General features: G+C 64.7%; 45 protein-coding genes and 1 pseudogene (1 of these 46 only partly in view). 18 read left to right on the top strand and 28 right to left on the bottom strand.

Going from position 1 to position 57,671, the window contains the following annotated elements; translation table 11 throughout:
* Window position 1: 1 nt before the first annotated feature.
* Window positions 2-391, top strand: coding sequence for a c-type cytochrome (locus BGI01S_RS11295; protein ID WP_232624479.1), 390 nt, complete (start codon window positions 2-4; stop codon window positions 389-391).
* A gap of 69 nt (window positions 392-460) precedes the next feature.
* On the opposite strand, the gene BGI01S_RS11290 is transcribed toward BGI01S_RS11295, so the two are convergent.
* A complete protein-coding gene (locus BGI01S_RS11290; RefSeq protein ID WP_042325298.1) occupies window positions 461-1,726 on the bottom strand; it encodes an MFS transporter in 1,266 nt (421 codons plus the stop codon).
* A gap of 217 nt (window positions 1,727-1,943) precedes the next feature.
* Here BGI01S_RS11290 and BGI01S_RS11285 point away from each other — a divergent pair, with 217 nt between their 5' ends.
* The 3 genes from BGI01S_RS11285 (at window position 1,944) to BGI01S_RS11275 (ending at window position 5,927) form a co-directional block, all read left to right on the top strand.
* Window positions 1,944-3,818 (top strand): alkaline phosphatase family protein, encoded by a 1,875-nt coding sequence (locus BGI01S_RS11285; RefSeq protein WP_052400452.1) that lies wholly within the window; start codon window positions 1,944-1,946, stop codon window positions 3,816-3,818.
* 154 nt (window positions 3,819-3,972) lie between these two features.
* A complete protein-coding gene (locus BGI01S_RS11280; protein ID WP_084585337.1) occupies window positions 3,973-5,097 on the top strand; it encodes a cytochrome-c peroxidase in 1,125 nt (374 codons plus the stop codon).
* Between the two features lie 530 nt (window positions 5,098-5,627).
* Complete coding sequence (locus BGI01S_RS11275; protein ID WP_322786962.1) at window positions 5,628-5,927, top strand: hypothetical protein; 300 nt, start codon at window positions 5,628-5,630, stop codon at window positions 5,925-5,927.
* 106 nt (window positions 5,928-6,033) lie between these two features.
* Here the strand turns inward: BGI01S_RS11275 and BGI01S_RS11270 are convergent, their stop codons facing one another.
* The 4 genes from BGI01S_RS11270 to BGI01S_RS11255 form a co-directional block, all read right to left on the bottom strand.
* Complete coding sequence (locus BGI01S_RS11270; RefSeq protein WP_232624404.1) at window positions 6,034-6,414, bottom strand: SRPBCC family protein; 381 nt, start codon at window positions 6,412-6,414, stop codon at window positions 6,034-6,036.
* Window positions 6,415-6,478: 64 nt separating this feature from the next.
* Window positions 6,479-7,462, bottom strand: a complete 984-nt coding sequence (locus BGI01S_RS11265) for a 2-dehydropantoate 2-reductase (protein ID WP_042325950.1) — start codon at window positions 7,460-7,462, stop codon at window positions 6,479-6,481.
* 50 nt (window positions 7,463-7,512) lie between these two features.
* A complete protein-coding gene (locus BGI01S_RS11260; protein ID WP_042325293.1) occupies window positions 7,513-8,304 on the bottom strand; it encodes a class II aldolase/adducin family protein in 792 nt (263 codons plus the stop codon).
* Between the two features lie 58 nt (window positions 8,305-8,362).
* Window positions 8,363-9,562 (bottom strand): amino acid aminotransferase, encoded by a 1,200-nt coding sequence (locus BGI01S_RS11255; RefSeq protein WP_042325290.1) that lies wholly within the window; start codon window positions 9,560-9,562, stop codon window positions 8,363-8,365.
* Between the two features lie 200 nt (window positions 9,563-9,762).
* On the opposite strand from BGI01S_RS11255, the gene BGI01S_RS11250 reads away from it, so the two are divergent.
* Window positions 9,763-10,704, top strand: a complete 942-nt coding sequence (locus tag BGI01S_RS11250) for a LysR family transcriptional regulator (protein ID WP_042325288.1) — start codon at window positions 9,763-9,765, stop codon at window positions 10,702-10,704.
* A gap of 123 nt (window positions 10,705-10,827) precedes the next feature.
* Here BGI01S_RS11250 and BGI01S_RS11245 read toward each other — a convergent pair whose 3' ends face one another.
* The 5 genes from BGI01S_RS11245 to BGI01S_RS11225 form a co-directional block, all read right to left on the bottom strand.
* Complete coding sequence (locus BGI01S_RS11245) at window positions 10,828-11,646, bottom strand: helix-turn-helix transcriptional regulator (RefSeq protein WP_042325286.1); 819 nt, start codon at window positions 11,644-11,646, stop codon at window positions 10,828-10,830.
* A gap of 96 nt (window positions 11,647-11,742) precedes the next feature.
* A complete protein-coding gene (locus tag BGI01S_RS11240; RefSeq protein ID WP_042325285.1) occupies window positions 11,743-12,870 on the bottom strand; it encodes a hybrid sensor histidine kinase/response regulator in 1,128 nt (375 codons plus the stop codon).
* Between the two features lie 9 nt (window positions 12,871-12,879).
* Window positions 12,880-13,506, bottom strand: coding sequence for a chemotaxis protein CheB (locus BGI01S_RS11235; protein ID WP_042325282.1), 627 nt, complete (start codon window positions 13,504-13,506; stop codon window positions 12,880-12,882).
* Window positions 13,507-13,516: 10 nt separating this feature from the next.
* Window positions 13,517-14,362 (bottom strand): CheR family methyltransferase, encoded by an 846-nt coding sequence (locus BGI01S_RS11230; protein WP_042325280.1) that lies wholly within the window; start codon window positions 14,360-14,362, stop codon window positions 13,517-13,519.
* A gap of 29 nt (window positions 14,363-14,391) precedes the next feature.
* A complete protein-coding gene (locus BGI01S_RS11225; protein WP_042325948.1) occupies window positions 14,392-17,994 on the bottom strand; it encodes a response regulator in 3,603 nt (1,200 codons plus the stop codon).
* Window positions 17,995-18,254: 260 nt separating this feature from the next.
* On the opposite strand from BGI01S_RS11225, the gene treF reads away from it, so the two are divergent.
* Window positions 18,255-20,072, top strand: a complete 1,818-nt coding sequence (treF, locus tag BGI01S_RS11220; RefSeq protein ID WP_042325278.1) for an alpha,alpha-trehalase TreF — start codon at window positions 18,255-18,257, stop codon at window positions 20,070-20,072.
* 139 nt (window positions 20,073-20,211) lie between these two features.
* Here treF and katE read toward each other — a convergent pair whose 3' ends face one another.
* The 4 genes from katE to BGI01S_RS11200 form a co-directional block, all read right to left on the bottom strand.
* Window positions 20,212-22,386: a catalase HPII gene (katE, locus tag BGI01S_RS11215; protein ID WP_084585336.1), complete on the bottom strand. Its 2,175-nt coding sequence runs from the start codon at window positions 22,384-22,386 to the stop codon at window positions 20,212-20,214.
* 120 nt (window positions 22,387-22,506) lie between these two features.
* Window positions 22,507-23,403, bottom strand: a complete 897-nt coding sequence (locus BGI01S_RS11210; protein ID WP_042325273.1) for a MipA/OmpV family protein — start codon at window positions 23,401-23,403, stop codon at window positions 22,507-22,509.
* Between the two features lie 375 nt (window positions 23,404-23,778).
* Window positions 23,779-24,540, bottom strand: coding sequence for a peptide-methionine (S)-S-oxide reductase MsrA (gene msrA, locus BGI01S_RS11205; protein WP_042325271.1), 762 nt, complete (start codon window positions 24,538-24,540; stop codon window positions 23,779-23,781).
* Window positions 24,541-24,648: 108 nt separating this feature from the next.
* Window positions 24,649-25,176, bottom strand: a complete 528-nt coding sequence (locus BGI01S_RS11200; RefSeq protein ID WP_042325269.1) for an Lrp/AsnC family transcriptional regulator — start codon at window positions 25,174-25,176, stop codon at window positions 24,649-24,651.
* Window positions 25,177-25,338: 162 nt separating this feature from the next.
* Between BGI01S_RS11200 and BGI01S_RS11195 the strand changes: the two genes are divergently transcribed.
* Window positions 25,339-26,355 carry a 1-aminocyclopropane-1-carboxylate deaminase gene (locus BGI01S_RS11195; RefSeq protein ID WP_042325267.1) on the top strand — a complete coding sequence of 339 codons (1,017 nt, stop codon included), beginning with the start codon at window positions 25,339-25,341 and terminating at the stop codon, window positions 26,353-26,355.
* 220 nt (window positions 26,356-26,575) lie between these two features.
* Here the strand turns inward: BGI01S_RS11195 and BGI01S_RS11190 are convergent, their stop codons facing one another.
* Window positions 26,576-27,466, bottom strand: a complete 891-nt coding sequence (locus BGI01S_RS11190; RefSeq protein WP_042325265.1) for a LysR family transcriptional regulator — start codon at window positions 27,464-27,466, stop codon at window positions 26,576-26,578.
* Between the two features lie 133 nt (window positions 27,467-27,599).
* Between BGI01S_RS11190 and BGI01S_RS11185 the strand changes: the two genes are divergently transcribed.
* On the top strand, window positions 27,600-28,325 hold the full coding sequence (locus BGI01S_RS11185) for a pirin family protein (protein ID WP_042325263.1): 726 nt from the start codon (window positions 27,600-27,602) through the stop codon (window positions 28,323-28,325).
* A gap of 87 nt (window positions 28,326-28,412) precedes the next feature.
* Entirely contained in the window at window positions 28,413-28,826 is a 414-nt protein-coding gene (locus BGI01S_RS11180) for a DoxX family protein (protein WP_042325261.1), read from the top strand.
* Between the two features lie 272 nt (window positions 28,827-29,098).
* Here the strand turns inward: BGI01S_RS11180 and ahpF are convergent, their stop codons facing one another.
* From ahpF to prpR, 3 genes are all read right to left on the bottom strand, one after another.
* On the bottom strand, window positions 29,099-30,691 hold the full coding sequence (gene ahpF / locus BGI01S_RS11175) for an alkyl hydroperoxide reductase subunit F (RefSeq protein WP_042325260.1): 1,593 nt from the start codon (window positions 30,689-30,691) through the stop codon (window positions 29,099-29,101).
* Between the two features lie 170 nt (window positions 30,692-30,861).
* Window positions 30,862-31,425 carry an alkyl hydroperoxide reductase subunit C gene (gene ahpC, locus BGI01S_RS11170; protein WP_020067922.1) on the bottom strand — a complete coding sequence of 188 codons (564 nt, stop codon included), beginning with the start codon at window positions 31,423-31,425 and terminating at the stop codon, window positions 30,862-30,864.
* A 132-nt stretch (window positions 31,426-31,557) separates the two neighbouring features.
* Window positions 31,558-33,603 carry a propionate catabolism operon regulatory protein PrpR gene (prpR, locus tag BGI01S_RS11165; protein WP_042325258.1) on the bottom strand — a complete coding sequence of 682 codons (2,046 nt, stop codon included), beginning with the start codon at window positions 33,601-33,603 and terminating at the stop codon, window positions 31,558-31,560.
* 349 nt (window positions 33,604-33,952) lie between these two features.
* Here prpR and BGI01S_RS11160 point away from each other — a divergent pair, with 349 nt between their 5' ends.
* From BGI01S_RS11160 to BGI01S_RS11145, 4 genes are all read left to right on the top strand, one after another.
* Window positions 33,953-34,834 carry an isocitrate lyase/PEP mutase family protein gene (locus BGI01S_RS11160; protein WP_042325256.1) on the top strand — a complete coding sequence of 294 codons (882 nt, stop codon included), beginning with the start codon at window positions 33,953-33,955 and terminating at the stop codon, window positions 34,832-34,834.
* A gap of 356 nt (window positions 34,835-35,190) precedes the next feature.
* Window positions 35,191-36,630, top strand: a complete 1,440-nt coding sequence (locus BGI01S_RS11155; RefSeq protein ID WP_042325254.1) for an MFS transporter — start codon at window positions 35,191-35,193, stop codon at window positions 36,628-36,630.
* A 163-nt stretch (window positions 36,631-36,793) separates the two neighbouring features.
* On the top strand, window positions 36,794-37,231 hold the full coding sequence (locus BGI01S_RS11150; RefSeq protein ID WP_042325252.1) for a GNAT family N-acetyltransferase: 438 nt from the start codon (window positions 36,794-36,796) through the stop codon (window positions 37,229-37,231).
* Between the two features lie 302 nt (window positions 37,232-37,533).
* The gene (locus tag BGI01S_RS11145) at window positions 37,534-38,223 is read left to right on the top strand and encodes a cation diffusion facilitator family transporter (RefSeq protein ID WP_042325250.1); all 690 of its coding nucleotides are present in this window, start codon (window positions 37,534-37,536) and stop codon (window positions 38,221-38,223) included.
* Window positions 38,224-38,242: 19 nt separating this feature from the next.
* On the opposite strand, the pseudogene BGI01S_RS11140 reads toward BGI01S_RS11145, so the two are convergent.
* Window positions 38,243-39,121: pseudogene (locus BGI01S_RS11140) on the bottom strand (2OG-Fe(II) oxygenase).
* A 91-nt stretch (window positions 39,122-39,212) separates the two neighbouring features.
* On the bottom strand, window positions 39,213-39,692 hold the full coding sequence (locus BGI01S_RS11135) for a nuclear transport factor 2 family protein (protein ID WP_042325249.1): 480 nt from the start codon (window positions 39,690-39,692) through the stop codon (window positions 39,213-39,215).
* A 343-nt stretch (window positions 39,693-40,035) separates the two neighbouring features.
* On the opposite strand from BGI01S_RS11135, the gene BGI01S_RS11130 reads away from it, so the two are divergent.
* Both BGI01S_RS11130 and BGI01S_RS11125 read left to right on the top strand, forming a co-directional pair.
* Window positions 40,036-40,548: a hypothetical protein gene (locus BGI01S_RS11130; RefSeq protein WP_232624405.1), complete on the top strand. Its 513-nt coding sequence runs from the start codon at window positions 40,036-40,038 to the stop codon at window positions 40,546-40,548.
* A 230-nt stretch (window positions 40,549-40,778) separates the two neighbouring features.
* A complete protein-coding gene (locus tag BGI01S_RS11125) occupies window positions 40,779-42,134 on the top strand; it encodes a DUF2325 domain-containing protein (protein ID WP_042325245.1) in 1,356 nt (451 codons plus the stop codon).
* 29 nt (window positions 42,135-42,163) lie between these two features.
* On the opposite strand, the gene BGI01S_RS11120 is transcribed toward BGI01S_RS11125, so the two are convergent.
* The 6 genes from BGI01S_RS11120 to BGI01S_RS11090 all read right to left on the bottom strand — a co-directional run bounded on the left by BGI01S_RS11120 (window position 42,164) and on the right by BGI01S_RS11090 (window position 47,547).
* Window positions 42,164-42,583, bottom strand: coding sequence for a winged helix-turn-helix domain-containing protein (locus tag BGI01S_RS11120; RefSeq protein WP_232624406.1), 420 nt, complete (start codon window positions 42,581-42,583; stop codon window positions 42,164-42,166).
* 51 nt (window positions 42,584-42,634) lie between these two features.
* Window positions 42,635-43,171 (bottom strand): nitrogen fixation protein NifQ, encoded by a 537-nt coding sequence (locus BGI01S_RS11115; RefSeq protein WP_042325240.1) that lies wholly within the window; start codon window positions 43,169-43,171, stop codon window positions 42,635-42,637.
* A 212-nt stretch (window positions 43,172-43,383) separates the two neighbouring features.
* Window positions 43,384-43,863, bottom strand: coding sequence for a molybdopterin-dependent oxidoreductase (locus BGI01S_RS11110; RefSeq protein ID WP_084585335.1), 480 nt, complete (start codon window positions 43,861-43,863; stop codon window positions 43,384-43,386).
* Window positions 43,864-44,364: 501 nt separating this feature from the next.
* Complete coding sequence (locus BGI01S_RS11100) at window positions 44,365-45,807, bottom strand: nicotinate phosphoribosyltransferase (protein ID WP_042325235.1); 1,443 nt, start codon at window positions 45,805-45,807, stop codon at window positions 44,365-44,367.
* A gap of 113 nt (window positions 45,808-45,920) precedes the next feature.
* Window positions 45,921-47,123, bottom strand: coding sequence for an AAA family ATPase (locus BGI01S_RS11095; protein WP_042325234.1), 1,203 nt, complete (start codon window positions 47,121-47,123; stop codon window positions 45,921-45,923).
* A 130-nt stretch (window positions 47,124-47,253) separates the two neighbouring features.
* Window positions 47,254-47,547 carry a hypothetical protein gene (locus BGI01S_RS11090; RefSeq protein WP_052400451.1) on the bottom strand — a complete coding sequence of 98 codons (294 nt, stop codon included), beginning with the start codon at window positions 47,545-47,547 and terminating at the stop codon, window positions 47,254-47,256.
* A gap of 1,333 nt (window positions 47,548-48,880) precedes the next feature.
* Here BGI01S_RS11090 and BGI01S_RS11085 point away from each other — a divergent pair.
* The 3 genes from BGI01S_RS11085 (at window position 48,881) to BGI01S_RS11075 (ending at window position 53,972) form a co-directional block, all read left to right on the top strand.
* Window positions 48,881-50,317: a sigma-54-dependent transcriptional regulator gene (locus tag BGI01S_RS11085; protein ID WP_042325232.1), complete on the top strand. Its 1,437-nt coding sequence runs from the start codon at window positions 48,881-48,883 to the stop codon at window positions 50,315-50,317.
* A gap of 165 nt (window positions 50,318-50,482) precedes the next feature.
* Complete coding sequence (locus BGI01S_RS11080) at window positions 50,483-50,827, top strand: NIPSNAP family protein (RefSeq protein ID WP_042325230.1); 345 nt, start codon at window positions 50,483-50,485, stop codon at window positions 50,825-50,827.
* A gap of 448 nt (window positions 50,828-51,275) precedes the next feature.
* A complete protein-coding gene (locus BGI01S_RS11075) occupies window positions 51,276-53,972 on the top strand; it encodes a mechanosensitive ion channel family protein (RefSeq protein ID WP_042325228.1) in 2,697 nt (898 codons plus the stop codon).
* 86 nt (window positions 53,973-54,058) lie between these two features.
* Here BGI01S_RS11075 and BGI01S_RS11070 read toward each other — a convergent pair whose 3' ends face one another.
* The gene (locus BGI01S_RS11070) at window positions 54,059-56,335 is read right to left on the bottom strand and encodes an ATP-dependent DNA helicase (protein ID WP_042325227.1); all 2,277 of its coding nucleotides are present in this window, start codon (window positions 56,333-56,335) and stop codon (window positions 54,059-54,061) included.
* Window positions 56,332-57,671 carry the 3' portion of a VRR-NUC domain-containing protein gene (locus tag BGI01S_RS11065; RefSeq protein WP_042325223.1) on the bottom strand. It continues 436 nt past the right edge of the window, so 1,340 of the gene's 1,776 nt are visible here — the last part of the coding sequence; the start codon falls outside the window, past its right edge; the stop codon is at window positions 56,332-56,334. Before BGI01S_RS11065 ends, BGI01S_RS11070 begins: the two co-directional genes overlap by 4 nt.

The following is a 57,671-nucleotide window of genomic DNA, read 5'->3' as shown; positions in this document are numbered from 1 at the left end:
GATGCTGCTCGCCTTGCTGATCGGAGCCGCGACCGTATCGGCTCAGGCCGTGGCACAGGACGTACCGCACGCCTTCACGATTTCGCCGGGCTACCGCTTCACCGAACAAAGCGGCGAGGCGCTTTACAACGCGACCTGCGCGGGATGCCATATGCCGGATGGAAAAGGCGCCCAGGGCGCGGGTCACTACCCGGCGCTCGCCGACAACCCGGCAGTCGAAGCGGCACCCTACGTCATCGTCAACGTACTGCACGGCCGAAAGGCGATGCCGGCGTTCGGCGACGCGATGAATGACGATCAGGTCGCGGCCGTCGTCAACTACACGAGAACCCATTTCGGCAATCGCTTTGCCGGAAGTGTCACGCCGAGCCAGGTGAGAAGTCTGCGCTGAGTTCGCGTGGCATCGCTATCGATGCGTGGCGTGGCCACGCGAGCTTCAGTTTCAACGCTGAAATTCCGATTAAGCGTCCTGGCATCCGGTCTCCGGCATCAGGCACGCGAACACGATCAACGCGACCGCGGCGATCGACGCGAGGATCAGATACGCCGTGACAAAGCCGAAGCGATCGACGACGAGGCCGCCTACCACATTGCTCAGCGCCGCCCCGATGCCGACGCACAGCGCCATCAGTCCTTGCGCGAGATTGAAGCGCCCGGTGCCGCGCATCAGGTCCGACGTGATCACCACCGCAACCACCCCGAAGATGCCGGCAGCAACGCCATCGAGCAGTTGGATAGCGACAATGGCATAGGGATTGGCCGTCAGACAGTACAGCAGCCCGCGCACCGGCAAAATCGTGAGCGCGACGAGGAAAATCGTCTTTCTGCCGACGGCGGCTTTCAACGCGCGTCCAACCATGGCTGCGACCGCGATCATCACGAGTTGCGCGGCAATCACGCACGCGCCGAGCGCGATCACGTCCATACCCGGATGCACTTTCGCTATCCGTTGGCCTGCGAGCGGCAGCATCGCCGCATTGCCGAAGTGAAACAGCACGACCGTCAACAGAAAAATGCGCAGCCGCCGGTCGCGCCAGAGATCGATGAATGGCGCCGGGCGATGCGCGTCGCCTTGGGCGCGCGTCGTTTCACCGCCGCGCGCCAACTCGTGATCGATGTCGCGCGGATCGATCAGCAGCACGACGAGGGCGCTTGCTACCGCGAAACCGCACACCAGATAAAAAAGCCAGTACACGCCTGCAAACTGGCCGAGTGCGCCCGCCAGCGTAGCCGCCGTGAAGTTCCCCGCGTGATTGAAGCTCTCGTTGCGCGCGACCCGCGCCGGCAGCAACCTGTGTCCGACGATGCCGAGACTGAGCGCGGCAATGCACGGTGGAATGATTGCTGCCGCAGCGCCAAGGACGATCTGCGCGCCGAGCACGACGGGCAGACGCGGAAACGCCGCGATCGACAGGCACGCGGCAGCGACCAGGAGACCGGATAGCGCGATCAGCAGGCGCTTCGCCCGGAGCGAATCGACCAGCATGCCCGATGGAATCTGGCAAACCGCCGCAGAAAGGCTGCTCGCCGCCATCACGATGCCGATGTTGCCCGAGCTCCAGTGCTGACTGCCCATCAGAAATACGGACAGAAACGGCCCCAGCCCGTCCCGTACATCCGCCATCAGAAAGTTCAGGCCGTCGAGACCGCGCAGACTGCCGCGATGGACAGGCGTCCGGTCCGGACTGGCCGCTTTATCGGCGGTGGCTGCGGGCCCTGAACTCATGCGCATGCACTCCGTCGGTTTGCCTCAGGTTGCGGGGAGCAACTGCGATGCCCGCACTCCCAACCCATTACCCGGATGTAACGGTACTTTCATATAACTGACTTAAGCTCCTGCGCCGATGCAATAAATCCACCAATCGGGCGAAGTGGCGCAAAGACGCTGCTTGCCCGGCATACGACGGGAACCCCACGTGACTTTATCGAAGAGCAAGAACTTGATGTGGCGAAAGGGTGCCTTTGCCCTGCTGGCCAGCATCGGCGTCGCAGCCGGTTTGACCGCCTGTGGCGGGAACGTCGACGGTACGACCGAGGACTCGACGCCGAAGGTTTCCGGTCAGGTACTCGGCAGCTACATCCAGAATGCCAGGGTCTGTCTCGACCTGAACGACAACGGCAAGTGCGACAGCGACGAACCGACTACGTCGAGTGACGCCAAGGGCAAATTCTCGATTGGCGACAAGAGCAACGGCAGCTGGAAGAACGTGGTCGCCGATCTGACCAACGCCCAGGAAAACGATGCCAATGGTAAAGACATGGGCACCCGGTTCGGCTCCGGCGCGTTCTTCCGCGCGCCCAAGGGCGCGACCGGCACCGTGAGCGCCATCACCACGCAACTGGCTCAGCTCGTTGCAGGCGGCGCCGTACTGGGCGACGCGAAGAGCACGCTGGCGACCCGATACAGCGGCGTGTCCGCCGACAAGCTGCTGGGCGACTTCAACACCGACACCAGCCTTGCCAGCGTGAAGGCCGCCAGCGACGACTACATCAAGACGGTCGTTGGTTCAAAGGCTGTTCGTCACGTCTTCGTGATCACGTTGGAAAACAAGAACTACGACGAATCGTTTGGTACGGGTTCGGCCACCAGCGGCCAGGACCCGTATCTCAAGTCGCTCGCTCCGCAAGGCGCGCTGCTGACCAACTACTACGGCACCGGCCACGTCAGCCTGGACAACTACATCTCGTTGATGAGCGGCCAGCCTTCGACCGTCGATACCGAGACCGACTGCTTCAGCATATGGTCCGACATCGTCGATGCCGGCAACGACAGCGCCAATCCGAAAGTCCTCAAGGCCGGTACGGATGCGAACGGTCACGCCGGTGGCGGATGCGTCTATCCGGCCCGCGTCAAGACGCTCGGCAACCAGCTCGATAACGCCAAGTTCACCTGGAAGGGTTACATGGGCGATATGGGCAACGATCTGAACCGTGACGGCACGAAGTCGTGCAGCTTCCCGACCCGCACCGCGAAGCTGGCCGGCTCGGATCCGGCGAAGGCCGTCGACGGTACCCAGTCCGCTCAGGCAGGTTCCGCATCCGGCGACGTCAAGGCCGACGCCTACGCGACCCGTCACAATCCGTTCGTGTACTTCCACGCGATCATCGACGACATCAACTATTGCGACCAGCACGTCGTGAATCTGGACGACAACCTGGAGAACGATCTGAAGTCCGTCGACACTACGCCGAACTTCGTGTTCATCACGCCGAACCTGTGCGATGACGGCCACGACGGCGACGGCACGGGTGCGGCAGGCAAGGGTTGCAAGAGCGGAGCGCCTGGCGGCCTGACCTCGATCGACGCGTTCCTGAAGAAGTGGGTTCCGATTATTCAGGCTTCGGCGGCTTACAAGCAGGACGGTCTGATCATCATCAACTTCGACGAGTCCAACGCGGCCAGCTCGCCGATGACCACGTCGTTCAACTCCAGCTACTCGCAGATGAATCTCACGATCAATCTGCCGGGCGCTTCGTGCTGCACGCAGCAGGCTGGTCCGAACGTCAAGCGTCCCGAAGACCAGGTCATGTCCACGCTGCCGATTGCCTACGCATCGACGCTGGGCATCAACACCGCACTGCTTCCGTCGACTGTCCAGTTGATCCAGATCGGCATGCACTATGACGGCGTTGGCGGTGACCGCACGGGCGCAGTGCTGCTGTCGCCGTTCATCAAGGCGGGCACCACTACCGATACCGGCTACAACCACTACTCGCTGCTCAAGAGCCTGGAAAACCGTTTCGGTATCCCCGAATATCTGGGCTATGCGGACGATCCGAACCTCGCGACTTTCGGTTCCGACATCTTCAACCAGTAAAAGATAGATGCTCTTTCCCAGTACTAAAGGGACCGTCCGGGGGGCGGCCCTTTTTTTAATTTCCTGTCTCTTCCTGACGGCATGCGGCCGCGAGGAAGAAGCCATTGGTGCCCCCGCCGCCACTACCGTTTCCGCTGCGCCTTCGAACAAGGACATGGCCGAGATCGGCAAACTGGCCTTTTTCGATCCGTCGCTGTCGGCGTCAGGCAAACAGTCGTGCGCGAGCTGTCACAGCCCGGCGCATGCCTACGGTCCGCCCAACGGCCTCGCCGTGCAACTCGGCGGCCCGGACATGAAGCATCCCGGCGCACGAGCCACGCCTTCGTTGCGTTATCTGCGCCGCGTGCCGATCTGGACGCACACCTATGCGAGCAGCTTCAAGGAACGCCTTGAGGACGGCGATAACATGCCGTCCGGAGGCTACACCTGGGACGGGCGCTTCGACCGCCCCGCCGATCAGGCCGCCTTCCCCCTGCTGAACCCCGACGAGATGGCCAATGCGGATGCTGCCGACGTAACGGCCAAATTGAGCAGGAGTGCTTATGCCGCGCGTTTTATCCAGGTGTTCGGCCGGGACATTTTCTCGCGCCCTGCCGACGCGCTCGCGGCGCTGGGTAAAGCGCTCGAACGGTTTCAGTTCGACGATCCCAGTTTCCAGCCTTTCGACAGCAAGTTCGATCAGGTACTGAACGGCAAGGCGCAGTTCAGCACGCAGGAAGCCCGTGGCCTCGCCCTATTCAACGATCCGGATCGCGGCAACTGCGCATCGTGCCACCTGGTCGAAAAAGGCGCTGCCGGCGCACACCCGACGTTCACCGACTACAACTTCCAGACGCTAGGCGTGCCGCGCAATCCGGAGATCCCGGCTAACGCGGACCCGAAGTACTACGACATGGGACTGTGCGGCCCATTCCGGACCGACAAGGCCAACACCGACTGGTACTGCGGTATGTTCAGGACGCCTACGCTACGCAACGTCGCCACGCGCGGCGCGTTCTTCCACAACGGCCGCTTCCACACGCTGGAAGACTCGTTGCGCTTCTACGTGCAACGGGACACCAACCCGGAGAAGTGGTATCCGCATCCTGGCGGCAAGCAACGGTTCGACGACCTGCCGGTGAAGTACCAGAGGAACGTCGACCATATCAATGCGCCGATGACGAATCACAAGGGCGGCAAGCCGGTCTGGTCGGAGGGCGATATCCGCGATGTGATCGCGTTTCTCAAGACCTTGAACGATAGCGATGCGCAGATGGTGGGAAGCACCGCAACGCATTGAGGTTTGAAGCCGCTCAATCGGGTCTGCGCGCGATGCACGACACGTAATACATCGCGCGTGGATTTCGCCTTCTGAACTACACACGGTCCAGTCGCCGATGACTGCCTGACTGATCAGAACCCGAAGGATGATGTCCAGAATGGCTGTGTTCGTCGCAGTCATCTTTCACGACGCTGCATTCCTCCGCGTGGCCGGAAAGCCGCGAAACACCGGAGAACGGCCGACGCACATGATCCGGCAGATCGTCCCCTGTCCATCGCGAACCAGCACTACAGGGTCGTCGAGCGCGACGATGAGCGTGGACACGGCGACCGAATCGGGCAACCTGCTCACATCGATCCGACGCCCCAGCGGCGGTCGAAGCGATAGATATATCGGCCGCATCCCTCGCCAACGAAGACGCGCCGTCCATCGTCGGTCACGCAGATGCCTTCAACTCACGGTTTTCAGATTTGTGACAGTCAACGATTTTTCTTTTTTAACAAAGCTTTATATTGCATTGCAGCAAAATGCGTATAGACTGAAAACCAATGACTACCGCCGTAAGTTTCGATATGACGGGGAGCGCCATGCCGACTTTCCTGGCTTCACACCGCCCAACCGTCCCTGAATTGCACGTTTTCCAGCAAGATGGAAGCTGGCATTGGGGTATCACCGTCCCGCGAGTGGCGGGAAGCGGATTCAAACTCATCGCTTTCAGTGAAAGCCGCTTTTCGCTGGAAGAGGCCGCGCGCGCCGACGGGAGCGCGGCGCTGGCGCTTCTTGCAGATAAGGCCCACGCAACCGACTCGCCGCCGTTGTCGCTTGTGACGGATTTCCAACGGGAATAAGCGGGCGGTGGAGAATTACGTCCGGGTCCGGCGGGGGACCGTCGCGCGGATATTCAGTTTGAACATTGTGTGTTGTCGTGCGCGGCTTAATGCCAGGGCATGACGATTATCCGGCTTCCAGCAGTTCTTTAAGTTTGTTCAAGTCACGCAAGACCCATTCCGAATCGGCGGCGAATTTTTCGTCGCTCATGCCTGGCACACGGAACAACGTGAACTGAACTTCGGTGCCCGTGCCATTCGCGATCACGCGCATCGGCACGTAAATCTCACTGCCATCGGACAACTCGACGTAGTGATCGAGCACGCCGTATCTATTCGGTTCGGTGAAGCGGATCTTGACGGGACCCGTCTCGCCCTCGAATCGCCAAACGGTTCCTTCGTTGCCGAGAGGCTTGCCGAGACCCGATGCCCAACGCGAGAACGACGCAGGCCGCGCCATGAAGTCATACACGTCCGGCTGGGTCCGCTGGATCGATATGCTGATCATTTTCGATTCGGCCATTGTCACGGTGACGCGATCCTCAAGCTGGATATGAGGGCAACCCGCAATCTCACTGCCGCGGATACAAGCCCAACGTGCTCGCATGCAAACGCGCGAGCCCGAGCAGCGCATCCGTATACGGCGTCGCGACCCGCGTCAGTTGCCCCAACTCGCGCACCGCGCCCACCAGCGCGTCGAGTTCGACCGCCTTGCCCGCCTGCACGTCCTGCAGCATCGACGTTTTCATCGCGCCCAGTTTCAACGTGACCTCGTGACGGTCCGCCGGCGCCTGGTCGATCGGAATGCCGAAACGCGCGCCGATCTCCTTCGCCTCCAGCATGATGCTCGTGACGAAACCGCGCACCAGTTCGTCGCCGAGAATCCGGTCGGTCGTCGCACCTGTGATCGCGCTGACCGGATTCATCGTCATGTTGCCCCACAGCTTGTACCAGACGTCGCGCTGAATCTGCGCCGACATCGTCGCGTTGAAGCCTGCCGCCACGAGCGTTTGCGTCAGCGCCGCCACACGCTCGCTCGCCTCGCCGGTCGCCTCGCCGACGATCAGCCCATTGCCCTGATGATGCCGGATCACGCCCGGCGCTTCGACGAGGCAGCTCGCATGCACCACGCAGCCCACGGTCTGCGCGCTGGGAATCGCCGCGGCGATCGCGCCGTTCGGATCGATCGACTTCAAGCGCCGGCCGGCGAAATCGCGGCCGAGTCCGTCGCAGAACCACCACGGCACGCCGTTCATAGCGGTCAGCACGATCGTTTGCGGGCCGAGCAGCGGCGCGATCTGCGCGGCCACCGATGCCATCGCCGGCCCCTTGACCGCGACCACCACGAGATCCTGCACGCCGAAGTCGGCGGGCTTGTCGCTCGCCTTCACCTGCACGGTCTGCGTGAGCCCGCCTTCGATCAGCCGCAAGCCGTGCTCGTGCAATGCCTCGAGCGTCGCGCCACGCGCCACCACGCCGACTTCGTGGCCGGCCTGCGCGAGCTTGACGCCCGTCCAGCCGCCGATCGCGCCCGCGCCGTAGATAACAACTTTCATCGCTTCGATCCTGGTTGATTCGTGCATGAGTTCATGGGTTAATTCGCGCTTCAATCCTTGTAGCTCGCGTCGATGCGATCCACTCGCCGCACCAGCGCGTCGTATACGTCCTGCCCCGCGCCGTGCTTCGGATCGAACTGCAACGCGTCGCGTGAGCAGCGGATCGCCACCGCTTCCGGCACCGGCCGCGCGCGGCCCATCGCGAACGTGGCCATCTGGATTTCGCAGGCGCGATTGAGCGTCCACAGGATCGCGAAAGTTTGCGGCAACGTGCGGCCCCATGCAAGCAAGCCGTGATTGCGCAGAATCACCGCCTGTTTGTCGCCGATATGTTCCAGCAAACGCGGGCCCTCCTCCGCGTGCACCGTGATGCCCTCGAAGTCGTGATACGCGATGCGGTCGTGCAATTGCGCGCTATAGAAATTGGTCTGCTGCAAGCCGTCTTCCAGACACGCGACCGCGACGCCCGCCGTGGTGTGCGTGTGCATCACGCAGTGCGCGTCGGGCAAGCCCTCGTGAATCGCGGCATGCACGACGAACCCGGCCGGATTCACCGGATACGGCGAGCGGTCGAGCACACGTCCTTGCGAATCGATCTTCACGAGATTGCTCGCCGTCACTTCGCTGTAGTGCAGCCCGAATGGATTGATCAGGAACTGCCGCTCGCCGTCGCTCACACTCGCGGGCACCCGCAACGTGATGTGGTTGTAGATCATCTCGGTCCAGCCGAGCAGGTCGAAGATCCGATAGCACGCAGCGAGCTGGACGCGAGCATGCCATTCGTCGGGGTGCATGGCGGGGGTCTTCGGCAAAGTGGCCAGCTGCTTTTCAAGGGTCGTCATCGAGGTCTCCATGTTTATCGTTCTTCCTGTGCGGGCAGTTGCCGCTATGCGGTTGCCGTTACGCGCTCGCCACCACCGCCGCGATCGACGACGCCACATACCCGGCGTTGCGTTCGTTAAGTCCCGCGACGCACATGCGACCCGAGCGCAGCACATAGACCGCGTATTCGCTGCGCAGCCGTTCGACCTGGCTTTCGCTCAGGCCCGTATAGGTGAACATGCCGCGCTGCGCGACGTAACGCGCGCGCATCACTTCATCGACGCGGCCCGCGAGTCCCGCGTGGATCGTGCCGCGCATCGCGAGAATGCGCTCGCGCATGGTGGCAAGCTCGGCTTCCCACGACGCGCGCAACGACGCATCGGCGAGCACGTTGGCCACCAGACGCGCGCCGTGCGTGGGCGGGTTGCTGTAGTTCGCGCGCACCGCCGACATCAGTTGACCGAGCACGCGAGCCGCCTCTTGCGCGCTTTGGCACACCACGCTCAACGCGCCGCAACGCTCGCCATACAGCGAGAAGTTCTTCGAGAACGAATTCGCGACGATCAACGGCACGCCCGCGTCGGCCAGCAGACGCACGCATTCGGCGTCCTCTTCGAGGCCCGCGCCGAAACCCTGGTAGGCCATGTCGACGAACGCGATCAGCTTGCGGCGCTGCAAAACCGGCACCAGTTCCGCCCATTGCGCCGCGCTCAGATCGACGCCGGTCGGATTGTGGCAACACGCATGCAGCAGCACGACGCTGCGCTCGGGCAGGCGGCCTAGCGTGTCGATCATGTCGGCGAAGCGTAAGCCGCCTGTTTGCTCGTCGTAGTACGGATAGGTGTTGACGCTCAGCCCCGCGCCTTCGAACACCACGCGATGGTTTTCCCAGCTCGGGTCGCTGATCCAGATTGACGAACCGGGGAAGTAGCGCTTCAGAAAATCAGCGCCGACCTTCAGTGCGCCCGAACCGCCGAGGGTCTGCAACGTCGCGACGCGGCCCGCGGCGCGCGACTCGCTCTGCGCGCCGAACACCAGCGCCTGCGCCATCTCGCGATACAGCGGCAGACCCGCCATCGGCAGATAGGAACGCGGGCCGATCGAGTCGAGCAGCGCGGTTTCCGCGCGACGCACGGCGTCGATCACCGGCAGCTTGCCGGCGTCGTCGAAATAGATGCCGATGCTCAGGTTGACCTTGTTCGTTCGGGGGTCCGTTTGAAAATCTTCGTTCAGGCTGAGAATCGGATCGCCTGGATAGGCGGGAATGTGGTCGAACATGGCAAGTCCTTGAAGGCGGCCTCGAACGGGCCTCGCTAAGGCCTGGTTCCAGGCGGATGATGCGTCGGGTGACACAGGGTCAATCGGAAGTCTAAGCGGGTTTGCGCTGAGGCGTCGATCGGGCGAGTGTCGGCCACGAGGCCGCCGCGCACAATCAACCGATTTTTCACCATTCGTAAGTTTTTCTTTAGAATCGCCGAATGCCTCTCACACGCGTCACCATTCGACAGTTCGAAGCTTTTCTCGCCATCGTCGATCTGCATAGCATCGGCGCGGCGGCGCAACGGCTCGGGCTCACTTCGTCGGCGGTCAGCCAGTTGCTGGCCGAATTGGAAACGGAACTCGGCTTCCGGCTGTTCGACCGGACCACGCGGCGCGTCGATCTGTCGAGCGCGGGGCAGGATTTTCTGGCGTCCGCGGAATCGGTGCTGCGCCACGTGCGCGCCGCCGCGCAATCCGCCGACGACATCCGCAACCGCGCCGCCGGCATCGTGCGCGTCGGCGCGCCGCTGGTGCTGGCGGCCACCGCGTTGCCCGCGGCCATCGCCGACTACGCACGCGACAAGCCGAAGGTGGTCGTGCGCATTTGCGACGTCGTCGTCGAGCAACTGGTGGAGCGCGTCGAGAGCGGCGACGTGGATCTCGCGATCGGGCCGGACCGGCAAAGCGGCACGCGCGTGCGTTGCGAGGCGGCGTTCGCGAGCCCGTGGGTGATGTGGTGCGCGCCGAGCCATCCGTTGGGCACGCGGCGCCGCGTGCAGTGGCAGCATCTGCGCGACGTGCCGATCGTCGCCACCGGCCGCGACCACGAGCGGGCCGTCGACCAGATGCTCGCCAACCTGCCGGTCGAAGCCCGCATCATTCCCGTCGACGTGGTAGACAACGTCACCACTGCGTTCGGGCTCGCAGCCCAGGGGCTGGCCGTGACGCTCGCGCCGGCCTACGTCGCGCCGCTCGCGCGCACGTTCGGGCTGGTGATGAAGCGCATCGTCGATCCGGAAACGATCCGCGAGGTCTGCGTGTACCGCTCGACAGAGCGCGCGCTGTCGCCGCCCGCGGACGGTTTCGCGGATTTCATCGTGCCGTGGCTGAAACGCTGGGACCGCGAGACCCAAACCGAGGCGCGCGCAAAGCGCGCGTAGCGGCTGGAAGCCATGGTCGAAGCGGTGGTCGAAGCGATAACTGAAGCGGTGGCGGAGTGACCGCTGAACCGCGCATCGATGCGCGCCCGCGCAATACGAACCGCCGCGCTTTTCGCAAACGGCTCAGCCGCGCTCCCGCTGCATGCACAGCGCGAACAACTGCCGCTGACTGGAAATGCCGAGCCGCGCATACGCGCGCTTCTGATACGTGACGACGCTCGCGGGCTTGACGCCCATCTGCGCGGCGATCTCGGCGGCGCTCGCACCTTCGAGCGTGCCGCGCAGCACGTCGAGTTCGCGCGGCGTGAGTTGCGGGCACGCGCGCCGAACACGCGCGAGCATCGCGGCGGCCGGTCCCTGCTGATGCTGTCCGTTAAGTGCGTAGTGGCTTTTCGCGGCGTGCGCGAACAGATGCGCGACACGCTCGATGTGCTCCAGCTCGCCCGCCGCGAAACTGCCGTACGCGCTGTCGCGATACAGATTGATCGACAGCCAGACGCGCTCCATCGGTTGCACCAGCAGCGACAGCCGGTCGGACACGTTGGGCTGCGCATAGCAGGCCGCGCGGTACGCTTCGTTTTCGATCTCGTCGCTCTGCTGCTGGTGCAGCACCAGCGCGTCGCGAGCCTTTGCATCCGCAGTGCGGCCGACGATCGCGCGATTGCCGTCGAGCGCGTAAAAATGCGTGGCGTAGCGGTCGGCGATGTCGCGCAGAAAGCGCCCGCCGCGATGATCCGCGGCCGACACCGTGCGCGGCCGCGCATCGAACTCGTACGCGAAGATCGTGCACTGCGAAACCGGCAGCGAATCGCCGACGGTCTTCAGGATGCTGGCGGCGAGCGCGTCGGCGTCGGGGTGCGAGATCGCCATGACGAGGTCGGTCGCGCGCGCGGTGCTGATCTGCCCGCTTCGTTGCGGTGGAGCGATGCGCCAGGAACGCATGATGGGATTCGGGTCGCGTTGCGGGAATGGGGTTCCGGCAAGCGTAGCACAGCGTGAGCGGCGCCCGGCGGTTCGCGCGGCGCCGCGGCGACGCGCTTAAGTGCGCGTGAACGACCCGCGCTGCAATGTCACCATTCTCGGCAATTCAATCGTAAATACGGTCCCCGCCGCTTCGTTCGATTCGACGCTGACGCTGCCGCCATGCATCCGCGCGATCTCCTGCACGATATGCAGCCCGAGCCCCAGGCCCTCACGCGAACGCGCGCCGCTGCTGTTCGGCCCGAAGGCCTTGAACAGATGTGGAAACACCTCGGCCGGAATCGTGCCGCGATTGGAGACCTTCAGGCGCACCGACTCGACCGCGTCGCCATCCACCTCGACGCGGATGTCCCCCGCCGGCGCGCCATGATGCAGCGCGTTGCTGACCAGATTCGACACCGCCTGCCAGACCAGATCCGTATCCCACGCGCCCGCCGTGTTGCCGTGGCTGTCGAACACGATCCGCTTGCCGCTCTTCTGCGACGCGAATTCATCGATCACCGAACGGCACAGCGTCGCCAATTCGATCGAGCGCGGCTGCAACGGCAGGCGGCCGCCTTGCAAACGCGCGAGGTTCAGCAGCTGATCGACCATCCGCGCCATACGCAGCGAACTGTTCTTCACACGCGTGGCCACGGTGACCGACTGCTCGTCCGCGGCCGTGCGCATCAGGTATTCCGCCGATGCCAGCACCGCGCCGAGCGGCGTGCGCAGGTCGTGACTCAGCACCGCCATCAGCATCTCGTTGGCCTCCAGCATCTGGCGCGTGGTCACGAGTTGCGCGGCGAGCTGGCGCTTCTGCTGTTCGAGCTGAACGAACACGTCAACCTTCGATTGCAGGATGCGCGGGTCGAAAGGCTTGTACAGGAAGTCGACCGCGCCCGCTTCATAGCCGCGGAACGTGCGCGACGCGTCCTGCGCGGTCGCCGTCAGGAAGATGATCGGCACATGCGAGGTGCGCGGGCTGCCACGCATCAGCGCGGCGAGTTCGAAGCCGTTCATGCCCGGCATGTTGACGTCGAGAATCGCCAGCGCGACCTCGTGCTTGAGCAGCAGATCGAGCGCAGCGGTACCCGAATCGGCGACCAGCACCGCGATATCCGGCCGCGCGAGCAGCGCTTCGAGCGCGGTAATGTTGTGGACGATGTCGTCGACGATCAGGATGTTCACAGGTGAGTTCGTCATGGCATCGGATCAGAGAGAGGCCGGCAATGCGGCAAGCCGCCGGGCCATGGTTTCGGGATTGTAGATGGAGTCGGCCGCGCCGCGTGTGATCGCGGCGCGCGGCATTTCGGGTGAACTCGCCGTGTCGGGCGCCTGCACCCACGCGGTGCCGCCGAGCGCGCGCACCTGCGCGAGCCCTTGCGCGCCGTCGTCGTTGGCGCCGGACAGCAGGATCGCCAGCAGGCGCTCGCGATACACCGCGGCCGCCGACTCGAACAGCACGTCGATCGAAGGCCGCGAGAAGCGCACCGCGGCATCGGTCGACAACGCGACGGTGCGGTCCACTTCCACCAGCATGTGATAGCCCGGCGGCGCGACATGCACGCGGCCCGGCATGATCGGCTCGCCGGCGTCCGGTTCGAGCACCGGCAACGCGCAGCGATGCGCGAACGCATGCACGAGGTAGCTCGGCGAATCGGGCGGCAGATGCGTGACGATCATCACGGCCGGCGCAAAGCCCGCGGGCAGCGCGCCGAGCAGGATGTTCAGCACTTCGATGCCGCCCGCCGAACCGCCGATCACGACGAGATCGTAGCCGCGCGCCGCGGCGGCATCGGCTGGGGCATCGACGGCTGGCTGGACAGTTGAGCGTGGCATGGCGAGCGTGCTAGCGCTTCTGATAAATGCGTTCGGCCGGACGGAACTCGTCGAACGCTTCGTAATGACGGGAAAAACGCAGGCTCTCCTTGCTGCCCAGACCGAGGAAGCCGCGCCGCACCAGCGCGTTTTCGAACAGACCCAGCGCGCGATCCTGCAAGCCGCGATCGAAATAGATCAGCACGTTGCGGCACGACACGAGATGCGCTTCGAGAAAGACTTCGTCGGTGGACAGGCTGTGGTCGGCGAACACCACGCGCTCCTTCAGCGAACCGGCGAAACGCGCGCCGCCATACGCAGCATGATAGTAGTCCGACAGCGAACGCTTGCCGCCCGCCGCCAGATAGTTCTGCGTGAAGCCCTGGATCCGGTCGAGCGCGTAAATGCCGGACTCGGCGCGCGCGAGCGCATCCGGGTTGATGTCGGTCGCGTAGAACAGCGTGCGCTCGGTGAGCCCTTCCTCGTCGAACAGAATCTTCAGCGACCACAGTTCTTCGCCGGTGCTGCAACCGGCCACCCACACCTTGATCGACGGATAGGTGCGCAAACGCGGCAGCACATGTTCGCGCAACGCGAGGAAATAGGCAGGATCGCGAAACATCTCGCTCACCTGCACCGTCAGGTACTGGAACAGGCGCGAGAACTCGTCGCCGCTGCGCATGATGCGGTCCTGCAACTGCGACAGCGTCTTCAGGCCGAACTCCTCCAGCGCCTGTGAGAGGCGGCGCCGCAGCGACGACATCGCGTAGTGCCGGAAGTCGTGCTGATACTTCAGATAAATCGCCTCCAGCAGCAGCTTCAACTCGATGTCGAAGTCGCTGATGCGGTGCGGCGTGTCGAAGTCGGACTGGCTCATCGTGATTCCGTCTGGCACTGCGTTTCCCATTACCGTTGCCGCAGCCAGACGCGGCACAGCGCGACCAGCTTGTCGACGTCGATCGGCTTGGACACGTAGTCGTCGGCGCCGGCTTCGAGGCAACGCGTGCGATCGTTGGCCATTGCCTTCGCGGTCAGCGCGATGATCGGCAGATGCGCGAAACGCGGATTGCGGCGAATCTCGCCCATCGCGGTCAAGCCGTCCATCTCGGGCATCATGACATCCATCAGGATCAGATGTACTTCGGGCCCGCTTTCGAGCGCGTCGAGCGCCTCGCGGCCGTTGCGCGCGATCTGCAGCTTCGCGCCGAGCGGCTCCAGCACGTGCGAGAGCGCGAAGATATTGCGCACGTCGTCTTCGGCCAGCAGGATCGTTCGGCCTTCGAATGCGTTATCGCGCTGACGCACGGTGCGCAGCATGCGTTGCTGCTCGGGCGCGAGCGACGACTCCACGCTATGCAGGAACAGCGTGACTTCGTCGAGCAGACGCTCGGGCGACTTCGCGCCCTTGATGATGATCGACTTCGAATAGCGGCGCAGACGGTGCTCTTCGTCGTCGGACAGCATGCGGCCCGTGTAGACGATCACCGGCAGCGTCGCGTGCGCGGTGTTCGCGGCGAGCCGTTCGAGCAGATCGTAGCCGGTGCCGTCGGGCAGCGCGAGGTCGGTCACGACGCAGTCGAACGTGAACTTCGTCAGATGGTCGAGCGCTTCCGCGAGCGTCGCGACCGCGACGATCTCCGTGTTCTCGCTTTGCAGCAATGCGCGGATGCTTTCGCGCATCGGCGCGTCGTCCTCGATCACCAGCACGCGTTTCAGGCGCTGCTGCAGACGCGCTTCGAGACGGCGGATCGCGGCTTCCATCGTGCTGCGCGCGGTCGGCTTCAGCGTGTAGCCGATTGCGCCGAGGTGCAGCGCCTTGTCGGCGTGATCGGTGGCCGACACGATGTGAATCGGAATATGGCGCGTGAGCGGATCGTTCTTCAGCCACTCCAGCACGGTCAGGCCGGAACGGTCCGGCAGACCGACGTCGAGCAGCACCGCCGCCGGCCGCATGTCGCGCACCAGCGCGAGGCCGCTCGCCGCATCGCTCGCGTGGACGAAATCGAAGTCGAGATCGTGCGTGAGGTCGCGCAGGATTTCGGCGAACGCGAGATCGTCTTCGACGGCGACGATCAGACGGCCGGCGCGCGTGCGATTGTCGCGGTCGTCGGCGATCGAGCCGGCCGTGCTCTCCGGCGCGTTGCCGGCCGAGAGTCCGTTGGCCGGCGAGATCACCGCGGTTTGTACGCTGCTCGACGGCGTGCGGATCAGCAATGGCTCGGCGGCGGCAGATGCCGTCGCGGAGACTGCCGCCGGCGTGCTTGCGTGAGCCGGCGCTTGGGCGTGTGCCTGCGCATGCGCTGATGCGAACACCGAGGGCGGCGTCGCCGCCCCCACGCCCAGGTTGCCTGCCAACACGGCCTCGGCATCGAGCGGCAGCCACAGCGTGAACACACTACCCTTGCCCACTTCGCTCGCGACCGTGATCCGTCCGCCCAGCAAGTGCGCAAACTCGCGCGAGATCGACAGACCCAGGCCGCTGCCGCCGTATTGCCGGCTGGTGGAACCATCGGCCTGCTGGAACGCTTCGAAAATCATGTCCAGCTTGTCGGCCGCAATGCCGATGCCGGAATCGCGCACGTCGATGCGCAACTGGCCGCCTTCTGCCGGCGCCACCGACAGCGCTACGTCGCCGCGCTCGGTGAACTTCACCGCGTTCGACAGCAGGTTGCGCAGGATCTGCGTGACGCGCTGGCCGTCGGTGACGAACGTCTCCGGCGTGCCCGGCTGGCGGTCGAATACCAGGTGCAAATGTTTCGCGCCGGCCAGCGGCTTGAACATCTCTTCGAGTGCCTGCAGCGTCGCGTCGATCGACACCGTTTCGAGCTCGACCGTCACCTGGCCTGCTTCGACTTTCGACAGATCGAGAATGTCGTTGATCAGCACCAGCAGATCGCTGTTGGACGCGTGAATCGTTTCGGCGTAACGCACCTGCTCTTCAGTCAGGTTGCCGGTGCGGTTCTGCTGCAGCAGCTTCGCGAGGATCAGCGAACTGTTCAGCGGCGTGCGCAGTTCGTGCGACATGTTGGCGAGGAACTCGGACTTGTAACGGCTCGACTGTTCGAGGCGCTCCGCGTTGGCCGCGAGGTCGTCCTGCGCGCGCAGCAGATCCGACTTCTGCCGCTCCAGACGCTGCGCGTATTCCTCGAGTTGCACGTTGGTCTGTTCGAGTTCGGCCTGCTGCACTTCGAGGCGCGTTTGCGATTCCATCAACGCGCGCCCGCGCTCTTCGAGTCCTTCGTTGGAGACGCGCAGCTCTTCCTGCTGAACCTGCAGCTCTTCGTTCAACTGCTGCGTTTCGACCAGCGCGTCCTGCAGCCGTTCGCGATACAACGCCGCTTCGATGAAGTCGCCGATGCTGTTCGCGATCAGTTCCATGAAGGTTTGATCGCGTTCGGCCAATTCGCGGATAAAGCCCAGTTCGATCACGCCGTTGACCTGGCCGTCGTTGACGACCGGCATGATCAGCAGATTCTTCGGCGCGCTCTTGCCGGTGGCGGACACCACCTGCACGTAATCGGCGGGGACGTCGCGCAGAACCAGCGTACGGCGCGCGAGCGATGCCTGCCCCACCAGCGTTTCACCTTCCTCGAAATTGCGCGCGGCGGCCTGCTCGCTTTCGCGGCTGAAACCGTACGCGGCGATGCGGCGCAGCGTGCCGTGCTGTTTGTCGCGCACATAGAGCGCGCCGACCGCGGCGTCCAGATACTGCGCGAGGAAGTCGAGCATCGCGCGGCCGACGAGCGGCGGGCTCGTCTGGCCGACCACCTTTTCCGCCAGCAGACGCTGGCCGGAGCGCAGCCACACCTGCTCCTGCAACGCTTCGGTCTGTTCGGCCTGCTGACGCAACGCGCCGTCGTACGTGGCGGACAAACTCATCAGTTCGCGCCGCCCCATCCACGCAAGCAACGCGCTCACGCTCAGGCTGAACACGAGGAACACGCTGACCAGCGTGGTCGTGACGCGGCGCGTCGCTTCGGCGCGCTCCTGGCGCAGACGCAATTCGACATCGAGAAAATCGCCGAACTCGCGGCGCGTTTCGTCGAATTCGATCTTGCCGCGTCCGCTCGCCACCGCTGCTTCGTAATCCTGATTGCGCCGGCGCGCGTCGATCATTTCTTCGGCGAAACGGCTCCAGCGCTGCTGGATCGCCTGAATCTGCTTGAGTCGTTCGACTTGCGGAGGATTGTCGACGACCAGTTCCTGCAACGCTTCGATCTGCGTCTTGAACTTCGGGCCGCCGGTTTCGTACGGCGTGAGAAAGCTCTCGTCGCCGGTGATCAGAAAGCCGCGCATCGACGATTCGCGGTCGACCGCGAGACGCAGCATTTCATTGGCCTGGCCGATCACCCGCTCCGAGTGCTCGACCCAGTTCATCGTCGAGACCAGATAGGCAATCAGCCCGACGAAAACGGCCATCGTGATGAGGCCGACACCGAGAGGCAGCGCGAGGTTGCGACGGATGATCTGGCGAAAACGGTTCTGGTCGACGGCCTGCGATGCGGTCATTTTTTCTGTATTCGGCATAACGGATCGGGTCGATCCGGAATATTTTTCGGGTTTTCGCGTGGTTCTTTTTGGCGCGATACAACGGCAGCCATCATACAGGATGACGGCTATTTTTGAGATGTTCGCGGGCACTGTCAGGCTTACTGGGCGGGGCTCCCGACGATGCACGCAACTTTGCCGGACGCACTCGGGTCAATCATGCGATGAATGAAAATCCACCTTCGACGGTTCAGGCCCGCCCCTCTTTCCTCCGCTTGCCGATGCCCTACCGACACCTCGCCGAACTCTCGCGCGCGTCGCTGCGCAGCGTGCTCGTTGCTTCGCTCGCCGCGTCGCTCCTCGCGCATGCGTCGCTCACCGCGTCAACGCCGCTCGCCGCTGCGCCGCCGGCCGGCATCGCCAAGGTCGCCGTGCATGTCGAGCCACCGACGCAGGCGTCGCCGGTCGTGCCGGTGCCGCCGTCCGAGCAGTACCCGGCGTTGTATCGCGACGTGCAACTCGCGCATCTCTATCCCGACAGCAAGACCTTCGCGGACATGGTGCCGCTCGTGCCGCCCGCGCAAATCGCCGCGGCCTACGATGCCGCGAAGCAGCCGAATTTCAGCCTTGCCGATTTCGTGAAGCGCAACTTCACGCTGCCCACCCGCGCCGCGAAGGCCTATGTGTCCGATCCGAATCAGGACGTGGTCGGCCACACCGACACGCTGTGGACTGTGCTGCGCCGCGAACCGGACGCGACCGCGAGCCCGTGGTCGTCGCTGCTGCCGTTGCCGCACGCGTATATCGTGCCGGGCGACCGCTTCGACGAGATCTATTACTGGGACTCGTACTTCATCATGCTCGGGCTCGAACAGAGCGGCCAGCACGCGCTGGTGGTCGACGAGCTGAAGAACTTCGCGACGCTGATCGATCGCTACGGACATATTCCGAACGGCAATCGCACGTACTATCTGAGCCGCTCGCAGCCGCCGTTCTTCGCGCAGATGGTGCGGCTCGTCGCGGATCGCGACGGCGACGGCGTCTATGCGCAGTACCTGCCCGAGTTGCAGCGCGAATACGCGTACTGGATGAACGGCAGCGAAGGCCTGCCCGTGGGCCATGCGAGCCGTCACGTAGTGCGTCTCGCGGACGGCACGCTGTTCAACCGCTATTGGGACGAACGCGCCGTGCCGCGCGACGAGTCGTATCGCGAGGACGTGCTCACCGCGCAGCAGACGCCGCAGCGCGATGCCGCGGAACTGTGGCGCAATCTGCGCGCGGGCGGCGAGACCGGTTGGGATTTCAGTTCGCGCTGGTTCGCGGACGGCAAGACGCTCGCCAGCGTCGATGTGACGTCGCTCGTGCCGGTCGATCTGAACTGCCTGCTTGTAGACCTGGAGCGTACGCTCGCGAAGGCGTATCGTCTGCGCGGCGACGTCACGCATGCCGAGAACATGGAGCAGCGCGCCGCGGCGCGCGCCGACGCGATTCGTCGCGTGCTGTGGGACCCGCAGTTGCAGGCGTTCGGCGATTACGACTTCGTGCAGCGCGCGTTGACGCATCGCCTCACCGCCGCGACGGTGTATCCGTTATATACAGGCGTAGCGAGCCGGCAGCAGGCGAAGACGGTCGCCGCGACCGTGCAGCGCGAACTGCTGCGGCCCGGCGGTCTCGCGACCACCCAGGTGAATAGCGGCCAGCAATGGGACGCGCCGAACGGCTGGGCGCCGTTGCAGTATCTGGCGGTCATCGGCTTGCGGCGCTATAGCGAGCCCGCGCTCGCGCAAACCATCGCCACACGCTGGATCAGAACCAATGTCGCGTACTACCAACATAGCGGCAAACTGGTCGAAAAATACGATGTCGATGCGCCGACGCCGGGCGTGGCCGCGGGCGGCGGAGAGTATCCGTTGCAGGATGGTTTCGGCTGGACCAACGGCGTGTTGCGCGCGTTGCTCGCGCTCTATCCGCACGCCGTGCAGGCGTCGCGGCCGAGCGATATTGCCGAGGGTCCGGCAGGGGTGTCGGCGGCCGCTGCGTCGGCGGCGGCCGCGCCGAAAAATACGCATCGGCTGCACGGCGGGCGGGTGAGTCCGTAGGCGGCATCTGCCGACTCAGTTTCCGGCTCGTTGCTGCATGCGCAAAAAAAAACTGGCCGGTGTGACCCGGCCAGTTTTGCTTTCTGCTTCACTGCACTGTCGCGCGTGAGCATGCACGCTTGCGCGCCGGGGCCGGTCGCTACGCCGGCACCGTCTCCGCCTGCGCCGCGCGCGCCCACACGCGATGCTGCCCCGCCGCCGCGACGAACGCATTCAGCACGTCCTTAACCTGCTTATCGTCGCCAGTCGCGACGCCGTCCGCATTGTCCGGCAGATGCGCGGCGGCCAGTACGTCGCGCCCCGCGCCGAGCGCGGCAATCGCTTTCAGATGCTTGAACGCTTCGAGCACGAAGTGCCGCGCATCGCCCGATTGCGCGAGCGCCTTCGCGCCCGCTTCGCCGCCCACGACGATCACCGCGTCGAACATGATCGACGGCAGTCCGGCGATCGTCGCGTCCGGCGCGAGACCGTCGATCGCGGCAAGCGTCGGCGCGATCAGCATCGGCGTCGCGCCCTCGGCCTGGAGCGCCTGCTGCAGCTTGCGAATCGCGGCGCCGTCGGAACCCGGCGCGGCCAGCAACGCGATCTTGCGCGTCTTGATGCCGGGCTTCACGCGATTGAGCAAACTCAACGCGGGCGACTCCTTCGGCCCGGCAAGTTTCGCCGTGCCCTTCTTCGGCGCCGGCAAACCCAGACCTTCGGCGACTTGCGCAGCCAGTCCCACATCGAAATTGGCGAGAATCTCGTTGACCACGCGGGCGCGAATCTCCGGCTTGCTCACCTTGCCGAGTTCGAACTGATACGCGGCGGCGATGTGATCTTTCTCGGGCTGCGACATGCTGTTGTAAAACATGGCGGCCTGCGAGAAGTGATCGGCGAACGATTCGCTGCGCACGCGGATCTTGGTGCCGTCCACGCGCTCCTGATAGCTTTCGAAGCCGCCGTCCGACGCCGCCGGATCGGTTTCCTTCGGCCAGCCGCCGTTCAGCGAATTCGGCTCGTACGACGCCTGGCCGACATGGATCGCCTGACGATGCATCGCATCGCGCTGATTGTTGACGAACGGGCAGACCGGCCGGTTGATCGGAATCTCGTGGAAGTTCGGACCGCCCAGGCGGCTGATCTGCGTATCCGTGTACGAGAACAGACGGCCTTGCAGCAGCGGATCGTTCGAGAAGTCGATGCCCGGCACGACATGGCCCGGATGAAACGCGACCTGTTCGGTCTCGGCGAAGAAGTTGTCCGGATTGCGATTGAGCGTCATCTTGCCGACGATCTTCACCGGCACCAGTTCCTCCGGAATCAGCTTGGTCGGATCGAGCAGATCGAAGTCGAACTTGTGCTCGTCCTCTTCCTCGACGATCTGCACGCCGAGTTCGAACTCGGGAAAGTCGCCCCGCTCGATCGATTCCCACAGATCGCGCCGATGAAAATCCGGGTCTTTACCCGCGAGCTTCTGCGCTTCGTCCCACAGCAGCGAGTACGAGCCCAGCACCGGACGCCAGTGGAATTTGACGAAACGTCCCTTGCCTTGCGCGTTGACGAAACGGAACGTGTGAATGCCGAAGCCTTCCATCGTGCGCAGGCTGCGTGGAATCGCGCGATCCGACATGGTCCACAGCACCATGTGCGCGGACTCGGGCACGAGCGATACGAAGTCCCAGAAGGTGTCGTGCGCGGAGCCGCCGGTCGGCATCTCGTTCGGCGCTTCCGGTTTCACCGCGTGCACGAAGTCCGGAAACTTGATGGCGTCCTGAATGAAGAACACCGGCATGTTGTTGCCGACCAGATCGTAATTACCTTCCTGGGTGTAGAACTTCACCGCGAAGCCGCGCACGTCGCGCACGGTGTCGGCCGAACCGCGCGGCCCCTGCACCGTCGAAAAACGCACGTAGACCGGCGTCTGCACCGACGGGTCCTGCAGGAACGCGGCCTTGGTGTACTCGCTCAGCGACTCGTACACCTGAAACACGCCATGCGCGGCCGAGCCGCGCGCATGCACGATGCGCTCGGGGATGCGCTCGTGATCGAAGTGCGTGATCTTCTCACGCATGATGAAGTCTTCGAGCAACGACGGACCGCGCGGGCCGGCTCGCAGCGTGTTCTGATTGTCGGAGATCTTGACGCCCTGATTGGTTCTCAGCGCCTGGCCTTCAGGACTCACTCGAAACTGTTCGAGGTCTTTCGATTTCGGGTCGTTCGCTTGAGCGGGTGCTGCCGCGGGCGTCCGCGTGCTCGTTTTACCTGCCATGGGGGGAGCTCCTTGTTCGGTATGTGTTCGGGCGCGGCGGTGGAAGTCCGTCTCACGCGCAATAACCGGGGAGCAAACGATGTACCCGCCAACGACCGACGCCGCTCGCGGCGATTGGAACGGCGACGGCGAACCGCCGCCGTCCCGTTTGTGGGTAGGGAGGCCCTGCTGTGAAGCCTCGCGTCAGAAGCGATAGTTGATCGAAACGTCGGCCACGCCATTGGCCCGGCTGCGCGTGACCGGACTATTGCCGGCACTGCCGACCAGTTGCTGGAATGCGCCGTCCGCCGTCGCGAACCAATGCTTGTTGAACAGCCACACCGCGCTCACGCCGAAGCCCACCGACTTGAAGCCCGCGCTCGCGTGGTATTGCGACAAGTGCGAGTTCGCGGCCTGCTGCTGGTTGACGCCGAACCAGCTGTTCATGTACGTGGAATCCGCGAGCGACACGTTCGGACCGGCGAACCAGAAGAACGTTTTCGAACTGCCCGGCAGCGGCATATAGGCGCCCAGGTCGCCGATCCAGCCATTCGAGCCGCCGAAGTAACGCCGGATATCCGCGCGCAGCACCAGCGGGAAGTCCTTCGACACCACATATTCGCCCGCCAGTTTGAGACCCGGCGCCGCGTTGATGTTGCCGAGCCCGTTCAGCTCCTGAGGATCGTCCTGGCCGCGACGCCCAAGGTCGTAGACGGCGGCGAGACTCATGCGCCAGTTCTCGCCCTGCGCGAAGTTGACGCCGAAGCCTTCGCCGCTCGACAGGAAGAACAGGTCCTTGTAGCGCACGTCGATGCTCGGTCCGGCGACCACGTGATAGCGCTGGGAGCCCTCAAAGCGCGGCTGGAACGACGCCGCCGCGCCGAGGCGCACCTGCCAGTCGGGAATGTTCGGTTGATACATCTTCTGCAACGGAATACCAACCGAGTATTGCCATTCGCCCAATGGCGAGGGCGTCTGCGCGGACGCCAAGCCTGGCAGGCAGGCAATGCCGCCGAGGGTCACGGCCACCAGAGACGTCGCCGCGATGCCTGTTTGTTTATTGCGGAGCTTGCCGCTCCGCTTTCTACGGCTGTTCAACACCAGAAGCCTCCGATCTCGCGTATCGCGAAGGGGGTTATGTTCTCGCCCGAAGTCCGCAACGGCAAAGCAAGCCCTCGGGCGACCACGCGCTATTACTTACGGCATGTAATTTTTTCAGGGAACGACACGCACTGCTCGGCAAACACGCTGTTCAAACGGCCCGCCACGCGGTCCCGGGCGGACTTGTGTATGAACAGGTTCATGAGAAAAATATGCCGACCGACGCATATGTGCAAAATACGCGCCACATTGGTAGGGAGACGGTTCGAATCGAAGGCGAGCGCGGGGACGGGAGCGCATGCGGACATGCGGTCAGAGGTTGGTCTGCTCAACGCAATGCGGCGTTGCAGAGCCTGCTGGCGACGGCCGGCTCCGTTATTGGGCGGCTTCGACCAGCACGGGTTTGTCGCGATACAGGTTGGGGAATAGGCGCTTCAGATTGGCGACCTTCGGCAGATCGTTGAACGCGATATACGCGGAGTTTGGATGCAGCGTCAGATAGTTCTGGTGATACGCCTCAGCCGGATAAAAGCCCTTGAACGGCTCGGTGCGCGTCACGATCGGCGCCGGAAACGAGCGCGCTTTCTCGAGTTGCGCGATATAGCTCTGCGCGACGCGGCGCTGCATGTCGTTCAACGGAAACAGCGCGGAGCGGTATTGCGTGCCGCTGTCCGGCCCCTGCCGGTTCAACTGCGTTGGGTCCTGGATCACCGAAAAGTAGACCTGCAATAGCTGGCCGTACGTGACCTTGGTCGGGTCGAACGTGACCTGCACGGATTCCGCGTGACCGGTCTCGCCGCCGCTGACGATCTCGTAGTCCGCGGTATCGCGCGCACCGCCGGAATAGCCGGACACCGCCTTCATGACGCCGCGCACGTGCTGGAACACGCCCTGCACGCCCCAGAAGCAGCCGCCCGCGAACACCGCGGTTTCTTCGTGGACCGTGCTCGCGGAGATCGGCTCGTCGAGCGCGGGCGGTGCGATCACCACCGCGGTCTCCGCCGCGAATGCCTGGCGCGCCAGCGTCCCCAGTAACAGCGCCACCGTCAGCGCCAGCGCGCCGATGCCGGGCGAAACCGGAAACGCCGCCACGCGCGAGCGCACCGCCCTGCCGTCAATGCGTTTTCCGAAGTCCATGATGTTCGTCCTGGTTCGATCCGATCATCCCGCCTGTCGCTCGCACGTCGATGCAATCGGCGCGCCCCCCTATCGCAGCATGCACGCCTTTTCGCGTGACGGCGCGGCTCACAACGGAAATTTCGTGGTCGACAGAATTTCCTTGAGCACCATGAACGAGCGGATCTGCCGCACGCCCGGCAGATAAAGCAATTGCTCGGCGTGCAGGCGATTGAAGCTGTCGCTGTCGCGCGTACGGATGGTCATGAAATAGTCGAACTCACCGGTCACGACGTGGCACTCCATGCAGCCCGGCACCTTCTGCGCGGCTTTCTCGAACTCGGCGAACGACTCAGGCGTGGATCGGTCCAGCACCACGCCGATGATCACCAGCATCCCCGCACCGGCCGCTTTCGGATCGATCAACGCGACTACACCGCGAATCAAACCCGCCTCTTTCAACCGCTCGACGCGCCGCAAACAGGCCGGCGCACTCAGCTTGACTTTTGCCGCCAGCGCGACGTTCGAGATGGATGCGTCGGTTTGCAACTGCCGCAGGATCGCGCGGTCGATGCGGTCGAGCGCCTGCAACGGGTCTGCCTGAGCGCTGGACGCCGCGGCCGCTTTCGCCGTCGTACGGATTTTTGTTGCGTTCATGTTTGTCTCGACGATGTTTTATTAACTGTAATACAAGATGGCATTTGCAAAAGTAGGCCGACAGGAATTTTTTCGCAAGCTCATTTCAGATGCTTTTCCCTACCATTGATTCACCGCGACGCCTTGCCGTTCGCGTCGAAACTCACTGACCACGGAGCTGCCATGAACCTGCAACGATTCCCCCGCTACCCGCTCACCTTTGGACCGACGCCGATCCAGCCGCTCAAGCGCCTGAGCGACCACCTCGGCGGCAAGGTGCATCTGTATGCGAAGCGCGAGGACTGCAACAGCGGGTTTGCGTTCGGCGGCAACAAGACGCGCAAGCTCGAATATCTGATCCCCGAAGCGCTCGCACAGGGTTGCGACACGCTGGTGTCGATCGGCGGCATCCAGTCGAACCAGACGCGCCAGGTGGCGGCGGTCGCCGCGCATCTGGGCATGAAGTGCGTGCTCGTGCAGGAGAACTGGGTCAACTATTCGGATGCCGTGTACGACCGCGTCGGCAACATCCAGATGTCGCGCATTCTCGGCGCCGACGTGCGGCTGGTGAGCGATGGCTTCGACATCGGCTTTCGCAAGAGCTGGGAGGACGCGCTGGAAAGTGTGCGCGCCGCCGGCGGTAAGCCGTACGCGATTCCGGGCGGCTGCTCCGATCATCCGCTGGGCGGCCTCGGCTTCGTCGGCTTCGCGGACGAAGTACGTCAGCAGGAGGCCGAGTTGGGCTTCAGGTTCGACTACATCGTCGTGTGCTCGGTGACGGGCAGCACGCAGGCGGGCATGGTGGTGGGCTTTGCCGCCGACGGCCGCGCCGAGCGCGTGATCGGCATCGATGCATCGGCTAAACCCGCGCAGACCCGCGAGCAGATCACGCGCATCGCGAAGCAGACCGCGGAGCGTGTCGACCTGGGCCGCGACATCACGGCGAAGGACGTCGTGCTGGACGAGCGTTTCGGCGGCCCGGAATACGGTCTGCCGAACGACGGCACGCTGGAGGCGATCCGCTTGTGCGCGCGACTCGAAGGCGTGCTGACCGACCCGGTGTATGAGGGCAAGTCGATGCACGGGATGATCGGGATGGTGCGCAATGGGGAATTCCCGGAAGGCTCGCGTGTGTTGTACGCGCACCTGGGCGGCGTGCCGGCGTTGAACGGGTACAGCTTTATTTTCCGCAATGGATGAGGCGGTAACGTGGCTGAAGCGCACCGCGTAATGCGTTAGGCACGGGTGGCAAGCGGCGGCGCAGGCGGGGCTTGCGCCGCCGCTTGCGTATGAACCCTGTGGACCACAGAGGCTGTGTAAGCCCTCGCTGGCTGGCAGGCGTTACCGGCAGCTGGTTGAAATTCGCGGACAAGTCACCGGTCGCTGACCCGCCGCGCACACAAGCACCCACTCCCGCGCATCACACCGCCAGCGTCTTCTTCAAGTGCTTGCGCAGGAATTCCACAAAAGCCCGAATCGTCACCGAGCTTTGCCGATGCTGCGGATACACCGCGTAGACGCTCGTCGCGTCCGGCATGAACGCTTCGAGAACCGGCACCAGTTGGCCGCTCCTGATCGCGTCGGCGACAATAAAGTCAGGAAGCCGAACGATCCCCAATCCGGCCACGGCCGCGTCGCGAATCAGATCGCCATTGTTGGCCCGCAACGGCCCCTGCACTTCGACACCCTTCACTACGCCGTCCACCACGAAGTCCCAACTGACCGCGCCGCCATGTCCGTACAACAGGCATGAATGACGTTGCAGATCCGCCGGCGTCGCAGGCTTGCCCCGGCGCCTCGCGTATCCCGGACTGCAACACGCGACCATCCTCACATCGACGAGCTTCTGCGCGATCAGCGTGGAATCGGCCAGCGTGCCGATGCGGATCGCCATGTCGAAGCCTTCGCCGATCACGTCGACGGTGCGGTCGCTCAGTTCCATGTCGAAGCGCACGTCGCTGTGTTCACGCAGGAACAGCGCCACCAGCGGCGACAGATGCAGCATGCCGAACGACATCGGCGCGCTCACACGCAGCAGTCCGCGCGGACCGGCGCGGCGCAGCGACATCGCCTGCTCGGCATCCTCCACTTCGCCGAGGATGCGTTTGGCGCGCTCGTAAAACTCCTGCCCGAGGTCGGTCACGGCGAGCTTGCGCGTATTGCGGACCAGCAATTGCACGCCGAGCGCCTCTTCCAGTGCCATCACCCGGCGGCTGACGAACTGCTTCGACAGCGAGAGACGGTTGGCCGCCGCGGTGAAGTTATGCGCGTCGACGGTGGCGACGAAAATCCGCATGTCTTCGAGTTGCATCGAATTGTCCACTCCATGGTGACAGTGTTTCCGCTTTAACTGAGATTATAGCCATCCGGATTGACCTACACTGTCATTCATGGATCGCGGACACACCTCTGGCCCGGATCGCACAACTCAAAGGAGAAGAAAGATGCTCGAAATCAGACAAGCCAAGCAACGCGGTCGTGCGGAACACGGCTGGCTCAGCTCGCGTCACACGTTTTCGTTCGCCAACTATCATGATCCGAAGCAGAACGGCTTCTCCGACCTGCTCGTGATCAACGACGACCGTGTTGCGCCGGCGCAAGGCTTCGGCAAGCACCCGCACCGCGACATGGAGATCTTCTCGTACGTGCTGGAAGGCGCGCTCGAACATAAGGACACGATGGGCACCGGTTCGGTGATCGTGCCCGGCGACATCCAGTTGATGAGCGCGGGAACCGGCGTGGCGCACAGCGAATACAACCATTCGAAGAGCGAGCCGGTGCACTTCCTGCAAATCTGGATCGCGCCGGCCGACAAGGGCACGGCGCCGCGTTATCAGCAGCGGCACTTCGGTGCGGACGAGAAGCGCGGCGTGCTGCGCCTCGTGTTGTCACCGGACGGCGCGAACGGTTCGCTGGCGCTCCAGCAGGATGCGCGCGTGTATGCCGGTCTGTTCGACGGCGCGGAAACGGCACGGCTCGAACTGGCCAACGACCGTTACGCGTACGTCCACGTGGCGCGCGGCAGCGTCACCGTGAACGGCGTCGAACTCGGCGAAGGTGACGGCGCACGCGTGCGCGGCGAAGAGGCGCTGACTTTCACGCAAGGCCATGACGCGGAAGTGTTGGTGTTCGATCTTCGCAACATCGAGACGTCGGCGTTGTGGGCTTGACTGGCTCGATCGCGTCCCTCTGAACGCGGCTCGCCGGACGACGAGGTCCGGCGAGCCGCACCTTCCTCATACCCCTGAAAAAAAAGCATGCGCTATACGCTATTTGACAACCAGAAAGACGGGATCATTCTCGTCGCCCGTATCTTGCTGATGGTGCTGTTCGTGATGTTCGGCTGGTCGAAACTGACCGGATTTTCCGGCACCGTCGCTTATATGACTTCGAGCGGCGCGCCCGTGCCGCAAGTGTCGGCGATCATCGCGGTGGTGATGGAACTGGGCGTGGGCGTCGCGTTGCTGCTGGGATTCTTCACGCGGCCGCTGGCTCTGTTGCTCGCGGTTTATACGCTGGGCACCGCGATCATCGGCCACCACTACTGGAACATGACCGGCGCAATGCAGTACGACAACATGATCCACTTCTACAAGAACATCGCCCTTATGGGCGGCCTGTTGTTGTTATGCGTGACCGGTGCCGGCAAGTATTCAATCGACCGCCGTTAGCGCCACGTCCTGCACCTGACAGAAAGCCGCCCGACATCGCGTCGGGCGGCTTTTCTTTGCGACATGCTTCGGCTAGCTCGCAAATCGCCGAGCAAAATATTTGATTGCGCGCGGAAACAGAGCGGCGGCACGTACGCGAGCGTCAACGTCTTCGCGCTCACCGCCGCTCGCGCGCAAAACGCGAAAAGCAGCCCGCTTTCGCGGGGGCTTGTCTGACGCGCAAACAAAAACGGCGGCCCGCAGGCCGCCGCTCACAACACACACCGACTACATCAAACCGTTGCTTCGGCTTCGGCCTCGCTGACGGCTTCGACTCCTTCGCTGTTGCGGATCAGGTGATCGAATGCGGACAGCGATGCCTTCGCGCCCTCGCCCACCGCGATCACGATCTGCTTGAACGGCACCGTGGTCACGTCGCCCGCGGCGAACACACCCGGCACCGACGTCGCGCCGCGTGCATCGACGACGATCTCGCCATGCTTCGACAACTCGACCGTGCCCTTGAGCCATTCGGTGTTCGGCACGAGGCCGATCTGCACGAACACGCCTTCCAGTTCGACCTTCTTCACTTCACCAGAGGTCAGGTCCTTGTAGACCAGACCGTTGACCTTCTTGCCGTCGCCGGTGATTTCCGTGGTCTGTGCCTGCGTGACGATGGTCACGTTCCCGAGGCTGCGCAGCTTGCGTTGCAGGACTTCGTCGGCACGCAGCGTTGCGCCGAATTCGAACAGCGTCACCTCACGCGCGATACCCGCGAGGTCGATGGCCGCTTCGACGCCCGAATTGCCGCCACCGATCACCGCCACGCGCTTGCCCTTGAACAGCGGGCCGTCGCAATGCGGGCAATACGCGACGCCATGATTGCGATACTCCCGCTCGCCCGGCACGTTGATTTCGCGCCAGCGCGCACCGGTCGCCAGAATGATGGTCTTCGCCTTGAGCACCGCGCCATTGGCCAGACGCACTTCGTTGATGCGCCCCGGAATCAGCGCTTCGGCGCGCTGCACGTCCATGATGTCGACCTCATAGGTCTTCACGTGCTGTTCGAGCGCCGTCGCGAACTTCGGCCCTTCGGTTTCCGTCACCGAGACGAAGTTTTCGATGGCGAGCGTGTCCAGCACCTGGCCGCCGAAGCGTTCCGCCACCACGCCCGTCGCAATGCCCTTGCGCGCCGAGTAGATCGCAGCCGCCGCGCCTGCGGGGCCGCCGCCGACGATCAGCGTGTCGAACACCGGCTTCTTTTCCAGTTCCTTCGCGGCACGCGCGCCGGCATTCGTGTCGAGCTTCGCGAGGATTTCCTTCACGCCGCTGCGGCCCTGGCCGAACACTTCGCCGTTCATGAACATCGTCGGTACCGCCATGATCTGGCGCGCTTCGACTTCGTTCTGGAACAGCGCGCCGTCGATCGCCACGTGGCGGATGCGCGGGTTGATCAGCGCCATCACGTTCAGCGCCTGGACGACTTCCGGGCAGTTCTGGCATGACAGCGAGAAATACGTTTCGAATTGATAGTCGCCGTCGAGATTGCGGATCTGTTCGATCACCGCGTCGTCGAGTTTGACCGGATGGCCGCCGACCTGCAGCAACGCGAGGACGAGCGACGTGAATTCATGCCCCATCGGAATGCCGGCGAAACGGATGCCCGTATCCTTGCCCGGCTCGCTGATCGAAAACGACGGCTTGCGTTCGCTGTCGCCGCGGCGTTCGACCACGGTTACGCGATTCGACAACGTCGCGATATCGTTCAGCAATGCCAGCAGCTCCTGCGATTTCGCGCTGTCGTCGAGCGATGCGACGATTTCGATAGGGTTACTAACCTTCTCGAGGTACGTTTTCAACTGAGTCTTGAGATTGGCGTCAAGCATGGCGATTCGATTCCGTGACGTGGGGTGTTGTTTTCCCGGCGCCGCACGCAGTCCGGATAGAACAGGTGCGGCCCTGGGACGCGCGAGCCGCTGTATGAAGCGGCCCGCACGGTACTGCTCGGATGATGCCTGGGCGCCGCGAGGCGCCGACTGCGAAAGGTCCGAAAACCTTAGATCTTGCCGATCAGGTCCAGCGACGGGGTCAGCGTTTCAGCGCCCGGCGTCCACTTGGCGGGGCAAACTTCACCCGGGTGAGCCGCGATGTATTGCGCAGCCTGCACCTTGCGCAGCAGTTCGCCTGCGTCACGGCCGATGCCGTTGTCGTGCACTTCGCACAGCTTGATCTCGCCTTCCGGGTTGATCACGAACGTGCCGCGCAGCGCCAGGCCTTCTTCTTCGATCAGCACGTCGAAGTTGCGCGAGATGGCCAGCGTCGGGTCAGCGATCATCGGATACTTGATCTTCTGGATCGTGTCCGACGTGTCGTGCCATGCCTTGTGAGTGAAGTGCGTATCGGTCGACACGCTGTAGATTTCGACGCCGAGCTTCTGGAAATCGGCGTAGCGATCGGCCAGGTCACCCAGTTCGGTCGGGCAAACAAACGTGAAGTCGGCCGGATAGAAAACGAAAACCGACCACTTGCCCTTCAGGCTTTCTTCAGTGACGGTCACGAAATCGCCGTTGTGATAAGCCTGTGCCTTGAACGGTTTGACTTGACTGTTGATGATCGGCATTTGCTGAGTCCTCTTTCTGAGTGGTTGGAAAGTGGAGCCAGTATCTCAGACGACGCTTAATAGGTAAAGCGGATTGTTTTAATGATAGTGATAGTCTGTCGCTATTTATTTTGCTACCGCCGCCTATCGGGTTCAATTCTTCAGTAGTCGCCACAGCGTGGTTCGGCCGATCCCCAGCGCCCGGCTGGCCGCGGCGCGGTTGCCGCCGTGCTGGTCGATGGCGCGCTGGACGTCTTCGCGCGTCGGCGTGACGCGGCTGGAAGTGTTGCCGATTGTAGCGGCTCGAACGGCCGTCCCGCCGGCGCCGTTCGACGCCGCGGAATCTGCTTTGAGCACGGCCGCCTGCGTCATCCGCCCAAATTCAGGGAATACCGCCTGCCAATCCTGCGACGCTTCCGCCGCTGCGTCGCCGGAATAAATCGCCGCTCGCGCCAGCAGGTTTTCCAGCTCCCGAACATTGCCTGGCCACGCGTAATGTTCGAAGAGCGGTGTGAGGAACGTCAGCACCCGCTCCTGCGCCGCCTCCGGCAGACCGTACTGGAGCGCGCTGCGGTTCAGCAGATGCCGCGCCAGGAGGGTGAGATCGCCGCGCCGTTCGCGCAGCGGCGGCAATTCTATCTGAAGCAGGTTCAGTCGAAAATACAAATCCGCGCGAAACGCGCCCTGCTCGACCAGCGCATGCAGATCGCGGTGCGTTGCGGCAATGACCCGCACGTCGACCGGCGTGGCGCGGCCGGCGCCGAGTTTCATCACCTCGCGCTCCTGCAGCACGCGCAGCAGCCGGCTTTGCAACGCGGCGGGCATCTCACCGATTTCGTCGAGGAAGATCGTGCCGGTATGCGCGATCTCGAACAGGCCGGGCTTGCCGCCGCGACGCGCGCCGGTGAACGCGCCCTCCTCGTGGCCGAACAGTTCGCTCTCGATCAGCCCCTCCGGCAACGCCGCGCAATTGAACGCGACAAACGGATTGCCGCGCCGTCGGCTGGCGTTGTGGATGCCTTGGGCGACTAACTCCTTGCCGGTGCCGCTTTCGCCGGTGAGGAGCACGGTCGCGTCGTGCGCCGCGCCGGCGCGCGCGAGTCGGCGCACGCGCTGCAGCGCGGGCGAATCGCCGATCAGATCGTCCAGTTGATGGCGCGCGACCAGATGCTTCGGCCGCTGGCTGGTGCGCAGCGAGCGGTCGATCCGCTGCGCGACCAGCGCGTCCTGCAATGTCACCACGGAGCCGGTGCGCACGCCGTGCTCGACGATCGGCACGCAGTTGACGATCAGCGCGCGGCCGCCGATCTGCTCGACCCGCTCGTCGATCGGCTGGTCGTGCGCGAGCGTTTCACGCAGCAGCGGCGCGACGGCGAGCGCCACCTGCGCGGGGATGTCGTGGTCGGGGTTAGCCGCGCGGGTGTCTTTCGGGGCGCTTCCCAGGCGGGCATCCGTCGGCGCGCCGAGGCCGAGCAGTTCGAGCATCGCCGGGTTGACGGCTTCGAGCTGGCCCGCTTCGTCGAACGCGGCGACGCCGTCGCGCAGATGCGCGACGATCGTGTTCAGGCGCACGCGCTTCGACTCCTTCTGACGACTCACGCGCGCCAGTTCGACAGAGCGCTCGAACGCCTCTTCGACCGCGCCCAGCGAGTACAGGAACACGCTCTCCATGCCGGCCTGCTGCGCGAAGTCGCAGGCCATGCCGGGACCGATGATCACGCTGCAGCCTTCGGCGGCGAGGGTATCGACGGCAAGCCGCACTTCGTCGATCGAGCGATACGCGCGCTGTTTCAGGCCGACGTTCAGCCACGGGGTGAGATCGGCGAGTTCGTGCGAAATCGTTTCATGCAGCACGAGCCCGATCCGTGCGCCGGGCCACGTGGTGGTGGCGCGGGTGATCGCGCTGAGCACGTCGAAGCCGTTCACCTTGACCATGACGACCGGCACGCTCAGGTGGTCGCGCAAATACGCGCCGTTCGAGCCGGCGGCCAGCACCACGTCGACCGAGCCCGCGTCCACATAGGCTTGCAATGCGGCGACGGCCGCATCGTAGCCTTCGCGGACCGGGAAGAACCTCGCGTGGTCGGCATAGCGCGGCGCGACGGTGTCGCAAAGCGACTGCAACCGGCTGATACTGACGAGTGCGACGCCGGGCCGGCTGGGAGTGGTGGTCGCGAGGGGCGGCGGGAAGATGGGCATGGGATTCCTGCGCAGTTAGGGGTGTCGGGCTTTTGGGCTTTTGGGCTTTTGGGCTTTTGGGCTTTTGGGCTTTTGGGCTTTTGGGCTTTTGGGCTTTTGGGCTTTTGGGCTTTTGGCTCGAACTCAAACTCTGAACACCCGCCTCCGGCCCCGCGGCTCCACCGCACCATGAAACGTTCCACGAACCGTTCCGCGAAACAGCCACCTATTCTGCCACGAAACACATCACTCCAGCCCGTCGGACGCAACCCCTTGATTCCTAAAGAAAAACCCGCAACCGCCCTCTAATGGCACACTTCCTGCGCAATAGCCCGCGTCCACCCCCGACTTTCTACTCTGGAGACACCCCATGACCACTTCCGCCACCCGCCGCGCCGCCTTCCGCGCCAAAGTCAACGAGCGCCAGGGCCTGCTCGTCCCCGGCGCCTTCAACGCGATGAGCGCGCGCGTGATCGAAGACGCTGGCTTCGAAGCGATCTACATCACGGGCGCGGGCGTCACCAACATGTCGCTCGGACTGCCCGATCTCGGCTTCATCGGACTTGCCGAAGTCGCCGAACACACCGCGCGGATTCGCGATGCGGTCGCGCTGCCGCTGATCGTCGACGCCGACACCGGCTTCGGCAACGCGCTCAACGTGCGCCAGACCGTGCGCGTGCTCGAGCGCAGCGGCGCCGACGTGATCCAGTTCGAAGACCAGGTGATGCCAAAAAAATGTGGCCACTTTTCCGGCAAGGAAGTGGTCGCGACGAGCGAGATGGTCGGCAAGATCCGCGCGGCCGTCGATGCCCGCGAAGACGGCAATCTGCAGATCATGGCGCGCACGGACTCGGCGGCGGTCCACGGCATCGAGGATGCGATCGAGCGCGGCCACCGCTTCATCGAAGCCGGCGCCGACATCCTGTTCATCGAGGCGACCGAATCGCTCGCCGACATCGAGCGTCTGCCGGCGCTGTTCGACAAACCGCAGCTGATCAACATCGTGATCGGCGGAAAGACGCCGGTGCAATCGCGCGAGGCGCTCGCGAAACTCGGCTACGGGATCGTGCTGTACGCGAACGCGGCGCTGCAGGGCGCGGTGCTGGGCATGCAGCGCGCGCTCGGCAGCCTGAAGAGCAACGGCCGCCTCGACGAAGACGCGACGCTCGTCGCGCCGTTCAGCGAGCGCCAGCGACTCGTCAACAAACCGCTGTACGACAAGCTCGACCGCGAGTACGCGGCGAAAGACTGAGCGGCGCACGTAACCCGGCGACAGCGGCGGCGCCCGGCGCCCGCCAATCGACACCCCCACCGCGCCCAAGGCCGTCTCGACCGCCTCCGCCGCGCCGCCGCCCGCGCTCCGCCACGGTATGGCGCCATTTATTGCGTTAGGATTCAGGGCTGGCGACCCGCGCGCATCATCCCAGTTTCGCGCGCACATCGCCGCCCCCAATCATCCCTGTCGCCCGTCCGCCTCGCGCGGACGCCCGGTGCCGGAACACGCAATCGAAAGGTAGTCGCAACAGCCATGAAGTCCACACCATCGCGCGCAATGCGCCGGGCCGCCCGCCTCGACGTCCCTCCACGCCCGGCCGCGAGGAGCGCGCGATGACCAGCGCCGGCGCCCGCAACGCGCATGTCGGCTGGCTGCCGTATCTCGTCGCCGCCACCTTCTTCATGGAGTACCTCGACACCACGGTGATCGCCACCGCGCTGCCGCAGATGGCGCACTCGTTCGGCGTCGGTCCGAACAGCCTCAGTCTCGGCATGACCGCGTACATGCTGGCACTGGCGATCTTCATCCCGGCGAGCGGCTGGGTCGCCGACCGCTGCGGCGCGCGCACGGTGTTCTTCAGCGCGATCGGCGTGTTCACGGTGGCGTCGGTGTTGTGCGGGCTGTCGCAGAACGTCGTCGAGTTCACCGCGGCGCGCGTGCTGCAAGGCATGGGCGGCGCGATGATGGTGCCGGTGGGCCGCCTGATCGTCGTCCGCAGCACCGAGAAGAGCCGCATGATGCAGGCCATCTCGACCATCACGTGGCCGGCGATCGCCGCGCCGGTGGTCGGGCCGCCGGTCGGCGGCTTCATCACGACCTATGCGTCGTGGCGCTGGATCTTCCTGCTGAACGTACCGTTCGGCCTTGCGGCAATGGCCGTCGCGCTCGCGCTGGTACCGAATCTGCGCGGCACCGAACGCAAGCCGCTCGACGTGGTCGGCCTGTTGCTGAGCGGCCTCACGCTGACGGCGATTCTGTACGGCGCGGAACTCGCGAGCCAGCCCGGCACCAATCCGTGGCTCGCCGGCGCGGTGGTGCTCGGCGGCTTGCTGATGGGCGTCGTGGCGTACCAGCATGCAAAGCGCCACCCCTATCCGCTGATCGACGTATCGACGCTGAAAATTCCGACCTTCTCCGTGACGGTGGTGACGGGCTCGTTCACGCGCATCGGCATCGGCGCGGTGCCGTATCTGATGCCGCTGCTGTTCCAGGTGGGCTTCGGCTTGTCCGCGTTCAGATCGGGGCTGCTGCTGCTCGCGAGCGCGCTCGGCAACCTCGGCATGAAGGCGCTCACCACTCGGATCTTGCGGCGTTACGGCTTCCGCATGGTGTCGATCGTCGACGTCACGGTGGCCGGCGTGTTCATCATCGCGTGCGGACTGTTGACGCCGGACGTGCCGCTCGCGCTGGTGCTGTTCGTCGTGTTCGTGTATGGCGTGGCGCGCTCGATGCAATTCTCGACGCTGGCCACGCTCGCCTACGCCGACGTCGCGCAACCGCAGATGAGCGCGGCCAGCACGCTCTGGAGCGCGGCCGCGCAGATGACGATCGGTCTCGGCATCGCATTCGGCGCGGTGTCGCTGCGGGTGGCCGCGTTCATCGGCGGCGAGACAACGGGCCATGTTTTCACGCTCGACGATTTCCGTTTCGCGTTCCTGTTCGCCGGGGTACTGACGCTCGCGTCGGTGCTCGGCTATATGGGCCTTGCGCGCGATGCGGGACAGAGCATCGGCGGCGGCTCGCGCGGCAGCGAGGGACCGGCGAAGAGTTGACGGCGAACTAGCGAGCGCGCCCGGTGCCGACGCCGCGGCGACGGACGTTCATGAGAGGGTCAGCCAGGCGCCGCTATGCCCACGACGCGGCGCGGCACGAAAACCACTCGCGCTCTCGCACGGGCATGTCACCTCAGCGCTTGAGACCCAACCGGAGACACAGATGCAAGCAAACGAACTGACGATCTCCAGCAACCAGGCCGATTTCGACATCGAAATGGTCTACACGTTCCTGTCCGAGCAAACCGCATGGGCGAGGGGGATGCCGCGCGAAACGTTCGAGAGGGCCGTCGCGGGCTCGCTATGTTTCGGCGGCTATCTCGGCGGCAGGCAGATCGCGTTCGCGCGCCTGATTACCGATCAGGCGACCTTCGCGTACCTGTGTGACGTGTTCGTCTTGCCCACGTATCGCGGCAATGGCTATGCGTCGGCGTTGATGAAGCACGTGTTCGCGAGGCCGTCGCTGGCGGGGCTGCGACGAATCGTGCTGGTGACGACCGACGCGCATCACGTCTACGAACCTCATGGCTTCACGCAGTTGGCGAATCCGGAGCGCTACATGGAGTTGCACAACCCGGACGTCTACAAGACGACGGCGTGAGCGCGGCCTGCGCGGGGCGCCGGCAAGCAATTCGGAAACCCTGAACGCGAGCGCCCGCCGCTGCCACGCTGCGGGCAAGCATGCGAGGCTGGCTTGCCATGTCATCCCATCGGCGACATGCCATCGGCGGCGCACGCGGCCACGCCAACGCGCAATCCACTCTCACACGATTGCGCCCCTGTCATCCGCGTGCCACGTTCGACGGGTACTTTGCTGCGACAAACAGAAACCGTCACAGCCCATGCCCCAGCCCATCGAGCGCCACCGCCACTCTGGCGATTCCATCCTGAACGGCGGCCGCCTTGTTTAAGGCTGCCTCCGCGAGCGCGCTGCTCAACGCGTTCCTCTCGACGATGCAGATCACGCTCGGCCTCACCGCGCATTCGGACGGGCTGTTCGCCGACGGCATCCACACGCTGAGCGACCTGGCCGCCGACGCAATCGTGTTGCTGGTGCTGTACCTCAGCGCGAAACACCTCGGCGCGAAAGCGCGCCGTGCCCGCCACTCACGCAACACGAATCACGCGCACCACGCACACGATGCCGACAACGGCACCGAGCAAGCCCTCGCGGCACTCTTCATCGCCGCGATCCTGATCTTCACCGCGGCGCAAATGCTCTGGAGCAGCATCGCGCAGACTTCGACGCTCAGCAGCAGCGACGCGATGACGTTCGGCGCGCTCGCCGTCAGCGGCTTCGTAATGGTCGCGAAGGAAACGCTATTCCGCTACCTGCGCGCCGAAAGCCGGCGCACCGGCTCGGCGCTTCTGCAGGCGAGCGCATGGCATGCGCGGGTCGACGCGGTGTCGGCGCTGGTTGCGACTCTGGGTTTGGCCGGCAGCCTGGCCGGTCTGCCGATGCTGGACCATATCGCCGGCGCGGCGATCGGCCTGCTGATCCTGCGCATGGGCTATGCGAGCGGCCGCGACGCGTTCAAGCAACTGTTCGCCAGCCAGGTCGGCAATGCCGCCGCGCGTCAGGCGGCCGAATAACGGGCCGTCCGTCGCAAGGTCAACCGTAAGCGCGCTCGCGCATCCACTTCGTCATGATCCATTTGTCGCCGTCTAGCACGGGTGCGCCGGCATGCAGCGTCAGCGGATCGAGTTGCCGCTGGCCGTTCATCTAGCGGAAATATACCGCGCCGCCTTGCCGCGCCGCGACGGACAGCCCCGCTTCGGGGAACGTCGTCTCGCCGCCGTTGGGGACGTCGTTCAGATAGACCACCAGCGTCGCCACGCGCTGGCCGCCCTGGGCGGTATGCACGGCGCTGCCCGGCTGATCGGGCGAGAAGTAATCGAAATGCGCGCGGTATTCGCCGGTCATGCCGTAGTGCAGGATCTGCAACCCTTCGCCGTTTTCGACCGGCCAGTTCATCAGGCTCGCGATGCGCCGGTCGAGCTTCTCGATGAACGGATCTTCGCCGCGCTGATACCAGATGCCTTCGCTGGTGCGGTTGCGGATCACGTCCTCCTTGCCGGTGTCGGGATTGACCGTGGTGGAGCGTTTCAACCGATGACGCGACCGCCCGATCATCTCGCCGCACTCTTCGGGCGACAGCACGTCGGCGAACACGATCACCTGTGGCCGTTCGCAGCGCATCAGCACGCGGACGTCGCGGTCGTACGCGCGAATCACGTTGCCGCGCGCGACCGGCGCGTCGTCGTACTGGTAAGCCTGCGGCTCGCCTTTGACGAGCGCAGCCTCGGTCGCGGACTCCCGCGCCGACGGCGAGTCCGCCCGCTCCCGGTCAAATGCCTGCTGCACGGCGACGCGCGCGGCGTCACCGACGAAACCGGCCCGCGTCATCGCTTCGATCATCGAGTCCGCACTGCAACCGCGCGCCACATTGCTGCTCAGCCACTCGTCCCACGCGGCATCCACTACTGGCATAGCACTCCCTGTTCGTCGGCCTGAAAAAATCGTCGCTCAACCGGCCGAATCATAGCAAGCAGGCCGCGGGCGGCCTGGCGCCAGATCAAGGTCAGCCACGGTTCTGGCGATTTCGATAGCTGGCGAGACCGCGGCGCGCCTGCGCCCTGAGCATGCGCCGCACGAGCGGCGACCAGCCGAGCAGCGTGCCTCTGACGCCCATCGCCTGACGCATCCAGAGCCAAAGGTCGAAACTGTCGCGGTGCTCGACGATCAGTCCGTCGCGGAACACGAAGCGCGCGTCGATCTTGTTGACCACCGGGCAGCCCGTCTGACTGAACAGATAGCCGGCCTCCCAATGCGCGCGGCCGGTGTGGTCGTCGGCCGTGATGCTGTCGAACGTCAGCGAAAAGTCCTGCGCGCCCGCCACCAGCATGCGCCACATGTCGTGTGCTTCCGCGCCTTGCAGCTCGCCGAAGGCGGGATCGCTGAAGACGACGTCATCGGCATAGCAGGCGACCATCGTTTCGGCGTCGCGTCGCTGGAACGCGGTGTAGAAACGTTCGATCAGTTCGGTGTTGGGATGGCTCATTGCTTGTCGTATTGTGCGTTCGGAAATGCGCCCGCGACGCTGCGTCGGCGGGCGTGCCGCACACGATATCGGAAAACCGCGCGAATGGGGCGGTGGTGAATCGTTGGGCGGGATGCTGCGCGGCTGCTTCGGCTTGCCATTCGTTCGATCTCACCCCCGACGCCCGCCCCGCCCGCATGCACGCACAAAGCCCCAATGCCGGCTCCGGTTCCAACACACTGCCCTTCTTTCGTTATATCCTGTCGAATATCACGGTAGCCTTCGTGGCGCGCGCAAGGCCCGTCCTTCGGGCGTTTGCCATCACGCGCGACGAAACACAACGAGTCAGCAGGAGCCAATAACGGTGCGCAGCCGATCCCCTTTGTCCGACCTCGCGGAACGCGGTCAACGCGTCGCCAACGAGATTTCGTCGACCCTCGTCGCAGTGAAGGCGGCGTCCGAACGCGGCCGGGCCGAATCGATCCGCGACGTGGTCGATGCCTATCGGCGTCTGCATGGCAGCGTGCAGCGCTTCGTCCTGATGCTGGCCGACGACCGGTTGAATTTCGCGTCGGTCGGCACCTCGGGCTCGCACTCGCTGAACCAGTTGCTGTCGATCCTCGCCGAGCGGGCAGGCGCGGCGGGCTTCGCGCGTCTGCGTGAACTGAAGGCGGCGATCGAAGATGCGCGCCCGGCGGAACAGTTGCGCGACGCGATTTTCTCCGACGCGTTCAGCCACGACGTGGCCGCGCTCCGCAAGGTGGTGGCGGAACTCGAACGGCTCGACGCGGCCTTTATCGGCTTGTGCGTCGGCCATGTGCTGGAACAGCACGCGCGCGTGGAAACCGATCCGGTCATTACGGGCAATGCCGGCTAGGCCAGCGCCCGCAAGCGTCGTATCGTGCGAAACACGGCGAATGCCGCCGTTAGTCCGCGCCGCGTACACGCCGGGTCGGGCAGCATCGCCCGCTCGACCGACTGATTCGCCCTTCCCGCTCATGAGCGTTTTTTTTACCCACCGTTATATCTATCGGAATACATCGCGCGGCACGCTCGCGCCGTGAGCGTTCAGCCCACCCGACACCGAGAACCGGATTCGAGAGCCCCATGAACACGCCCCCATTTCGCCTTGCCCAGCCTGCGCGTCTGACACTCTCCGGCGACGAGCTTGCCGGCGCCGGCATCCGCGCCGCCGATCCTTGCTGCGCGCCCGCCGCCGAATCGTTTGCGAACGTCAAACGACGCGCGCGCCTCGCCGAACTGGACAGCCATCTGCATTGCTCGATCATCGGCACCTGTCTGAGCACGCATGAGTTGCGCAAGCTGGTGCCCAGATTCACGGGCCTCGATCGGCGCGACGCGAGTGATCTGGAGATTCATCACGCCGCCGTCGAACTCGCGATCGAAGGCGGCCCCGCGGCCAAAGCGCTGCACAAGCTGCTCGACGAGCGCTATGCGGGAGCGATCCGCCGCTTCGACAAAGCCGCCGACGACGGCGATCTGCTCGAACTGTGGAACGAAGCGCTAAAAAACGGCGACATCCCGCCCGCTTACTGGGCATTGATGACGCATCCGTTCGCGACCATGCCGGTGCGTCAGAAAGCGTTCGGCGAATTGCATATGCTGTCGCATCTGGTGGGCGCGGCCAATCGCGCGGATATTCGCCGGCTGGTTGCGCTTGAAGAGGAAAACGCCGCGCTGAAGGAGAAAATCGAGCGGCAGCAAAGTCGTCTGCACGAACTCAGCATGGAGCGCGACGCATCGAGCGCCGCACTGAATGCGCAGCTCGCGCAACTCGTCGCGCAGCCTTCCCGGCAGATGCCCGCCGACGCCGCCGCTCTCGAAGCCGAGCTTCAGCAACTGCGCGACAGGCTGGCCGACGCCGATCAACGCGTCGCGTTGCACACCAGCCGTCGCGAGGCCGCGGAACAACGCACGTTGCAGGAACAGGACGCCGCGCTCGCGCTACGCAAGAGCCGCGATCAGGCGCTGGCGCTGCTCAAGCTGGTGCAAAGCGAATGCGATGCGCTTGAACGCGCGACCGTGGATGCCGCGGACCCCGCGAGCGGAGCCGCGCAGCGCCGGGCCAGCCTCGACAGCGTGCAGGGCAAGCGGATCGTGTATGTGGGCGGCCGACCCGGTTCGAACGCCGCGCTCAAACGGCTAGTGGAAGCGGCCGGCGGCGAACTGGTGGTGCACGACGGCGGCGTCGAGGATCGCAAGGGGCTGCTCGCCGCGGCGTTGCCGGGCGCGGACATCGTGGTATTTCCGGTGGACTGCATCGACCACGATTCGATGAATATGCTCAAGCGAGTTTGCGAACGTCACGGGATCGACTACCACCCAGTGCGCACCGCGAGCGTGGCGAGCTTCGTGGAACTGATGGCACGGTTGCATCCCGAGCAACTCGCTCAATTGACTAACTCGCCCCCGCCTTCGGCATTTTGCCTGCGGCACGGCTGAGCGTTTGGCTCATCCGCGAAGGCGAGCGGTTAGCGAATCAACCGGGTCAACTCGGCGATCTGCTTCGCGCAGCTTCGTTGCGCCTCTTCTTCGACATCGCGGTACAGGCGAATGATGGTTTCGCCGACCTCCGTGAGCGTGCAGCCTCCGCCGCTTTGACCGCCCTGCTCCGAATGCGTGGCCGGCGCTTTGAGCGAGCGGTTCAATTCGTCGATCAACAACCACGCGCGCCGGTACGACATGTCGAGGCTGCGCGCCGCCGCCGAGATCGAACCGTATTCGCGCACCGCTTCGAGCAGATCGACTTTGCCCGGTCCGAGCGCGACCGCGTCGCCACTGCGAATGCGCATTCTGAAGCGCACTTCGGGACGCGCTTTCGTCGACCTGGGCGCGCCGTTCGTCGCGAGCTTCTTCGCCGGTGTGGGTTTGGTTTTTGCGGTGTCAGCCATGCGCGAAAGCATACACGAACCGTCTCGCGCTGCCACCTGACCGAACGGCCGTCAACGAGACGGGGGAAAGCAATGTCCGTAGTCTTCGCAGCCGGGACAACCCGGCGCGGGTCCAGGCTGCAAGCCCAACGACAGCGCGCGTTGCGCAGCGAGGAATTTCTTCCACCGCAGGTTGGCGACGTTGAGCACGACGAGCGTCGGGAAATAGCGCGTCAGCATCCACGTGACTTCGTCGCGCCCCGCGAGTCCGAGGTCGCGCCACAAGTGATCGGGGCGCAGGCATGCGTGGGCGATGATCGTCGCGAGACAATGCGCGTCGTCGGCGTGGCGCGTGGCGTTCGCGTGGGTGAGCAGGTGCGCGTGGAGCGTCGGAACGAAGGCATTGGTATCCGTGATGATACCGGCGGCTCGCGGCAAAACCGGCACGCGCGCATGCGTGAAGTGCCGCGCCAGCAGCGCGCGCCACTCGCGTGGATGCAGACCGAGCAGCACGAGTTCGTCGTGCGCGTCGCGTGCGGCGATCAGTTTGGCGAAGAGCCGCGTGTCCGCGCAAGCAGGGTCCCTCGCTATGCTCAACCACTGGCTCATGCACGTGGCAACCCGCGGGTCGAGCGGCAACGACAACGGTTCATCGCCCGACGAGGCAAGGCCGGTAGCCGGCCCAACATGACCGGCATGTGCAGCACGTGCAAGCGGATCGTCAGACATGGCGGCAACGCGATGATGAGTAGCGAACCATCTTACGCCAGCCTCCCAAACGCAACCTCAAAGCTTAAAACGCTAAGCACGAACGTCACGCATCAAGTCAAAACCCGCGCCTCGATCCGCGCTAGCCGTTTAACGTGACGCGGCGCGGGCAAAAGGTCCGCGCCCGAAAACAGGATCGGCGCGCCATCTTCCGCGTCGAGGCTCCGGCCGCCGCATTCATAAGCGACCAGCACGCTCTCGCCGACCGGCGTGTTGAAGAGTTCGTGCCATGAGAACGTCACCACATACCCGTCCTGTCCGACCGCGACGAACACCGTACGCTTGAATTCGCCCCGCACGTCGTTCGGCAAGCCCGCTTCCGTAATCAATGTGGTCAGGCGCACGCCGCGATACGCGTCGACGCTGCGAATGAAGCGGTTCGTCGTATAGCAGCGCAGATCGAACGGCGTGGCTGTCACGCTGTCGTAACGCCGCAATTGGTCGAGACTCAACGACAGCGGTCGCTGAAACCTTCCGCTCAGCACGAGCGCGCCGTCGACGGCCGGCGCGGCAATCACATTCATACAATCCATACGCGGTTATCTCCAGCAATCGATACCCTGGCGGCCTGCTCCTTCGCTATATCGATGTGTATACTACGCTGCGACGGCGATGGGCGCGCGCCTGAGCGCATCAATACGCGGTATACCGCCACGCATATCGGTCGTCGCGCCGACGGCGGCATCGCTACTGTGATCTCCGTGACATGCAATCATGCACGCTCGCCGACCGGCCACCTCACGACACATCACCGCACGATACATTCGCGTCGTCGAGTGGCGTTCTCGGCAACGCATCGGCGTTATCTCATGAATCGCGTCGCGTCGCACGCGCTGGCCGTCGCCGCTGACGGCCGCATGCCGGCGTCGTCGAGTCGAACGAATTAAGGCGCGGCGAGCGCTATGTTCGCGTGAATATTGCCGGCGCGCGCTTAGACCTGGCTGGCGAAGATGCCCGTTTGCTCGAGGGCGCGCCTGCCGCATCGGCATCGACGCGGCAGGCGTGAGCGTCTGCTCCACGACGCACGGCCCGCACTACGCTTCGTGCGCGTGAGCCCGGCTCCTGATCTCGGCGAGCGATGCATTCACCAGCAACTTGCCCGAATCGAACACCGTCACCAGCGCGTCTTCCCATTCACTTTCGACCGTGCCTGCATCCCACGCGATGGGCAGCGTCACCGTCCGATACTCGCCCGTGCGGCGATGCTTCAACAGCGTGAGCCGCCCTTTCATCGAACGCTTCGCCGCATCCGTGACCGGGTCCTTGCGCACGTCGTGCCATTCATCGCCGAGACGGATCGCGGAGCACTTCATCGCGAAGCGCTGCGTGTCGCGGTTGATCTGCTGCAACAGCGCGCCGCCCATGCCGAACACGATGTTGTCGGCGGCGAAGCCGGCTTCGTCCATCGCGGCGAGAATCGCTTCGATCGAATCGGGGTTCACGCCATCGCCCTGAATCACGCGCACGTGGTTGAGCACGCGCCGCCCCTTGCTGTTGACCACAGAACCGAACGACGCGTCGAGCGCGCGCAGCGTTTGCAACACGATCGTGCGCGGATCGCCGGAGTCCGGCCGGATCACCAGCGTGGCGCCGGAATCGAGCACGGCCTGCTTCAACTGCGTGCCCCACACGTCGAGCGCGGCAAACAGATCGTAGGAATCGGACACTACCGAGACGATCGCCCCCGGTTTGCCGAAGCGTTCGATCATGTTGCGGAACGCGTCGCTCTCGCGCTCGCGGCCCCATGACGTGATCGTGCTGTGCTCGGCCGCCGGCACGGAGAACGCGGCCATCGTTTCGTTGTAGTAGTGGTTCGCGGCGACCACGCCGAGCACCGTGTCCGAGCCCATGAAGCTGACCAGATGGGCGGCCCCGCCGATCGCCGCCGACTCCGCGCTCGACACTCCGCGCGCGCCGAAGTCGTGCAGCTTGAACGGCAATTGCGCGAGGTCGTCACTGCTCTTTTGCAGGTACGCGCGAATCGTTTTGCGTAGATGCCAGCTTTGCGTCGCGACCGTGACCGGATACCAGACGCGCAGCAGCATCGTCTCCAGATACGACGCCAGCCAGAACACCTGCGGGTCGTCGCATTCGACCGTGACCAGCACGTTATGCGTCGGCACCACCGAGCCTTCCGGCACCGCGCGAATCCGCACCGGCAGATAGCCGCCGCACTGCTCGACCACATAGCGCCAGCCCGCTTCGTTGAACGGCTCGCCGTGCGCGGTGAAGAACGCCTTGGCCTGGTCGATCATGGCGAACGTGACCGGTCTGCACAGATAGTCCTTGATCAACATCTGCAAACCGAAAAAGAGCGTGCAGTCGTAGCGCCCGCCGCGCGACTCGATGTAGGAGAACATCGCCGATGCTTCGGGCGGATATTGCAGATAGTGCGAGGCCTTGTACGAATCCGTGTTGAGAATCGGATTGGAGAGGATCGACGCGAGGTCGCCAAAACCGCTGCTCGCGTTTTGCATGGACGGTGCTGCGCTCAAGTGACTTTCCCGGGTAATTGAACGGGGACGACCCGTGAACGGATCCGGTTCTTTCACTATTTACCATACACCGTCAAAATCCCCGCGCAATCGCGTCAATGGCCGGGCTTCAATTGCGGCGGCAGATTCGGCCACGTGGCCAGCAACCGGCCGATCATGCTCTTGCGCCGTTCCGCGAGCGCCGGCCACAACATGCCGGCGAGCAGACCGATGCCTTGCGCAAGCGCGCTGTCACGCGCTAACGCGACGAGCGGCACGCCACGGCTCAGCGCCTCGTTGACCTGACGGTCGTCGCGCGGCAGTTGATGCGCGACCTTCGCGCCGAGCGTTTTTTCGAGCATCGGCAGATTGATCTGCGCGTTCTTGTCGTACTGGTTCACGACTACCCGCACCTTGGCGGCCGGATAGCCAAACTCCCTGAAGATGTCGAGCATGCGCCGCCCGCCGTGCAGGTACAGCGGATTCTGCCGCACCACCATGCAGATCGCGTCGCTGTGATCGAGCGCATGGATCGTCAACGGGTTGAGGCTCTGTCCGACGTCGATCAGCACGGCGCCGTAGCGCTCGCGCACCAGCGCGAGAATCCGCTGCAAATGCGCGGGCTGCAGTTCCGCGGCCCGAAGCGGGTCGCCCGCGCCGGCCAGCACGTCGAGATTCGCATGCACGCGCATCACGCACGCGTCGAACAACGCGGCATCGAGCCGCTCGATCTGCGAGCACAGATCGGCGAGTGTGGTCGGCGGGGGCTTGTCGGCGATCAGCAGACTGGCATCGGCGAATTGCTGGCTCAGGTCGATCAGCAGCACACGCCGATCGCGTTGCGCGGCGAGCGCACAGGCGAGATTCACCGCGATCAGCGTCGTGCCGCTGCCGCCCTTGCTCGATGCGAGCGACACGACCCGGCCCGCGCGCCGCCCGGCCGCGACTTTCTTGGCGTCGATCTGCGCGAGTGCGGTGGCGACGGTCGGCGTATCGAGCGGCCAGGACAGCACGTGCCGCACACCGACACGCATCGCCGCGCCGAGCAGCGCGGTGGACGGCGCGGGCGTCACCAGCATGCAATGCAGCGCAGGCCAGCAGGCGAGCGCTTCCTCGATACCGTCCAGTTCGCGCGCGTTCAGATCGGCGTCGTCGACGATCAGCAGATCGGCACTCCGAATCAGCCGAGCATGCGCGCGCAGTTGCCGGGCCGAACCGTACGCGGTGCGCAGCCGGTAACGCACGCCGCTCTCCTCGAGTCGCGCGACGATGTGCTGCGCGTGTTCGATGCTGGCGGCAATCAGGAAGATGTCGATCATGTCGGGTCTCCGCCGGGCTGCGACCGTCGGTTGGCATGGTCACGTCGACCGCCGTCGACGTTCGGGTCGAGTCGTCGTGATTCGTTATTCGTTATTCGTCAAACCCGGACGGCGCAATCCGCGTGTCGCGCTAACGTTCGGACGGCCGCTTCTGTTGCCTCTCATGTTGCCGCTCAGATTGCCGCTCGGCCGGCGCGGGCATTTCGTAAAGCGCGTCGCGCAACCGGTCGCGCTGGATCTCGGCCTGCGCCTTGCGCTTGAGCGCCTCGGCGACCACCAGCGTCAACAGATCGACCGGCGGCGTGGCGAACCGCGCGCGAGGCACCACCGCGACATACCCGCGCCAGGATAACCCGGTTGCACCTGCGATGCTCCGATGGTCCGACCGCACCGCGACGGCCGGCTCGCAAATCAGTTTTTTCATGACATCCCCCGCAAGACGAGCCTTTTTTCAAGGCTTTTCCGGCTTTGTCCAGGCGGCCGTGCCCGTGCAACAGCACGGACACGGCACCCAGTCCACCTCGTAACTGCGCCTCTCTATGGAGGCTGCGGCCTCTCTCCCCGCTTCTTCGCGCCGGTTGGTCCTGACCGGCGCTGCCCCTTCCTTGTCCAGTGGTGCGTCGCTCGCCAATGACTCGAGCGCGCACTCGTCGTTATTGCCATCCCCCTTCAAAATTCCATCGGTAAAACGGACCTAATGGCGAAACAAACTTTTCATGTCGCACGGTTCGAATGACCGATATATAACCGTCTATCGATCATTTGCCCGTTTTTATTCGACATACGTCCTGGTGGCCCCGCCGCAACCTCGCAAACACATTGGCTTCCCCGGCCGTGCTATCGAAGTCTGGTTACCGCCGTCTTATTTTTGCCCAGCTTTCCCCGTGCTGTGGATCGGTCGGCAACGCATTCGTATTCGTTGTGCAGACCTCATTGCAACGGCTATGCCATGCACGTCGAAAGCCTTATAGAGCCGTGAGTTTTGCAGCATCGCGTTGAGACGGACGGCGCTCCGTGCCCGCAGTTGATTCGTCCGTGACACGCGAATGCGCGGCGCACCCGCGAAAGCCGGATCGAACAGACTGTGCGTTTTGCCGCGCCGGCCGGCCGTGCGCCTTTGCTGGTGGGGCTCACGCCAACCGCCCAATCGACCATGCCGGTCGCCGGAGCGCGCGCGGCACGCTCGCACCGGCCTGCCCGATATGTAGCAAGCATGAGACGCCGCGTGTCACGAGCCTCCACTGCGCCGCGGAATTTAGCGCGGCGCGATTGCGCTTTTATGTGGGGTGCCTCGCATAGCGGGGCTTGACCGCTTTTGTTTTAATCGGCAACACCGTCGCAATTGCGCGAAATCATTTCTTAATCCATATCGTTTGTATGGCACTATCAGGCGCTTTCGCTTATCTTTAAGCCATGCGCCGATTAGAGCGCCAATTTCAGGTCATCGAGGCAAGAAACGGTTTCGTAATTCGGGGACGCAGTCGCGTGGCGGTTTCAGCAATGAACGCTATTCCGCTATCGGTCTAACAGGTAGCACCTCGCGGTTGATACCGCCGGCTCCATGCCTCCGTCATTGCCATTACCGTAACGCGTCGTCGTCGGGCTGTCGCAGTCGGGCCGAAGGTCGGACGCAAGCCAGGCCCGAATCCGCGCGAGCGAACCGGGCCGGTCGAGTTGACTGAAAGGCCGGCGCAGCCCTCCGGTCCGTCAAGTGTGTCGAACAGCAGTCCTGAGAGCAGTATCGAACCGGGGGTAACATGACTACGACTTGCACGCCTGTCGACGCGGAACGCACCGTTCTCTACGTGTCGAACTCGCCCGATCAGAAGCTCGTCGATTTTCTGGCGGCGTCTGGCTGGCAAGCCGTGCACGCGAAGAGCACCGCCATCGCCGAGCGCATGATCGAGCGCGGCAACATCAAGGTCGGGCTCGTGCAACTGCCGGACGAGTGCACGTCGCAGCATCTGTCCGCGCTCGCGTCGTGCATGCGGCGCGTCGAAACCAACTGGGTCGCGCAGATCGTGCCGGGCCAGGCGGAAAACGAACTGGTCAGCCGTTTCATCCTCGATTACTGCTTCGACTTCGTCACGCGTCCGTGGCTGAATGACCGGCTCATGTTCGCGCTCGGTCACGCGCACGGGCTGTCGAGCTTGCGCCAGGCGCGCGTCGCGCCGGAGCCGTCGCTCGGGCGGCACGGCATGGTCGGACAATGCGAGGCGATGCAGCAACTCTATCGGCGCATCGACAAATGCGGCGTGACCGACGCGCCGGTGTTCGTCGCGGGCGAGTCGGGCACCGGCAAGGAATTGACCGCTCGTGCGATTCACGAGCGCTCGCCGCGCGCCGGCCGCGCGTTCGTCGCGATCAATTGCGCGGCGATTCCGCCGAGCCTGCTGCAAGCCGAACTGTTCGGCCACGAACGCGGCGCGTTCACCGGGGCGCTGCAACGCAAGATCGGCCGGATCGAAAGCGCGCACGAGGGCACCCTCTTTCTCGATGAAATCGGCGACATGCCGCACGAATGCCAGGCGGTGCTGCTGCGCTTCCTGCAGGAAGGCACGATCGAGCGGCTCGGCGGCAACGGGCCGATCAAGGTCGACGCGCGGGTCATTTCGGCGACCCACGTCGATCTGGACAAAGCCGTCGAAGACGGGCGCTTCCGCTCCGACCTGTATCACCGGCTGTGCGTGCTGCGCCTCGTCGAACCGCCGTTGCGCGAGCGCGGCGGCGACATCAAGCTGCTCGCCAACTACGCGCTCAGCATGTACCGCCAGGACGGCGCGCGCAAACTGCGCGGGCTGTCGAGCGACGCGATCGTCGCGATGTCGAACTATCCGTGGCCGGGCAATGTGCGCGAGCTGATCAATTGCGTGCGGCGCGCGGTGGTGATGAGCGAGGGCCGCTTCATCACCGCCGCCGACCTCGGCTTGCCGGAAGCGGACCACGGTCCGGCGGTGACGCTCGCGGAAATCCGCAGCAAGGCCGAGAAGGATGCGATCGAACACGCGTTGCAGCGGCATGGCTACAAGTTGTCGGAGGCGGCGGCCGAACTCGGCGTTTCGCGCGCGACGCTGTATCGGCTGATGCACGCGAACCGGCTGCATCAGGAGCCGGCGGCCGCGCGCGCGTCGAACGGGAACGGCGGCACGGATGCCGACGACGAGGCCGAGCGGCAGGCGTCTTCGGTGGCTTAGGTTTTCCTGTCCCGTCGCGTTCGCTCAGCGCTCCGGCACGTACTCGCGACGCGGCGCGGCGCGGCGCGGCACAGTTCAGCACGCCGTGAAACGTCACGCGTACACCCCCGTCATACTGATCTCCATGCGGTTACCCAACGCTGCACGCAACCCTGGAGCCTCGCTATGGCGATCACCTGCTTCATCCGCTATCAGATCGACCCATTCCAACGCGCCGCTTTCGACGAATACGCACGCAGCTGGGGCCGTATTATTCCGCGCTGCGGCGGTCATCTGGTCGGCTACTTCCTGCCGCACGAAGGCACCAACGACATCGCATGGGGCCTGATTACATTCGACAACCTCGCGGCCTATGAGACCTATCGCGCGAGACTGCGCAGCGATGCCGAAGCGCTCGACAACTTCCGTTTCGCGCAGACGAAGCGCTTCATTCTGCGCGAGCAGCGCACCTTCACCGAAGGCGTCGAAGGGACGTTGGGCATCGCACCGGTTCGCGCGACGGGCGTTTAGCGTGGCTTGACCCGGCTCACGCGCGGCTCCTGCGGCGATAGCTTCGGCTTGCGCTTCTGCCGCGCAGCCGCGTTCGCTATCCGTTGGGCGGCGACGTGCACACGTCACTCGATAACTCGATATGGCGAACGATTTCCCCGAGATCGTCGTCTCGCCCCACACTTTCAATCGCCCTCGCATCCGTGCGCCAAGGCCGCGCTTCGCGACGCCACCGCCATCCCCGCATACCGATTCCTCTGACGGGCGCGCTTCGTGCTACTCATGCTGCCGGGGCGCCTGCGCCGCCGGCCGACCATCAGCCCGTCGATCGGCTATCGTTGGTGGCCGACCGTCACCGCATCGACCCCAGGAACTTGTACGACCCGGCCCGTGTCGGTTCATGGTCACGCCGCCGAACCCTTCACGCGTTTCGGCACCACGTCCGCACCGGTATCCCGCCTTACACCCTATGCGCAAACTATTTCACGCCTGCCTTTTCGTTCTTCTCGTCATCGGCGCCGCGCCGACCTCTGTCCTTGCCGCGGTCGCGCAAGCCGCTCCCGCGTCGCCGGTCTCGGGCAGCGCGGTCAGCCTGACACCACAGCAGGCGCGCGACGCGCTCGCCGTTCTCAACGATCCCAAACGCCGCGCGCAAGTCGCCGATACGCTGCAAGCGATCGCCGCCGCTGGCGCGCTGAGCGCCCCGCCTGTCGCCGCCTCCGCGCCGGCGGCCGCGTCGGCCCCGGCGGCTGCCAGCGGTCCCGCGGCACTCGTACCGGCCGCCTTCAAATCCAACGGGCTGGCGTCGCAAATGGCCCGCCAGGGCGCGCATTGGGCGATGCAGCTCGGCAAGTCGCTGCGCAGCTCGCTCGCCGCGCTGCTCGACGTCGGCTCGGTGCGCGCATGGTGGAACTGGCAGTTGACCAACCCGCATGCGCGCTCCGTGCTGGTCAACGTCGTGTGGACGCTGCTCGCCGCGCTGGTGCCGGCGCTCGCGCTCGAATGGCTCGCGCGACGCCTGTTGCGCCGCGCTTACCTGGCGATCGCCGCGCGCCGTGAACGCAACGAGCAGAACGAACTCGACGCCGCCGCGCAAGCCGGCCTGCCCGCCGACGCCGACGCACACGCCCATGCCGACCTCGCGCCGCTGCCAGGCGCCGCGCCCACCGCCGCTCTGCCGCTGCCGGCCGGGCCGGTGCCGCCGGTGCTCGAAGCCGAAGTACAGGCGGTCAGCCCCGCGCCGGTCGCCGACAGCCCGGCCGAGAGAGACCGCGCGATCGAAGCGCAAGGCAAGCGCAAGGCGACGCACCACTGGACCCTGCTGCAACGACTGCCGCGCGCACTGCTGATCACGGTGCTGCGCCTCTTGCCGCTCGCGGTGTTCGTCGGCGCGGCGAGCGCGCTGATCTCGGTGTTCACCAGGGACGGCACCCCGCAAGACCGCGCGCTCGATTCGCTGATCGACATCTATGTGCTGTGCCGCGTGATCGTGATCGTCGGCGGCTTCTTTCTGCAACCCACCGCGCCGCGTCTGCGGCTCGCGCGCGTGACCGATGAGTGGGCCGTCTTCCTGCAACGCTGGATCGTGCGGATCGTCAGCGTGGTGGGCGCGGGCGTCGCGCTCGCCGAGATCGCGCAGTCGCTCGGCCTGAACGACGCGGCGCATCTCGCGCTGCTGAAGGTGGTCGCGCTCGCCGGCCACGTGATGATCTCGATCCTGATCCTGCAATGCGCGCGGCCGGTCGGCGCGCTGATCCGCGAACGCTTCGCAAAGCACGACTCGCTGGAGATGTTCACCAACGCGTTCGCCGATGCGTGGGCGTGGTTCATGGCGGCCGTCGTGATGGCCCTGTGGTTCGTCTGGGCGTTCGACGTGCAGAACGGCTATCACGCGCTGGTTCACATCGGCGGCTGGACCGTGGCGATCCTGGTCGGCGCGCGCGTCGCGTCGATCGTGATCTTCGGCGCGCTGGCGCGGCTCTTTCACGTGCAGGACGAATCGGCGCGCTCGCTCGTGCATCAGCACGCGTACCGCTATTACCCGCTGCTGCGGCGCGTGATCAGCTGGCTTATCGGCATCGTGACCGCGCTCGGGCTATTGCAGGTGTGGGGCGTCGATGTCGTCGACCTGTTCCGCGCCGGCACGATCGGTCACCGCTTCGCGTCGGCGCTCGCGACCATCGGCGTGGCCGCGGTGATCGCGCTGATCGTGTGGGAGGTCGTCAACGTGTCGGTCGAACGGCGGTTGGACCGCTGGACCACCAGCGGCGACCTGATGCGCGCCGCGCGCCTGCGCACACTGCTGCCGATGCTGCGCAGCGCGCTCTTCTGCGTGATCGCGCTGGTGGTGGTGCTGACCGGTCTGAGCGAACTCGGCGTGAACATCGGACCGCTGCTGGCGGGCGCGAGCATCTTCGGCGTGGCGCTCGGCTTCGGCTCGCAAAAGCTGGTGCAGGATTTCATCACCGGCATCTTCCTGTTGATGGAAAACGCGATGCAGGTCGGCGACTGGGTCACGCTCGCGGGCGTGTCCGGCACCGTCGAGTATCTGTCGATCCGCACCGTGCGGCTGCGCGGCAGCGACGGCTCGCTGTTCACGGTGCCGTTCAGTTCGGTGTCGACGGTGAACAACACGAATCGCGGGCTCGGCAATGCGGCGGTGCGCGTGAACATCGTGTTCGGCCAGGACGTGGATCTGGCGATCAACACGCTGAAGGAGATCGGCGCCGCGTTGCGCGAGGACGAGAAGTTCAAGGACGGCATCCTGTCGGACTTCGCGTTCTGGGGCGTCGACGCAGTGGACGGCTCGGCGGTCACGCTGGCCGGCCAGATCCAGTGCCGCGACACCGCGCGCTGGGGCGTGCAGCGCGAGTTCAACCGGCGCATCCTCGAACGATTCCGCGAGCGCGGCATCGAGATCGCGAATCCGCAACGCAATCTGCTGACGTGGGACCCGCAGAGCGAGGCGGCGAAGGTTCACGGCGCCGGATCGTCGGGACCGGGGTGGAAGGACACGCCCGCCACGTCGCATGACGATGACGCTTCGTCGAGCGCCGCCAGCCGGCGAGGCGACGCGCCGGTCGACGATCAGATTCCCGTGGATCCGAAGCCGGCGGGCGGCCCCGGCACGCCAGCCAATCCGGGGACGGCCTCGCCGCACGAGTGAAACGGCGCGCGTGACATACACGCGGGGCGAGTGCGCGGTAAACGTGCCTTGCTCCGCCCAGCGCCTCTGATGCGAAGTGTCGGGCGCTACCGCACCTGCCACCACTTCGGCAGCAAGCGCCGCACTTCGGGCCGCCGATACCGGTCGTCGATCAGATGCACCACGCCCTGGTCCTGCTCGGTGCGGATCACGCGCCCCGCCGCCTGCACCACCTTCTGCAAGCCCGGGTACAGGTACATGTAGTCGTAGCCGTTGCCGAAGCGCGCGTCCATCGTGTGACGCATCTGCTCGTTGACGTCGTTCATCTGCGGCAAGCCGAGCGTCGCGATGAACGCGCCGATCAACTGTTCACCCACCAGATCGACGCCTTCCGAAAACGCGCCGCCGAGCACCGCGAACCCGACGCCCTGCTTCATGGTCCGGAAGCGCGCGAGAAACGCGTCGCGCGCGGCTTCGTCCATGCCCGGCTCCTGCGTCCAGACCGGCAAGCCGGGATGGCGCTCGCGCATCAGGTCGACCACCTTTTGCAGATAATCGAAACTGCTCAGGAACCCCAGGTAATTGCCCGGCTGCGCCGCATACTGCCGCGCGATCAGATCGACGATCGGCACGAGCGAGCGCTCGCGGTCGCGCCAGCGGGTCGACACGTTGCCGGCCACACGCACCTGCAATTGCTCCGCGCGAAACGGCCCCTCGACGTCGAGCCATTGCGTCTGCCTGGGAAGCCCAAGCGTGTCGCGATAGAAATGCTGCGGATTGAGCGTGCCGGAGAACATCACCGTGGTGCGCGCGGCGGCGTAGCGCGGCGCGAGGAACGGCGCCGGTATCACGTTGCGCACGCACAGCGTGGCGGCGGTTTTGTCGCGCGGCGCGTGGCGGTCGGTGGTGAGCGTCACGTCGAAGATCGAGTGCTCGCCGAACTGCTCGGCCAGCGCGACGAAGTGCATTGCGTCGAAGAAAAAGCGCAGCGCGGTGTCGTCGATGGAAAGTGGCGCTTCGGCGAGCTGATCCGTGACCGCGCCGATCAGATTCTGCGCGGCCGACAGCAGCTTGCCGGGAACCTCGGCATAGACCCGATACGTGTCGGTCTGCGCGCGTTTGACGGCGTTCCATTCGCGCTGCACACGTTCGAGCGGCTTGCGCAAACTGGCCGGCGCCGTTTTGCGCGCGAGCCGCAACGCCGTCTGATCGAGCGACGCGGTGTACATGCGCCGCGCGCGGTCGAGCAGATTGTGCGCTTCGTCCACCAGCACGCCGACGCGCCATTGGTTGATCTGCGTGAGCGCATACAGCATCGCGTTGCTGTCGTAGTAGTAGTTGTAATCGCCGACCACGACGTCGGCCCAGCGCGTCAATTCCTGCGCCAGATAATACGGACAGACCTCGTGCGCGAGCGCGGCCGCACGCACCGCCGCGCGATCGAGACGCTGGCCTGCGAGCGCCGTGCCGCGCGCCGCGTCGAGCCGGTCGTAGAAGCCGCGCGCGAGCGGACACGACTCGCCGTTGCACGCCTTGTCGGGATGCTCGCAGGCTTTGTCGCGTGCGACCAGTTCGAGGGTTCGCAACGGCAACGGCGCGCCACACGAAGCGGCGCTCTGCTGCAACGTTTCGATTGCATCGAGCGCGAGCGCGCGACCCGGCGTCTTCGCGGTCAGAAAGAACACGCGGTCGATCTGCTCCGACGCGCACGCCTTGAGCAGCGGGAAAATCGTCGCGAGCGTCTTGCCGATGCCGGTGGACGCCTGCGCCATCAACGGCGTACCGTCTCGCGCCGCGCGATACACCGACACCGCCAGTTCGCGCTGGCCGCTGCGAAACTGCCCATGCGGAAACTGCAACGCGCCGAGCGCGGCGTTGCGCGCGGCGCAATGCGCCTCTTCCTGCACGGCCCAATCGAGAAAGCACTCGCACTGCTCGACGAAGAATATCTCCAGCTCGCGCGCGGTATGCGTTTGCGTCAACAGCGTTTCCTTCTGACTGCCGATATCGAAGTACACCAGCGCGACCGTCAATTCGGCCAGCCCACGGGTACGGCATAGCAGGTGACCGTACACGAGCGCCTGCGCCCAATGCAGCGTGCGGTGATTTGCGGGCATCCGTTCAAGGTCGCCGCGATGTGTCTTGACCTCTTCGAGCCGGTTCGACATCGGGTCGTAACCATCTGCACGGCCACGCACGGTCAGGCTGCGATGCGTGCCCGTCAACGTGATCTCGGTTTCGTAGCCGCTCGCGCGCCGCCCCGCCACCGTCGTGTGACCAGCCATGCCTTCCAGCGAAGTCGGCGCGGGCGTGAAGCGCAGATCCAGATCGCCGCGCCGCGCGGTGAATTCGCACATGGCGCGCACGGCCACCACGTAGCTCATGTGGCCGCCTCGGTGTCGAGCGTCGGGACGGGCTGCGGTGCGGCTGCGTCGTGCGTGAGCGCTTCGTCGCTCCAACGCACGTCGAGCACACGCACCGGCATGCCGTGCTGCGCGCAATACGCGAGCCAACGAATCTGGTTGTCCTGCAAGCGGTCGCCGGGGCCCTTCACTTCAATCAATTCGTAGCGACGCTCGGCCGGCCAGAAACGGATCAGGTCCGGCAAGCCCGAACGGTTTCCGCGTATATCGCGCAGCAGCCGCTCGAACCACAGCTTCAGATGCGCGGCGGGCAGACAGTCGAGCGCCAGCGCAACCAGCTCGGGCGTCAGCAGCCCCCAGAACACGAACGGCGATTGCAGTCCCGCCTTGCTGTGCAGATGCCGCAGAATCGTCTCGCGATAGACGCCGTTATCGAGTTGCGCGAAACACGCGGCGAACTGATCCGCGCGGCGGGTGTGGAAGTCCGGCGCGTGCAGATCGGCCGGACCGCGCTGGAACGGGTGAAAAAACGCACCGGGCAGCGCCGCGAACACCGGCTCCCAACAGAGCAAACCAAACAGCGAATTGATCAGCGCGTTCTCGACGTAATGCACCGGAGCGGCGTCGCAAGTCAGATGATCGCGCGCGACGTATTCGACCGCTTGCGGCGTGGCGGGCTTCGGCAACACCAGCATGCTGCGTTCGACCGGACGCGCCGCCGGCAAACGCGGCGTCACCTCGCCGCGCTTGCGCCGCAACCGCGGCAACATGCGCGCGATGCGTTGCGCCTCCTCTTCGCTTTCGGGCGCGACGGCGGCTTGCGAAGCCAGCGCGAACGCCTCGTCGAAACGCTCGCTGCGTTCGAGCACGCGCATACGCCGGTGGCGCGCGCCAGCCCACGCACAACGCTCATAGACCGCGAGCGCCGCGTTCCACTGCCGACGACGTTCGCACACGTAGCCGATACGGAACAGCAGTTTCGCGCGACGCGTTTCGAGCCAGGGGTTCGCGGTGTCGATCGCGCCGACGGTGGCGACGAGTTCGTCGATCGCTGCCGCTTCGTCGTCGAGCGGTAGGCATTCGAGCGCCTCGCGGCACGCATGTAACGCGAGATAGACATCGACGTCCGCACGTTGCTGGAATGCGCGCGACGAAGGCGCAAACGCTACCTTTTCGTACTGGAATACGCCGAGGTCGGCGAGCACGAACTCCGACCAGTCCTGCTGCAGATTGCCGAAGAACATCAGCCGCAGCCGTTCGCACAACGGCGCAATCGCGACGTGCAGCACGCGATCCGCCGTGTCGGCGTGCCATGCGCAAAGCGGGCGCTGCGTGGGATTTTCTTCGTCGCTGTCGC

It is taken from the genome of Paraburkholderia ginsengisoli NBRC 100965, from assembly GCF_000739735.1.
GTDB classification, from domain to species: domain Bacteria; phylum Pseudomonadota; class Gammaproteobacteria; order Burkholderiales; family Burkholderiaceae; genus Paraburkholderia; species Paraburkholderia ginsengisoli.
This window is presented reverse-complemented; position numbering and strand designations above follow the sequence as displayed.

Excerpts from the sequence above, each read along its gene's own strand:
- BGI01S_RS11295 (WP_232624479.1), top strand. The coding sequence starts at position 2 with ATGCTGCTCGCCTTGCTGATCGGAGCCGCGACCGTATCGGCTCAGGCC.
- BGI01S_RS11290 (WP_042325298.1), bottom strand. The coding sequence starts at position 1,726 with ATGAGTTCAGGGCCCGCAGCCACCGCCGATAAAGCGGCCAGTCCGGAC.
- BGI01S_RS11285 (WP_052400452.1), top strand. The coding sequence starts at position 1,944 with ATGTGGCGAAAGGGTGCCTTTGCCCTGCTGGCCAGCATCGGCGTCGCA.
- BGI01S_RS11280 (WP_084585337.1), top strand. The coding sequence starts at position 3,973 with ATGGCCGAGATCGGCAAACTGGCCTTTTTCGATCCGTCGCTGTCGGCG.
- BGI01S_RS11275 (WP_322786962.1), top strand. The coding sequence starts at position 5,628 with ATGACTACCGCCGTAAGTTTCGATATGACGGGGAGCGCCATGCCGACT.
- BGI01S_RS11270 (WP_232624404.1), bottom strand. The coding sequence starts at position 6,414 with ATGATCAGCATATCGATCCAGCGGACCCAGCCGGACGTGTATGACTTC.
- BGI01S_RS11265 (WP_042325950.1), bottom strand. The coding sequence starts at position 7,462 with ATGAAAGTTGTTATCTACGGCGCGGGCGCGATCGGCGGCTGGACGGGC.
- BGI01S_RS11260 (WP_042325293.1), bottom strand. The coding sequence starts at position 8,304 with ATGACGACCCTTGAAAAGCAGCTGGCCACTTTGCCGAAGACCCCCGCC.
- BGI01S_RS11255 (WP_042325290.1), bottom strand. The coding sequence starts at position 9,562 with ATGTTCGACCACATTCCCGCCTATCCAGGCGATCCGATTCTCAGCCTG.
- BGI01S_RS11250 (WP_042325288.1), top strand. The coding sequence starts at position 9,763 with ATGCCTCTCACACGCGTCACCATTCGACAGTTCGAAGCTTTTCTCGCC.
- BGI01S_RS11245 (WP_042325286.1), bottom strand. The coding sequence starts at position 11,646 with ATGCGTTCCTGGCGCATCGCTCCACCGCAACGAAGCGGGCAGATCAGC.
- BGI01S_RS11240 (WP_042325285.1), bottom strand. The coding sequence starts at position 12,870 with ATGACGAACTCACCTGTGAACATCCTGATCGTCGACGACATCGTCCAC.
- BGI01S_RS11235 (WP_042325282.1), bottom strand. The coding sequence starts at position 13,506 with ATGCCACGCTCAACTGTCCAGCCAGCCGTCGATGCCCCAGCCGATGCC.
- BGI01S_RS11230 (WP_042325280.1), bottom strand. The coding sequence starts at position 14,362 with ATGAGCCAGTCCGACTTCGACACGCCGCACCGCATCAGCGACTTCGAC.
- BGI01S_RS11225 (WP_042325948.1), bottom strand. The coding sequence starts at position 17,994 with ATGACCGCATCGCAGGCCGTCGACCAGAACCGTTTTCGCCAGATCATC.
- treF (WP_042325278.1), top strand. The coding sequence starts at position 18,255 with ATGCCCTACCGACACCTCGCCGAACTCTCGCGCGCGTCGCTGCGCAGC.
- msrA (WP_042325271.1), bottom strand. The coding sequence starts at position 24,540 with ATGGACTTCGGAAAACGCATTGACGGCAGGGCGGTGCGCTCGCGCGTG.
- BGI01S_RS11200 (WP_042325269.1), bottom strand. The coding sequence starts at position 25,176 with ATGAACGCAACAAAAATCCGTACGACGGCGAAAGCGGCCGCGGCGTCC.
- BGI01S_RS11195 (WP_042325267.1), top strand. The coding sequence starts at position 25,339 with ATGAACCTGCAACGATTCCCCCGCTACCCGCTCACCTTTGGACCGACG.
- BGI01S_RS11190 (WP_042325265.1), bottom strand. The coding sequence starts at position 27,466 with ATGCAACTCGAAGACATGCGGATTTTCGTCGCCACCGTCGACGCGCAT.
- BGI01S_RS11185 (WP_042325263.1), top strand. The coding sequence starts at position 27,600 with ATGCTCGAAATCAGACAAGCCAAGCAACGCGGTCGTGCGGAACACGGC.
- BGI01S_RS11180 (WP_042325261.1), top strand. The coding sequence starts at position 28,413 with ATGCGCTATACGCTATTTGACAACCAGAAAGACGGGATCATTCTCGTC.
- ahpF (WP_042325260.1), bottom strand. The coding sequence starts at position 30,691 with ATGCTTGACGCCAATCTCAAGACTCAGTTGAAAACGTACCTCGAGAAG.
- ahpC (WP_020067922.1), bottom strand. The coding sequence starts at position 31,425 with ATGCCGATCATCAACAGTCAAGTCAAACCGTTCAAGGCACAGGCTTAT.
- prpR (WP_042325258.1), bottom strand. The coding sequence starts at position 33,603 with ATGCCCATCTTCCCGCCGCCCCTCGCGACCACCACTCCCAGCCGGCCC.
- BGI01S_RS11160 (WP_042325256.1), top strand. The coding sequence starts at position 33,953 with ATGACCACTTCCGCCACCCGCCGCGCCGCCTTCCGCGCCAAAGTCAAC.
- BGI01S_RS11155 (WP_042325254.1), top strand. The coding sequence starts at position 35,191 with ATGACCAGCGCCGGCGCCCGCAACGCGCATGTCGGCTGGCTGCCGTAT.
- BGI01S_RS11150 (WP_042325252.1), top strand. The coding sequence starts at position 36,794 with ATGCAAGCAAACGAACTGACGATCTCCAGCAACCAGGCCGATTTCGAC.
- BGI01S_RS11135 (WP_042325249.1), bottom strand. The coding sequence starts at position 39,692 with ATGAGCCATCCCAACACCGAACTGATCGAACGTTTCTACACCGCGTTC.
- BGI01S_RS11125 (WP_042325245.1), top strand. The coding sequence starts at position 40,779 with ATGAACACGCCCCCATTTCGCCTTGCCCAGCCTGCGCGTCTGACACTC.
- BGI01S_RS11120 (WP_232624406.1), bottom strand. The coding sequence starts at position 42,583 with ATGGCTGACACCGCAAAAACCAAACCCACACCGGCGAAGAAGCTCGCG.
- BGI01S_RS11115 (WP_042325240.1), bottom strand. The coding sequence starts at position 43,171 with ATGAGCCAGTGGTTGAGCATAGCGAGGGACCCTGCTTGCGCGGACACG.
- BGI01S_RS11110 (WP_084585335.1), bottom strand. The coding sequence starts at position 43,863 with ATGGATTGTATGAATGTGATTGCCGCGCCGGCCGTCGACGGCGCGCTC.
- BGI01S_RS11100 (WP_042325235.1), bottom strand. The coding sequence starts at position 45,807 with ATGCAAAACGCGAGCAGCGGTTTTGGCGACCTCGCGTCGATCCTCTCC.
- BGI01S_RS11095 (WP_042325234.1), bottom strand. The coding sequence starts at position 47,123 with ATGATCGACATCTTCCTGATTGCCGCCAGCATCGAACACGCGCAGCAC.
- BGI01S_RS11090 (WP_052400451.1), bottom strand. The coding sequence starts at position 47,547 with ATGAAAAAACTGATTTGCGAGCCGGCCGTCGCGGTGCGGTCGGACCAT.
- BGI01S_RS11085 (WP_042325232.1), top strand. The coding sequence starts at position 48,881 with ATGACTACGACTTGCACGCCTGTCGACGCGGAACGCACCGTTCTCTAC.
- BGI01S_RS11080 (WP_042325230.1), top strand. The coding sequence starts at position 50,483 with ATGGCGATCACCTGCTTCATCCGCTATCAGATCGACCCATTCCAACGC.
- BGI01S_RS11075 (WP_042325228.1), top strand. The coding sequence starts at position 51,276 with ATGCGCAAACTATTTCACGCCTGCCTTTTCGTTCTTCTCGTCATCGGC.
- BGI01S_RS11070 (WP_042325227.1), bottom strand. The coding sequence starts at position 56,335 with ATGAGCTACGTGGTGGCCGTGCGCGCCATGTGCGAATTCACCGCGCGG.